This is a genomic window from Providencia sp. PROV080 (assembly GCF_033688105.1).
In the GTDB taxonomy this organism is placed as follows: Bacteria; Pseudomonadota; Gammaproteobacteria; order Enterobacterales; family Enterobacteriaceae; genus Providencia; species Providencia zhejiangensis.
In genome coordinates, this window is sequence record NZ_CP096346.1 from 1,384,115 (window position 1) to 1,441,785 (window position 57,671).

Here is a 57,671-nt window from a genome sequence, read left to right on the forward strand (position 1 = left end):
TCAAGTTACCACGCCTGCTAAACCTACGGATAAAATTCATTTTCAAGTCAACCGTTCAAAAGGTTTTGAAGGCATGGCCTCATCACCAGATGGCACTAAGCTATACCCCATGCTTGAAGGGGCTATTTGGGATGAAGAGAAACAAGATTATGAAAATGTCGATGGCAAGCGTGCCGCTCGTATCCTTGAATTTGATGTGAAAAAACAGCAATGGAGTGGACGTAGTTGGTTATATGTCTTTGAAGATAATCAAAATGCCATCGGCGATTTTAATATGATTGATGATACACACGGTTTGATTATTGAGCGTGATAATGGAGAAGGCACAGCCGATAAAGCCTGTCCTGAAAGTGCCACAGAGACGCAAAATTGTTTTAGTCAACTAGCGAAGTTTAAGCGTGTTTATCGTATTGAGTTTTCGGATACCAATCAAGGCAAACCGGTTGATAAACAAGCCTATATCGATTTAATGAATATAAAAGACCCGCAAGGAATGGCAAAGAAACCGTTGAATAATGGCGTATTCACTTTCCCATTCTTTACGATTGAAAATGTTGATGTTGTCGATAGTGAACATATTATTGTCGGTAATGATAATAACTATCCATTTTCATCGAGCCGTGACCCTAATCAAGCGGATGATAATGAATTTATCTTATTAAAGGTACCTGCGTTGTTAAATCCTTAATTTTCCTTGTCTATTTTGATTTTTTTGCTCGGGGTGTAGCCCGAGCTTTTTTATTTTATCACTCACGACATACAGTGATAAACGGCATCATTTTTTAGCGGATAAAACAGGCGGTTTCATCATTAACGTTAGCATGAGGATCACGACAACAGGGGCGGCGATAATAAGAAATGCAGGTGTAAAACTACTTGTATAATCCTTAATCGCACCCGCAATAAATGGCGCTAAACACGCCACAGTAGAAATTAAATTCACCACGGAAAATAACTCTAAATAGGGGCCACGACCAAAATAATTGGATAATAAAACGCTGGAGGCTAAGAAAGTCATGCCATAGCCGATACCGACACAGAGCACAAATAATATCAACCATAACCATGAGGTTGCGATACTTAATGAAATAACCCCAAATACCATAATGATCAGGCTAACAATTAACAGTTTTTTGGGCTCCAACCATTCTCCAACGGCACCACCAATAAATCTTGAAAATGCGTTAACAAAAGCCATTGTACTGAGTAATGAAACGGCAATAGTGATACCAAAGCCGCGCTCTTCAATATGGGCAACCGCGAAACTGTTAACCGTAATACCGCACCATAAAAATGAAGTATAGGTTGCTGCTATTAAATAAAACTGCCAAGTGCGCAAAGCACGACGTACTGTCCATACCTCTGTAGTGCGATAAATCGGTTTACTGCCGTCGCTAACCTGTTTTTGCATCACATGTTTAGCATGTTCTCGTTCTCGATTACCTTCACGCAATGCTAACAGGGTAATGAATGTCACAATACCAAGGTAAACAGCGCAGAGTACCCAATGCATACGCCACGAACCTAACTGATTTGATGCATAAAAATAGATCCAAGGCCCAGCGACACCACCCAATCCACCAATCGTAAAATATAAACCAAAGGCTAATGACTGCTTTTCAAATAGGCGAGAAAGCACATAGGTTCCAGGAACGGTCGCCAGTAAAGTGAAACCCACACCAATGAGTGCTGTGCCAAGAAAATAGCGGTTAATGGTTTCTGTTGAATATAAACTATAAAAACCGGCAATAAAGATCAGCGTACCGAGAAGGAGTGTCAGGCGAACGCCGATTTTTCGGATGAGCAAGGAGGGCAGGAAACTTGCAAGACCACAGGTTAACCCTAATAAGGTGAAACCAAACCCTGCTTCTGTCCAGCTCCATTTCAGCTCTTCGATCATACTGGGGAGGACAACACCCAATGACGTAAAGGTGGTTGCAGTGGCTAAAAAATAAACCATCCCTAAAAGAATGAGGATACTCCACTGATAGAGTGGGCTAAATAAGGATGGGGAATCTGTCGCGGCCATGTCAACTCCAGTAACTCTGCCTTTTCGTAAAAAAAAGCAGCCATATAAATGCAAAATGCCCGAAAATATCGGGCATCGTATGGCGCTATTTTCCCTATTTATTGGCTGTAGTACCAGTTTAATTTTTCTTTCGCCCAGTCAATGCCACTTTTGTACTCATTTGGTAACAGCTCTACTAGCGAATTTAGGCTGTCAGCAAGCTCAGTTGGGCAGCTGTGAGTCAGGTTTAAATGACCAACTTTACGAACAGGACGAACGTCTTTTTCATACCAGTGCAGATGAACTAACGGTAAACTTAACCATTGTTGATTGAGCTCAGTGCCAATTAAATTCACCATAACAGAAGGATTAAATACTGTCGGCGATGGCATTGGTAAATCTAAAATAGCGCGTAAATGCAATTCAAATTGGCTGATAGAGGCACCGTTCTGGGTCCAGTGACCACTGTTATGCACACGTGGAGCTAATTCATTGATAAGTAATTTATCACCAACGACAAAACACTCCATTGCCATAACACCAACATAATCTAGCTCATTCATGACAGCACTTAACATAGCCTGAGCTTGTTGCTGCTGTGAATGGTTCGCGTTGGGGAAAGCGACACTGGTGCGTAAGATACCTTCTTGATGTAGGTTATGGGTGATAGGATAAAATACACACTCCCCCGCACGATTACGCGCGCCAATAACGGATACTTCTGCATCAAAAGGGATACCTTGCTCGACAATACAGTTCCCATAGATTTCATCGGGTAGATTCGCTTCGTTGCCGGGTGAAACACGCCATTGACCACGGCCATCATAGCCACCCGTTCTACGTTTGACGATCAAGAAATCACCGAGGGTTGCAAAGAGCTCAGGCCATTGCGCTTTAGCGTCAAGAGAAGCCCAAGGTGCGGTGGCTAAACCCAGCGAATCAAAGAGGCTTTTTTGTGGAAATCTATCTGCTAAACGAGGAAAAATATCTCGGTTAATAAAGGCATTATGAAGTGCTAGCTCTTTAGTCAGTGGTGTTTCAGGCCAGCGCTCAATTTCTGCGGTGATAACACTTTGTTGATAGGGAACGGCTTCAGGTTCCGCATCTAACCCAACAGGAAATACAGCAATACCAAGCGGTTCACCTGCTTGACGCAACATGCGGCCTAATTGACCATTACCAAGGACACAGACGGGTTTCATTGTGCCTCCCGAGGATCAGGGTTGTTAAGCACATCATTCGTTTGCGCCTCACGCCAAGCGGCTAAGCGAGCAAATAGCGCCTTATCAGTATTCGCAAGAATTTGTGCGGCCAGTAGTGCCGCATTTGCAGCACCGGCCTTACCGATTGCCAGTGTACCCACAGGGATACCTTTAGGCATTTGTACAATAGAGTAGAGACTATCGACACCACTCAACGCAGCGCTTTGTACTGGAACACCTAACACAGGAACTAAGGTTTTTGCTGCAAGCATACCCGGTAAATGAGCGGCTCCGCCGGCTCCTGCAATAATCACCTCAAAGCCATTTTCTTTTGCTTGTTCCGCAAAGGAGAAGAGTTTGTCGGGGGTACGATGTGCTGAGACAATTTCAACGTGGAAAGGCAGTTGCAGCTCGGTTAAGACATCGGCAGCGTGTTGCATGGTTGTCCAATCACTTTTAGAACCCATAACAATAGCGATTTTTGCCGCAGATTGAGCAGTCATTTTGTGTAATCCCTGTGGTTAATAAATTTTCACCGTGAGGTGGGAAAAATGAATTGCCCCGATCATATCATGGTAACTCGCTAAGGAAAACGTTTGCGTGGTTAAAATATCAGCAAACGAATGCGGGCTGAGCAATTTACTGAGTCACCGTATCAGAGATTAAAAAGGGAAAAAAACGAGCTCAATACCTTGTTCATTTATCACAAATGCTGAGCCTTCATGATGCCATGCACCTAAAACGCCGCGATAATAACGTTTATCAGCGACATCAATTTCATGAATAGCGGGGCGATGGGTATGACCATGTATCATCCAGTCCGCTTGATAGTGTTCTAACGCTGCAATAACGGCCTGCTGATTGACATCCATAATTGATTCGGCTTTCATACTGCTAGCATATTGACTATTTTTACGCATTTTTTCAGCAATACGTCGGCGGATAAATAGAGGTAAGGTTAAAAATACACGTTGGATCCATGGTGTGTGGACCTTTTGACGATAACGTTGATAAGCTTGGTCATCGGTACACAGTGTATCGCCATGCAAAATCAACACGCGTTGACCATAAAGTTCAAGCAATGTTTCTTGGTTAAGTATCGTCATGCCACATTGCTTGGCATAACGTTTGCCTAGTAAGAAGTCACGGTTTCCATGAATAAAGTAACAAGGGATACCACGGTCAGTAAGGCTTTTTAAGGCTTCAGCCACTTGTTGATGGAGCTGAGTCTTATCGTCATCACCAATCCAATAATTAAAAAAGTCGCCGAGGATATACAGGCTGTCGGCATTAATAGCTTGTTGGTGAATAAAATTCATAAAACCGGCGGTAATCGCCGGTTCATCTTCACTCAAATGCAGGTCTGCAATGATATAAGTGGACATATTATGCGTCGAATTATTCGCTAACAGTCACTTTTTCAATCACAACATCTTCGCGTGGAACGTCTTGGTGGAAACCACTACGACCTGTTGAAACCCCTTTGATTTTGTCAACAACGTCCATACCTTCAACAACTTCTGCAAATACACAGTAGCCCCAACCATCAGGGTGTTCTGAACGGAAATTAAGGAAGTCGTTATCAACAACGTTAATGAAAAACTGTGCTGTAGCTGAGTGTGGATCGTTAGTACGAGCCATGGCTAAAGTACCACGATTATTTTTTAAGCCGTTATTAGCTTCGTTTTTGATCTGTGCTTTTGTTGCTTTTTGTTTCATGCCAGGTTCAAAACCGCCGCCTTGGATCATGAAACCGTTAATGACACGATGGAAAATGGTATTATTGTAGAAACCTTCACGGCAGTAATTCAAAAAGTTTTCGACGGTTACTGGAGCTTTATCGTCAAAAGTGTTAATAACAATGTCACCGTGATTGGTATGAAAAGTCACCATAATAGCTATCCTGAATAATTGTATTTATTGCGCCTTCTGTTGAAGGCGTGGTTGTCAGGAAGTTTATATCACAGATAAAACCCGACTTGAAGTCACTGTCTAGGTTATCAATGCGTTGAACGATAGCGATAGTATGACAAAGATCATGTGTATTTCTTGCATTCTGATAGTGTTCAGGGTTCAATATCATTCTATTTTGTAGGTAGATACCTTATATTTATTGAAATATCCCTTAATAGCTTGAACCAGCGATACTCCAAAGAGTTTGAGATGCGAATTCACGATAGGTCTATCGCGAGCAGCTTCCGAAATACTAGCATAGGATGAGCGAATGCTATCCGTCGCGCGGTAACTGGGAGTGAGTCGAGTATATGGGTGATAAACACGTACACATTTAACGGAATAGTCCAGATGCTACAGATTTTTAATACACTGAGTCGCCAAAAAGAAGAGTTTAAACCCATTCACCCAGGGAAAATAGGGATGTACGTGTGTGGTATCACCATTTACGATTTGTGTCATATTGGTCATGGTCGTACATTTGTGGCTTTTGATGCCATTAGCCGTTATTTACGCTATCTGGGTTATGACCTCACTTATGTACGTAACGTGACGGATATTGACGATAAAATTATCAAACGTGCTGCTGAAAATAATGAAACAGTTGATGCGTTAACGACTCGCATGCTAGCTGAAATGCACAAGGATTTTGATGCTCTCAATATCCTAAGACCTGATAGTGAACCTCGCGCAACACAGCATATTAAAGAAATTATCGAACTCACTGACTTACTGATCAAACGTGGCCATGCATATGTGGCAGAAAACGGTGATGTGATGTTTGAGGTGAAAACAGATAAAGATTATGGGCAATTATCTCGTCAAGATCTAGAACAACTACAAGCAGGGGCGCGTGTTGAGGTTGCTGATGTTAAACGTAACCCAATGGATTTTGTACTATGGAAAATGTCAAAAGAAGGTGAGCCTAGCTGGGAATCACCATGGGGCTTAGGTCGCCCAGGCTGGCATATTGAGTGTTCCGCGATGAACAGCAAAGCATTGGGTAATCACTTTGATATCCATGGTGGGGGTTCTGATTTGATGTTCCCACATCATGAAAATGAAATCGCGCAATCTACCTGTGCTCATGATGGTCCTTATGTGAATTACTGGATGCATTCAGGGATGGTGATGGTTGATCGTGAAAAAATGTCTAAATCACTGAATAATTTCTTTACTATTCGTGATGTACTAGGATATTACGATCCTGAAACCGTGCGTTATTTCTTATTATCTGGCCATTATCGTAGCCAATTAAATTATACTGAAGAGAATCTAAAGCAAGCTCGTACGGCTTTAGAGCGTTTATACACCGCGCTTCGTGGTACAGATAAATCAGTGGCTCCTGCGGGTGGTGAAGTATTTAAGCACCGTTTTGAAGAAGCGATGAACGATGATTTTAATACACCAGAGGCTTATTCCGTCCTGTTTGACATGGCTCGCGAAATTAACCGCTTAAAAGCAGAAAACATGGTTGCTGCGAATGAATTGGCAGCGGAATTGCGTCAATTAGCCAGTGTATTAGGATTACTTGAACAAGAGCCGGAAGCCTTTTTGCAAGGTAATGCACAAAGTGAAGGCGATGAAGAAGTTGCTAAAATTGAAGCACTGATTAAACAGCGTAATGACGCCCGTAAAAATAAGGAATGGGCTTTAGCCGATGCAGCCCGTGATGAATTAACGGCAATGGGAATTGTGCTAGAAGATGGTGCACAAGGAACAACTTGGCGCCGTAAATAACCTCTCATACGATTAGATTAACCCGTTAAAATATTTTTAACGGGTTTTTTTATTCCCTTTTTCTGCATTTAACATCCCACTTTATTTATGGATTAATAAATAAAGCTGGTATCGATTCAGCTAAAAAATTCCAATTAAGTCACTTAAAAGATATCGGCTTTTAAAATATTAATAGTATAAAAATTCAAATGTTATTAATAGTAACGCAACGGGCTTAATTAATTTTTTGAGCTATTTTGATAAATAATATTTCAAAAGTAGCAACATTATTTAATTATCTAGAGTGACTATAAACTCACAAAATTAAGTGTTAATACTTAATTAACACAAAAAACTACCAAATTAATGAAATATAATTTTATATTTCAACTTTATAGTCTAAAACTGACTATTATGGATTTAGATTTCTTTATTTTTGCTTTGGTTGGCTCACTGATAGTATTTTAAATGAAAATTTAGATTTAAATAAATGTTAAAATAATATAATTAGGTTTAGTTTTATCATTATTAAAAAAGCAGGTGTTTACATAAATGTATTTTTATTTATTATTTTAATAGGTAGGGGTAAATATTATTTCTACTTACACTGATCTTTTATTTCTTATTTATTTTGAATTTATTATGAGGCTACTTAAGCTCTATTAATCACTACTTGTTCATGAGGAATATCATGGCTTTTAAAACTAAGTTAATTACAGCGATGTTATTTACTGGCGTCAGCTTTGGTGCTGCTGCTGGTGATAATAGCGATAATATTACACTGAATGGTGTAATTACCGCGGTAACTTGTAATGTCACTGCAAATGGTGGCAACTCAGTATTTAATGTTGGTACTTTTGCTCAAAATAGCTTTACACCCAATGTACAAAATGGTGATACGGCGCTTGTTGTATCATTAGAAAATTGTAGTGCGGATTCAGATAAAGGTGCCTTATATGTACAAGGCACAACCACGACGGCTAACACAGCAAAAAATATCTTTATCGGTAGCGACCCTACAGTTGGCTTTATGTTGCAAGAAGATGGCAAAACAGACCAAGTCGTTGCTAATAAAGCCATTCCTGTAACGGTATCTGCAACACAACCAACTAATTATTCTTTCAAGGTTGGTATGGGTTCAACTGATGCTGTGCCTGCTGTTGGTTCATATTCAGCGCCAATTATTATTGCTTATGCATCTGAGTAACTCGTAATACTTGAAGCGCAGATTTCTGCGCTTCATTTTAATGTGAAATAAATTATTAGGTGTAGGGATATGATAGTAAAAGTATTTGGCATGATTGGAACAATGTTATTATTACTGAGTTCAACCTCAGCAATAGCGGGGATCATATTGCATGGAACTCGCATTATTTATAATGAGAGTAGAGACAATGTAGGTGCGAACATTACTATCAAAAGCGAAGACAATTCGAATACGCCATATTTAATTCGTACACAAATTTATCGTGATGTACAAGGACAAGTCGCTCAAGATAAGTTTGTGACAACACCGTCTATGTTTCGCTTGGAACCTAATAATTTAAATCAGGTTAAAATTCTCAGAATTAAAAATGATTTACCAAAAGATCGTGAATCTATTTTTTATTTTAGAGCAATAGCATTACCAGCAACAGATAAGCTTGATGATAAAGCAAACCCTAACTTGGCAGGGACATTGCAAATTGCAACGGGAAATACGATCAAACTATTTTATCGACCTGTTAAGTTTTCTATTAGCCAAAAAGAGGCGATGGGATTATTGAAATTCTCTCTGCACTCTAATGGATTAAAAGTGGCCAACCCGACACCTTATTACATCACGCTCAGTGAAATTAAAGTGGCTAATAAATTGGTTAAGCTTAATCCCAAATTAGGCAATACCATGATCGCCCCTTTTAGTGATGTGGTGTATCAAGATATTCACCAAAAAGGCAAGGTGCAGTGGAGCGCAATCAATGACTTTGGCGGAAGGGATCAATTCAATGGCTCGGTTCAATAAACTGTCATCGATATTTCTGGCATTGATGTTGGTAAATATCAGTCATGCTCATGCAGAGAGTACTGCAAAAGTCGATTTATCAGCGTCTTTAGTTGATGGTAGCTGCGCTATTGAGTTATCAGAAAAGTCACTGGATTTTAAGCCTTACAGTGTTACCGATTTTCCAACGGCAAAAACAACGGTTGAAATACAACCGATTACAGCAAAAGTTTCATGTGAAGGTGGGAATACAACACCGTTATTAAGTTTAAAAGGCATAACGCCGTATAGCGGTAATAATAAAGTTTTTTTAGACGGCGCTCCTAATGGAACAGGATTTATGATCCAGCGGAAGATAAAAACACGTGGATTAAATGATTTTTATAATGATGACGCATTAGAAAATCAAGGTAAGCAGGTTGCCTTAACACCATTAAATTCATCGAATCAATTCTCAAGTACGGAGTATTTTGAAATTGGGCTTGTCAGCGTAGAGAACACGGTTACTCCTGATTTTTTAAAAGCCAATATTACATTTACCGTTCTTTTTCAGTGAGAAGTAAGGGGCAACTGTGCAGAATTTTTTCATCTTGCATAAACAATTACAGCGGATTATGAAATTTGCTTTGTTGGTCATTACATTAAACTATCTGGGGCATATAGCCTTAGTAAAAGCAGAGCCAATTCGCATTCATTTTTCAGCGGAGTATCTTCAAGGCACATGCGAAATTAGTGTCAGCCAGCCGATTATTGAATTTAATAACGGCGCAAGTATTTTGACCTCGAATGTGAAGAATGGAACAGCGGTACAAGAAAAATTTACCTTAGATTTTATTAATTGTGATAGTAAAAGCTTAACTCACTATACACCTAAAATTAAAGTATCAGGTGAAAGCTTAACACTTGGTGGTAGCCCTTTATATGTAAATTCAGCCAGCTCAACAGCGAAAGGATATGGTTTTTTACTCACTACAGAGGGAAACAGCTATTTCAAAGCAAATAATAATTTAGCTGAAACAGGGTGGATTAATGCGACTTGGACGGCTAATAGCCCATTATCGATATTAAATAAAACGAAAATACCGTTTACGACAACAATTTCATGTGGGAATTGTAGCGGTGAATTACAAGGTGGAAAACTCCATAGCACAGTAACATTTCAATTTTTTTATGACTGAAAATAATGATGAAACTTTTTTTAGTGTTATTAACTTTATTATTTAGTTGCATATTTAATATCGCTATTGCGGATGGCGGCGTATTGCTGAACCAAACACGTGTTATTTTTTTAGGGACGGCGAAGAGCACAAAGGCAACAATAGAAAATCGTAGCAATAATACCTATTTAGTTAAGGTTAATGCATTGATTTCACCTGACAGTCAAGAAAAAGCACCTTTTTTAGTGAATCCACCTTTATTTAGAATGGAATCACAAAGCCAAAATACAGTAGTGATTATGCCTAATCAAATAAAGCATCTACCTACTGATAGAGAATCTGTTTTTTATTTAAGTTTTTTAGCGATACCAAGCGTACCAAAGAATGAATTAACAGAAAGTAGCGAAAGTTATTCGCAAGTCTCTTTTGGCTTACAAATGGTTATTAAGTTATTTTACCGACCCGAAAATATTATTAGTGGCGTAAATCAGGCACCATCACAGCTGACTTATCAGCAAAAAGGAAATGTCTTGATTGTGAATAATCCAACGGCTTATTTTCAGACATTCTCTTCACTAAAGGTAAATGGAAAGCAAATAGATAATCAAAGCGCAGGAATGATGGTTGCTCCTTTTTCAGACATAAAATACCAAATTCACCAAGAGGCTAAAGATATAACTTGGAGAGTGATGAATGATTTTGGTGGAGAAAGTCGAGAATACCATCAAGCCTTGAAAGGTGGAGAGAAAAAATAATGAAATTTTCATCATGGCGTGCTTTGTTATTTTTTCATTTTATATGGCTATTGCCAATCACATCAAACAGCCAAAACGCGCTTAAATATGATGGAATTGCAATGCAATCCACGAGAGTCATTTATCCTGAGTCTGCTCAAAAGGGCGTCGCGTTTAAAGTGACTAATTACAGCAATATGGCTTATTTATTGCAGTCTCAGGTAACAGAACCAAATGCCAGCGGGCAAAAGAAACCTGATTTTATTGTACTGCCACCATTAGAAAAAGTTAATGAAAAAGACTCAGTAGTCTTAATGATTAAAGCGATTAACCATAAAATGCCCAAAGATCGTGAGTCATTATTTACTCTTAATATAAGAGCAATACCGAATCAGAAAAAAGAAGAGGGTAATGCAGCAAGATCGCAAATTATTATTGCAACGCAAAACCATCTAAAACTGTTTTATCGACCAGATGGATTACCAAAATATAGTGATGATGAAATATCAAAGAAACTCATTTTTTATCGAGATAAAGGTCGTTTAGTCGTAAAAAACCCAACACCTTATTATGTGACTTTCGATTCAATTAAGGTGGGAAATAACATTATAGACCCCTCATCTTTATTTGAAATGGTTCCACCAATGGGGCAACAACAATATCCATTACCTGAAAATACCACAGGTGAACTGATATGGACGTTAATTGATCGGGACGGTGGGGTAACACAGCAATATACGAGCGAATTGTCATTATTCAGTTCTCTTTATTGAAATGAAAACAAGTAAAAAAGAGCACTTACTGCTTTAGGCCTCATTTTGCTATTGATAAGTCAATGGATATAAATATGAATAGAAATAAGCACATATCACCTGTTTGCGTAAGTCCTACTAAATTTGTATGGCATCCTATTGCGTTGTGCTTGATGTTAAGCATTCACTCTGCGGTAGCAGAGGATTATTTTGATCCGGCATTTTTACAAGCGATGGGCGAAACGGATCAAGTTGACTTATCTGCCTATGCTAAAAAAGGCAGTATTGCACCGGGTGAATATCTCGTTTCTGTTTATATAAACCAAGTTGGGATTGGGCAACTGCCCGTTACATTCAAGGAAAATAATCAGGGAGTTGTATCACCTGTATTAACCCCCGCATTTTTAGAGAAATATGGGGTGAACATTAAACAATTACCAAAAACAAAAGACTTACCAGAAAATTATTCTATTGATAACTTATCGGCATTAATTCCAGATGCATCGACGCATTTTAATATCGCTATTTTGGAATTAGAAATTAGCATCCCTCAAGTCGCCATGAAAGCAAGTCATAACGAATCATTAGATCCTGATTTGCTGGATTATGGCGTACCTGCACTGATGGCTAATTATAATTTCAGCTATGGACATACTGAAAATAAATCAAAACTGAGTTCAAATAGAAAAAGCGATAATTTTTTTGCAACGGTGAGAGCCGGTCTTAATGCCGGGGCATGGCGTTTACGTAGCACCATTACTCATAGCCAACAGAATACGGATGGTCAAGCGCAAAAGAAGGAACATCAACGTTATACGCGTTTTACCAATACTTATCTGTATCGTGAATTATTTGCATTACGTTCAGTTTTATTAGTGGGTGAAAATAACACTGGGGGGGATGTTTTTGATAGCGTTCCTTTTCGCGGTTTAAAATTAAGCTCCAGTGAAGAGATGCTACCCAGTCAATTACGTGGCTATGCACCTCCTATTGAAGGTGTTGCGAACAGTAATGCAAGGGTTACTGTACGTCAAAATGGTAATGTTATTTATGAAACCTATGTCGCGCCTGGCGCCTTTTATATTAATGATATTCAAGAAGCTGGGCTTTCAGGGGACTATGATGTCACCATCACTGAAGCGAATGGCACAGAGAGAAAATTTATTGTGCCTTATTCATCATTACCAGTGATGCTAAGGCCTGGTGGTTGGAAATATGAAATTACTGCTGGCCGCTACGATGGAAACGTGACTAATAGTTCTCGTGAGGCAGAGTTTTTATTAGGCACGGCGGTTTACGGATTACCGAAGGATACAACGGTTTATGGTGGTGTATTAGCGGCTGAAGACTATCAAGCGGCCAACATAGGGGCGGGAATTTCATTAGGCAGTATAGGTGCTGTTTCACTTGATGTTACATCATCTATTGCAAAACTAAACGGTGATTCACGAAAAACGGGGCAATCTTATCGTCTTCGTTACTCGAAAAGTATGATGAGCACTGGGACTTCCATTGACCTTACTGCACTACGTTATTCAACACGCAATTATTATAATTTCAGTGAATTTAACTCTGAAGGCTATCAGCTTGAAGAGGGCGTTTACCCATGGGCAATGCAAAGACGGCGTAGTAGTTTTCAAACTCAAGTCAGTCAACGCATGGGAGATTGGGGAACCCTTTATGTGCGAGCAACTCGCGATGATTATTGGGGGAGTTCTAGAACGCAAACGGGTGGCTCGATTGGCTACAGTAATAATTATAAGGGGATAAGTTACGGTGCTAACTATAGTATCGATAGAATTAAAGATGATAATGGCAGTTGGCCTGAAAACAGGCAAATTTCCTTTAATATAAGTATCCCATTTAGCATATTTGGCCACTCGGAGTCTTTACAGTCTATTTATTCAACTAGCTACTACACTCGCGATAATAATGGACGATCGCAAATCCAAACAGGGATTAATGGCAGTTTAATGAGTGGTGATTTAACCTATAGCGCTTCCCAAAGTTGGGAAAACAAAGACGGTGTTAATAACAGCAATATTAACGTTGGTTACCAAGGAAGTAAGGGCAGCGTTACTGCTGGCTATAGTCATAGCAGTGAGACTCAAACATTTAATATGAACGCAAATGGCGGCTTATTACTCCATTCTGGTGGGCTGACATTAGCAAAAAATATGGGGGAATCGGTAGCTCTGGTCTACTTACCTGATGCACCGGATGTCAGCATTAATAATGGGTCTGCTCGTTCTGACTGGAGAGGTTATGGTATAGCGCCTTACCTTTCCGATTATAGAAGAAATAGCATTAGTATCGATCCAACGACATTGCCTGATGATGTCGATGTGGCGCAAACGAATATCAATATTTATCCAAGTAAAGGGGCTGTTGTTCCCGTTAATTTCACGACCAAAAAAGGCTACCAAGTATTAATGACGATTATTAAAAATAATAGTCCAGTTCCGTTTGGTGCCATAGCCAGTCTCCAACATACAACGGATAACTACAGCAGCATTGTGGGTGATGCAGGATTAGTTTATTTAACTGGATTACCGGAAAAAGGGAAACTTCTCGTTAAATGGGGGGAATCCGCAGAAAAACAATGCACGGTTAGCTTTGATTTAACGAATGTGACGTTAGACGTCGATCAACCAATACGCCAAGTAACTTACACATGTGCTCCGGTAAAATAACAAAACGCATTAAGGTATTTGACTGATTATGAAATATCATTATTTAAAATATAAAGCCGTTATGAGCTTAGTACTTCATAAATATGTTACTAGCGCAGTGATAGCATTTAGTTTTATGCCTTCTTCTGCATTGGCAGTCAATATTAACGCGACACCGGGTGAAAGTGTTATATCGCTTGGTAATGTAAATGCAGAAGTTACATTAACATCAATTAGTAGTGCATTCTCAGCTGCGGCAAACAGGGCCGATGGTTTTGCGGTGCATACATCCTCAACAGCATACAACTGTTTATCAAATTCGAATGAAGCTGTTGTCGGTAATATGAAAGGTTATAAAGTCGCGGAAGATATCATTATTGGTCTCCAAAGTACCAATGCAACAGGGGTAGCGTCAGTTGGCGCTGGAGCGCAACCCGCATCTGCAAATTATAAAGATATTACTGTAAAAGGCACATGGAGTAGTAACGGTAGTTATACTGTCACTCCAACACAAGTGCCATCTGCAATGTGGTGTGGCTCTGCTTGGCCAGAACCAACGGATCACGTATGGAATCCACAGAAAAAAAATAATAAGGCTTCAATACAAGGTAAACTCTTTTTATATGTAGGGCCTAATGCAAAGCCTGGGTCTTATACATTACCGAATCTTTATCTCATAAAAGCGGCTACAAGTAACGGTGATTTAGTCAACCAACAAATTTTTGAAGGTGGAACACTAACCGTTAGTTATCCCCCTTGCTCTATATCTACGCCGACAGAAGTGACATTCGATACGACAAAAGGGCTGCCTGTTATTAATCCGACATCTTCAATCACGGTTAACTGTGGCATTAATAATGGCCGAGCTTTTCAAATTGGTATTTCTGGAACACCTGTCGCGCCATCAATGTTAGTGGGAACTCATGCAATTAGTTTGCATTATGGTGATGGCACAATAGGAGGATTAGTCCGCGGTTATATAGGTAGTAATGCAGCAACTGACGCTGTTGGTTGTTTGGATAGAGCGTCAAGCATTCCTTTTTCAGAAAAGAACCAAGGTTTAAATTTTATGCTATTGGGGGCGAATACGTCCGGAGCTTCACAGACGCAACCTCTCGTTTGGTCGTTATGCCCTAATGGCACTGAAAAACCAGGTAAAGCAACGGGAACCGCGGAGCTTGATGTTGTCTATAAATAAGTGTTTTAAAGCAATACGATAATCAGAGAAGTGCATAAAACTATTTTTACAAATATGATTTAAGTAAAGGGAAGGGGTGATCAAAACATACTCATTTTATGTAGGGGTTGGTTCTTCAGTGATTTGATTCATTATATGATAAATCGCTATTTTTATAATTGTATTACTTGGTTGTATCATTATGTATGATCGTGCTTAAAAATAGCACGTGAAATATAAAAGTAAGCCGAAATGGAAGATCAGCTTACTTTATTATTTTTTAACTAGTCTTGAATTTTGATTTTTTGATCGTCCATAGAGACGATTTTCCCAGCGGTGATTTTGCAACGTTTACGCGTTTCTACCACGCCATCAACTTGAACTAAACCTTCTGCGATCATCGCTTTAGCCATTGCGCCACTTTCCGCCCAGCCTTCTATTTTCAGCAAATCACACAATTCAATGTGTGGGTGACCTTCAAGTTTAAAAATATCCATGACAGCTCCCTGATTAAATTAAATATCGTGATACTCTTCGCACGCTTGTAACGTATTTTGGATTAATGTTGCGACTGTCATCGGCCCTACGCCGCCAGGAACGGGGGTGATCCAAGATGCATGTTTTGAAGCTTCATAAAAGTCAACATCTCCTGTCACTTTACCGCTTTCAAGGCGGTTAATACCGACATCAATCACGATGGCGCCAGGTTTGACCCATTCACCGGGAATAAAGTTAGGTTTACCGACAGCAACAACTAATAAATCCGCATTGCGGACGTGTTGTTCGAGATCTTTCGTAAAACGATGGGTTACTGTGGTTGTACAGCCAGCAAGCAGAAGTTCTAAGCTCATTGGGCGACCAACAATATTTGAAGCACCAATAATAACGGCATTTAGACCATAGGTATTAATACCACAACGATCTAATAGGGTAACAATCCCCCTTGGTGTGCAAGGACGCAGACGAGGTGCGCGCTGGCATAGACGACCAACATTATACGGATGGAACCCATCAACATCTTTATCTGGATGAATGCGCTCAATGACTTTTACGTTATCAATACCTGCTGGAAGCGGTAATTGAACTAAAATACCATCAATTTCAGGGTCTTGGTTTAAATCATCTATCAGTTTCAGGAGTTCTGCTTCTGTGGTTGTATCTGGTAAATCATAAGAACGAGATAGGAAACCAACTTCTTCACAGGCGCGACGTTTGCTACCAACATAAATTTGTGAAGCAGGGTTTGCACCGACTAAGATAACTGCAAGACCAGGGGCGCGTTTTCCTTGTTCTATGCGTTGTTGTACTTTTTGGGCAACTTCCTGCCGAATTGTCTGCGCAATCGTTTTCCCATCAATAATTTTTGCTAACATCTGTGACTTAATCCATAAATGAGACTTGGGGATGCCTCTATTTTGTCAGAAGTTCGCGTTAATGTCAGTTCTATCTGTAACATAAAATGAGCAGATAGTTATTTTAGTAGAGAAAACTCATTGACTCAGCGCGTAGCAACCGTATAATCCCACGCTATCAGCCAGATAGGTTGAAGCATTTTTCGATGCGCCCTTAGCTCAGCTGGATAGAGCAACGGCCTTCTAAGCCGTAGGTCACAGGTTCGAACCCTGTAGGGCGTACCATTTCGATGTTCCCCGATTTTACTAACTCCCTTAAAAACTTAAAATAAATCAATAAATTAGTTTTATTACCCTATATTTAGGGTGACTTAGCCTATTGAAATCTACGTATGTGTGGGCATAATTAGAAAGAATGATTGATTAGGCACTGCGGTTTTTGCTCAAAAGAGTCTAATCGCTAAGACAGATAAAGTGTTCAAATTAAAGGGCAGCTGGCAATCTTTTCCTTCACAAGGGGAATTTTACCAATAAATAACCGCTTTTCTATTGAATTCTAAGCTTTTTATATACCGCAAGAATAACCTTCAAAGCGCTTATCGTTAATGATCTTTTTACAATAATTTGTTAAATTTATGAGTATAATAGCGTAATAAAAATACGTACTTTTAAATATATACATTGAAATCTTTTGCTCTAAGTAAATTTACCTATGTTATTTTCAGCCTATAAAAATCGACAATATTAACAATAAATCAACATGATTATAATTAAGAATGACTCACAGCATATTAGTAGATTAAAGGTGTAAAATTAAATGAATAATAAATATATAGCGTTAGTTGTACCGTTAACTTTTTTTATATCTTTTGAATCCTCAGCATTTGACAAACAAGAGTACAATCCTGTTGTGTTCAACATGGCAGAGTTATATGACTTCAATCCAGTCAAAGGTAATGTTAAAGAAATAAAATCAACGGTTTATAATGAAGATAAGACTATCAACTATGAATCAAAATTAAAAATTGGCCGTGATGGTTGTGTAGAGAGTTTTAGCTTAAATCAGAAAAAAGATGAGTACCTGAGTGGTCTTCATAATTACCTTTTTGTAGAAAGAGTAAAAAATAAGTTAATAGGTATGGATGCTAATGGGCCAGTAGAAATGACCATAGGTAATAACTGTGAGATAATATCAAGGAAGGACACTAATGGTGAATTGATATATCAATACAATAAAGATGGTTTTATTACCGGTTCAATACTGGCTGACACCAAAGAAAAATTTGGTGAAAATATTTACAATGAGTTTAAATTACCTATCGCAATAAAATATTACAAAGGTGATGATGTCATTTCTGAAACTAGAATCACCTATGGTAAAGATATGAGCAAAGCTTTTGACCATTTAATGGAAATTCGGGCTTTAGGTCAGACTATATTGCAAGTCGATTCTAAGTGTCATTATGATCATCAAAATATTCCATCTCAATGTAATTTTGTTCTAACGCTCGACTCGAATGGTAAGAAGATCCATCTGAAAAAAAACAGTACCACAAAGGTGACGTTCTATTGAGCTGCGGGTGATGACAAAGCCTATAAAATCTGGCGATATAATTAGCGGAGTGTTGATTAGATAGGCTTGTCAGCGGTGTTAAAATATTAACCGCCTTTAAATGCGTGATGCGTGTTTGATGCTCACAGCTCGTTTAGGCCGCTTTCTTGAATAATCGCTATTTTTCGTCAAAGACGTAGTCTAGTACTCTCGGAGATAGGGCTAGGTTTTCATATCGGTACGCACAGTATGTTGCTGCAATTAGCTATTGGCATTCCCCGCTTAGATCAATACCAAAAATCAAATTAATTCGATGAATTGGCGTAATGGAAGTATGCGTGGTGGCGAAAATGTAGGGCAAACACTGGTAGTTTAAATTTTTCAGATCCCAGTTTGTTATTCGATGCTGTTATTCAGTGGCTTGGTGTGGGCCTTATGAGTTAATTACTCGCCTACAAGGCATGTGCAATAGGACCGTTATTCCCTTTAACTGAACAGCGTATTATGGGAGCTAACTGGGCATGGTTAATTCATCAAGAAAGTGAAAATCATCTCCTAACAAAAGTATTTTGCCAGTGGATAACAACTCAATTGGCACTATGCGATAATGAATCTAATACTTGATGTCATCACTTGGAATAAGCAATAAGAGAATATGCAGCAATGGAATAGCTGTTTATGAGCCGATTGCTCGAATCAATTTTATCAATAATAGTGTTAACTCAAATTCAGTTTGAGGGGGATTACTACTTGCTGTAAAAATAAAATATACCTCACTATTATCAATGGCTTACCGAAAAAAGATAAAGTTATTTACCTTTTAGACATCTTTCTCTTTCTTAGCAAAAAAACAAAATGATGATTAAGAACGATGACAAGAATTATTGAAGTAGTACGTTATGTTAAAAATGATAGATAGTGACGGTTAGATTAAATCTAAGTTAATTAAGATATATCCGATAAATTTGTTTTCCTATGGTAATTAATAGATATAAATAAAGCCATCATTGTATGTTTTATTCATCTTGCTCCTATTTGCTCCTATGTCAAATTTTTATCAAATTTTTGTTAGGGTTTAATCTGTGAAATAAGAGCTAAGTCACTATAATGCTAGCTTTCTGTGAGAATCAATATCTAAATTAAAATTGATGACACTCGTTTTTTTTATACTGCGAATTAAATTGGAATTATTGGTTTTTATTCTAAATTTATTTCGATATATAGCGCTTTGTTTTAGTTTAATCATTGGACAATGATAATCAGTATGTTTGCAGATTATATATTTACTATATACAATAAAAAATCTTTAAAGATATCATTAAGTACAATTTATTTGTGCAGTATTAATTATAACTTTTAGGATCAAAATGAAAAAACATATTCTACCAATTACTCTACTTAGCGCTGCTACACTGCTAGTTACAGGCTGTAGTTCAAATAAAGATATGTGGGGCGAATTCGCCAATATCTTGACTGATTCTAGCTCTATTGTTAAAGAATCAGAAGACTGGGAAGCGTATAGCATAAAAACAACCCAGCAAGGTGTTGTTTACAGTAAGGCGAATTCAGCGGATCAGCAATTTGTCAGTCATAAAATGGATGCTGAATATGCGGATGCGGTGAATCGTTTATCTTCGCCTTTTGCCAGAAGTGATAAAGCCAAAGATAAATTGGCTAAAGAAAACCAAGGCTATCGTTTTAAATATAATGAAATCATGGTGGTTAAGGATAAGAAATCATCAAACACACTTGGTTATTGTGTGAATTATGATTCTGATCGTATGGAGAATGGCCAAGTAAAAGCGGTCAAAGAAGAAGATAAGATCAGAAAGCAATTTATCTATGTTGCTAAAGATAAGCCTCTATCTGTCACGACAGTGAGTGGTGACTTTATTAAAGTCATGTGCGGTGAAAATTTTTATAAAAAATACCAGTCATAATTTTGCTGACAGGTTAAGGGTATTTAGAAAAATAGTCTAAATATCCTTGTTCGTATCTAAAATGCGTTAGGCGGAAAAATTTCCCCTAACTCATAGAAATCGTTTTAAGTGATAAAAACCATATGCCGTATATGGTTTTTGTGATGTAGAGAACAATCAACGTAGGAGTAATAAGCGGCTTGTCGAGAATAATCCGGTGGGCGTTCTGACAGGAATGTTATAGTGAAACAATATCGGTATTGAAATTACTATTGATATACGCCACTTGTGCTGGAAATCGAGCAATATCTCTTTAATAACTACGGTTATTTTAGTATCAATATTATTCTTAATATAAGGCATGGTACAAAGGATTTATTTTAAATAAGCAAATAGTTGATGATGGCCTGCCTTTATCTAAAGAGTGATATTCCCTCTCTGTTTCAAAATAATACCTTAAAACAATACCTTAAAACAATGCCTCAAAACAAACGCAAAGAGCTCAATAAATAAACGGTAGGCAAAAAGAGAATTGCTACCGTTTATTCGTGTATTTACTTAATGATGACTCTTATTCAACTTCCTCATGAACAATTTCATGAGAATATCCATGGTTATTCATTAAACAATCAGCATAAAATTAAAGCGTCCCAATAAAGGATTTAAGTATTTACCCCTATAGAAGGGAGGCGGATTTTATTTATGTGTTCAGTGATAGATATCGTCAATTTAATGAGCAAGAATGAGTGAATGCTTATTTCAAATCTACATAGCAGTGATTGTTTTATAAACATTATGCTATTAAAAATAATACCTATGTTATTTTTAAGGTTTATTTTGTTTGCTTATTTTTACACGTTTATGTGAATAAATATTTAATCATAGTGATTTATAATTTATTTGTTGTATCTCATTAAGGTTATATTCCTCATAAACTCTTAATGCCTAATTTATCAGGCTTTAGTTTGGATAATTGCTCGGATTTTATTCGGAAATATCCTGTCGTTATATCAATTTCATTATTTGAATAAACATTCAATAAAATATTTTTTAACAAATAAATTTAATTTTATTTAAATTTGGAATACAATTGCATTACAAATATTATTAAGTGATGACTATATTTCGATATATAGTTTGTCTGTGGAAAGGATATTTAAATGGCAATAACGAGAAGAAAGTTTCTTATCGGCGGGGCTGTTGTCGCTGTAGCGGGCGGTGCAGGAATTTTAACGCCAATGTTAACGCGTGAAGGTCGATTTGTTCCAGGTACACCGAGACATGGTTTTGTTGAAGGAACTCCCGGAGCACTACCTAAGCAGGCAGATGTTGTCGTTATTGGTGCCGGTATTTTAGGTATTATGACGGCAATTAACCTTGTTGAAAGGGGATTGTCTGTTGTGATCGTAGAAAAAGGAAATATCGCGGGAGAACAATCTTCTAGGTTCTATGGCCAAGTTATCACTTATAAAATGCCTGACGAAACATTCCTTCTTCACCATATTGGTAAACAGCGCTGGAGAGAAATGAATGCAAAAGTCGGCGTTGATACCAGTTATCGTACACAAGGAAGAGTGGAAGTACCTCTTGATGAAGAGGATTTAGAAAATGTTAAAAAATGGATTGATGCAAGAAGCAAAAATGTTGGTTCCGATATTCCTTTTAAAACCAGAATGATTGAAGGTGCTGAACTAAATCAACGTCTTCGCGGAGCTACATCGAATTGGACTATTGCTGGTTTTGAAGAGGATTCCGGTAGTTTAGACGCTGAAATTGCAACCTTTGTGATGGCTGATTACGCTAAAAAGATAGGCGTTAAAATCTACACAAATTGTGCGGCGAGAGGTTTAGAGACCCAAGCAGGCGTTATCTCTGATGTTGTGACAGAGAAAGGGGCAATAAAAACCTCACGAGTCGTTGTAGCAGGGGGGGTATGGTCTAGACTCTTTATGCAAAATCTTAATGTTGATGTTCCAACATTACCTGCTTACCAGTCTCAACAATTAATTAGTGGTTCACCTACTGCGCCAGGTGGAAATGTCGCTTTACCGGGCAATATTTTCTTCCGCGAGCAAGCAGATGGCACTTATGCCACTTCTCCGCGTGTTATTGTGGCTCCGGTTGTCAAAGAATCCTTTATTTATGGATATAAATATTTGCCATTACTGTCAATGCCTGACTTCCCTGTGCATATTTCACTAAACGAACAGTTAATTAACTCGTTTATGCAGTCAACACATTGGAATTTAGACGAGGTTTCGCCATTCGAACAGTATCGAAATATGACTGCACTGCCAGATATCCCTGAGCTAAATGCTTCACTCGAGAAGCTGAAAACTGAATTCCCTGCATTTAAAGATTCTAAGCTTATTGATCAGTGGAGTGGTGCTATGGCGATAGCGCCGGATGAAAACCCAATCATTTCACAAGTTAATGAGTATCCAGGCCTCGTTATCAATACGGCGACAGGTTGGGGAATGACAGAAAGTCCAGTCTCTTCAGAAATTACCGCAGATCTTCTGCTTGGTAAAGAACCTGCATTAGATGTGAAACCATTCAGTCTTTATCGATTTTAGATAAAACTTATTTGATGATGGCCCTCTTTATGAGGGCTTTTCTACTCATACTCAATGATAATTTTATCTCTAGATGTTACTTTGGGCACCAATGCGTTTATTGATGTTTGATTGTGACAAGATGGATTTGCTATTTTAAGAATCGGATCAGTTAAATCGGGCGCTATTTCAACCGATCCGTGAAATGTAATAGTGACTATGTCGTTAATGACTCGCTTTTTACCGTCTCGACCTGCTCAAGTTTTTCTTTTTTTCGCAATTCAATTTCGGCAACAATTTCTGCATGCTTTTTATCCGTCAGCGGATAAAAGCAGATGATCACAAATGCGAGTAACATGAAAATACATGGTACAAGAGCAATTGACATACGTATGCCAAAAATAACATCTGGTGTTTGTATTTGATTGGCAATATAACCGCTGTATTCGAGAATAAAGGCAGGAATTGACCCTCCAATGGCTTGGCCACATTTGCGAGTGAAAGAGAATAAAGAATATGTTAGGCCCTCAATGCGAATACCTGTTTTATATTCTCCGTATTCGACAGTATCAGCCTCTATTGCCCATAATACGGTAACGACGATCCCCATCCCAATGGATGCTATTATTTTTGATGTAAGGGCAATCATTGGTGGATATATCGAGAGATAATAGAAGATCAAATAACCGAGGATGGCTATCATTCCACCGATTAGAAATGTATTTTTTTTGCCAAAACGAGCGACGAGTATAGGCATGATCAAGGCTGAAGTGATTGCACCAAATATCCCTTGAGCTAATGAAATAATAGGGAATAAGGTTACGTCGTTGAGGACATACCGAACATAGAATAGTGATGAAGCACTGATCGTAAAACTTGCAATGAGCACACATATTGTGGCTGAACATAAGATCATTAATGCTTTATTTTGTTTTATCGTATTTAAGCTATTTTTTAGTGATGGTTGAACGTCAGTTCTAACAATAATTTCTTTGGTAGATTTAAAACAGACAAAATAGAGCCCTACACCAAAGAAAGCTAAGCCTAATGTCACGTAAAAATAGACCTTTTCCATCTCAATTGACGCTATATTAGCGCCAGCACTTGATACAAAAGGAGTAATTAAAAGTGTCAGGAAGATACCCGTAACGGCTCCCCCAATACTTCGGGCTGCACCTAATCTGGCACGGGATAATGGTTGTAGTGTCATCGCCGTAGCAAGGGAACCATAGGGAATATTGATTAGACTATAGCAAACACCTAAGGCCATATAAGTGACATAGGCATAAATGACCTTATCGCTATGAGCCCATTCGGTTGGAACACTAAAAACCAGCACGCTGAAGAACATTAATGGGGCAGAACCAAATAAGATGAAAGGCCTAAATTTCCCCCATCGTGTATGCGTTTTATCAATAATACGACCAGCGGCAACGTCAGCAAAAGCATCAAAAACTCGAACAACCAGTAACATGGTACCTGCTGTTGCGGCACCAATACCGGCGACATCGGTATAATAACTGAGTAAAAACATTGCCCCCATAGCAAAGGCAAAGTTATTGGCAACATCTCCTAGGCCATAACCAATAATTGAACGCCAAGAGAGTTGTTGATTCATTGTTTTTCTCCTTGAAAAGGTTTTTGCCCATAATTCATTTCACTCCACCGTTTTTTTAATAAATAAGCTGCGCCTTTAGGTTTTCTGTCTCGAGTAAAAATCCCTTTTCGATTACCTCCGGCACGCCAAACACCTTGTGCGGTATGAAAGTCAGCAAAGTTCCATACCTGTTCGCCAGTAACCGCTTTAACGCGATCAAAAACGCGGTGGTACATTGCCAACCAAGCAGATTGGAACTCTTCGCTCCACATATCGGTATACATGGAATGCAGTCCGGGCAGGGTATCGACCCCATACTCCGTGATAATGATGGGGCGATGAAACTTCTCTTGCCATTGTAATAATTCAGTTTCTAGTGCTTTTTCGGCGCGTTCTAAATCGCCACTTTTTAGGTACCACCCGTAGTAACGGTTTAGGCAAATAACATCAAAAAGATCCATAATCATGTCGTTTTCAATGTCTCCAGACATGGCATTGACATAAGTTATGGGTCTAGTGGGATCAAGTTTGCGTGCGGCTTGCACTAATGGTTCAAAGTATGCTCTAGCGCCTTTGGCTTGGCAGTCTGGTTCGTTTGCTATACTCCACATGACGACGCTAGGATGGTTTTTATCGCGGTTGATGAGCTCTTGTATCGCTTGTAAATGGGCTTGCTGGGTTTCGCTATTGACGGTTTCATCACTGAATAATACGGGGGGTTTCTGACAAACATCGGAGCTAACACCAAGAGTTAAATTAAGCCCGACTGCTGCCACTTCATTGATGATGATAATGCCGTGTTCATCTGCCCAATCAAGCATTTCTTCGGCATAGGGGTAGTGGGAGGTACGATAAGAATTGGCGCCAATCCAATTCATCAATGCATGGTCATGTACCATAAACGTATAATCAAAGCCTTTTCCGCGAATATCCGCATCTTCATGTCGCCCAAACCCAGTAAAATAAAAAGGTTGATGATTAATTAAAAACTGCTCATCTTTTATGTTTAATGCGCGAATACCGATTTTTAGAGGGTATTCATCATAGTGATTTGCATCATTAACGAATATTTTCAAGGTATAGAGGTAGCCATGACCCGGCTGCCACAGATGAGGTGAGCTGAGTTGCAATACACCGTGTTTGCCATTCCCAAAAGCAACGCATTTTTTATCTTGATCGTATAACTCAATGGCGACTTCACCATTAGCGATGATTTCCCAATGAATTGAGGCTTGGCTTTTATCATCGGATAGCTCAGTGATGATAATGGCATCATCGACAAATACTCTTGGCGTGCTATAGAGCATGACGCTACGATGGATTCCGGCATAGTTAAAAAAATCATGGAAATAAACTTGTGTTTTTTTGCCATTTTCGTCACGAGTCACTATGCCAGGAGGAATGGTTTGCCATGTAAGTTCATTACTGACACAAACGGTAATTCGTACTTTTTCATTTGTTGAAACTAAGTGGCTAATATCAGTTTCAAAGGGGGTATAACCTCCTTGATGTTGGATTAGGAAATGGTCATTTAGCCATACCATGGCATTATGTGTTACGGCATCAAATCGTAAGATGATTCTTTGATGTTCCCAACCTTTTGGAATGTAGACTTCGCGCTGATACCAGACATTTCCGACATAATTACGAATAGTGTTATCCGCAAATTGGTCGTTAAAACTTCCCGGTACGGCAATGGTTCGGTGGTCAGGCAGAGGAAATTTCCACCACTGTGCGGTAATACCGAGATCTGCTGTATCTAAACAAAATGACCAAAGGCCATCCAGTTTTTTGATCTCTCGGGTTGATGTTTCAATAGGGCGTAGCATTTTATTATTTCCTTTCGAATAGGATGGAATAAATTTGGTTTATCAATTTTGTTATTTGGTTTACCAATTTTTAGGTGTGCGCTATGAGGAATACAACTATGAAAAATGAAAAGAGGTAAAATTTGATGAGTGGATCATGTATTAAAAAAAAATCATTAATATTATGTGGAATAAATCACAAATAATTAAACTTTTATTTAAAGATGAAGTTTATTAATAAGTGGTTTTATTATTTAATCTCTCTATAAATTATCGTGATTTTAATAAATTTGATTGAATTCATTAAAGAGGTTTTTTCCTATATCTATATGATATTTAAGTGTATTATTTTTTTTGTTTTTGAAGCTGAAGATCATAAAAGTATGATGTTATGAGTTCTTTTTTAGTATTATGGTTTATTTGAGTGTTCACTTATAAAATATGACTAATAGCTATGATTAAATTTAAATAGGCTGCTATTCTGATAGGGTTTATCGCTAAGTGTTTAATGTATAATTGGTTAACCAATTATATTCAGGGACTAGGTCAGGCATGATTCGTTGAGTGGGACAGTGCGCCCATGTCAATTTTTTAAGAAAACTTAAAGTAGGCGTGGTTTTAGTCTGTTACCGAGACTAGAGTGAACATCTATCCTTCTTATTCCTGTTAGTGCTATTAGTGACGGCTTATATTGGCTATTTTTACTGATTACGTATTGTATTTTGTATTAGGATAAAGTGAATTAGGTGTTAATACGTAATAAGTTGCTAACTAATAACAAAAAATAAGTGCATGTGTGTTATCTGGCTAATCTTTAGTTTATCTTGTTCATTATAAACTTATATATTTCAGGTAGATATAAGGAAAAGCTAATGAATAAGAATGCAGCAATAAAATAGATATTAATGGCCTCCACTGTAACTGTAGTAAAGAGTGTTGCAACCGCGAGAATGGTGACAATAATACGCCGGCTATTTGCCGTCATTGCATTAGACAATTCACTAAAAAATGATTCAATAACTTTAAACATAACAATTCCTTTTTATAGTTCCGCGATGAGTGTATATGATTTAAATAAAATATTGAAGCTTTTATTAGCTATTCGTGCTATTTAATATTAAAATCACTTATCAGAATTGTTGTTTTTTAGCACATTTAACTCAAATGATGGGTAAAATGATTTATAATATTGATAATTACATTAAGGTATGGAACTTTAATTACACATTTTGTTTTATTACCTGATGTATAATTTATTTTAATCGATTGATTTGAAAAGAAATTGTTATTTTATGTAATTTTTTAGTGTGTTGCTGTGGCCTATTTTCATGAAAAAATACAAATCAAACAATTAAGTGTTACTACCTAGTGTGTTTTAACTATTTAGAAAGTGATTAATATCACAATTATTTTATTATGTTTAAATACTTTGTCTATTTAATATAAGTATTCTATTAATGACTGTTTAGAGAGGGGATTTTAAAACAGCATCGTTAATACATAGCTGCTTTATTTAAGATAAGTTATAATTTTATGCGGTTATTGGTGAGTCCACATTGAAAAGAAAAGATAATAGCTAAAAGTAAGCGTAAACGAAAAGGGTATTCACTTCGTTATAGCGAGTGATTTTTATGTGGTTTTAAAAGTACAGCACGGCATTTTAACACTATTCTGATTGATTATTACAATCAATGTCACTATTGTAATGTTTTCGATAACAAGGAACAGATTATGCCATCTATTGATATGACAGAACTATTAGGCTACTCCATTGCTTCTAGCATAAAAATGGTTTGTACGCCATTTGAGTTCTTTTATCAGACCAATATTATTGGTGATGTCAGTGCGTTGTTAACACTATTCTTCGTCTATTAATTTTGATGTTAACTTAAGTGTTATCATTGATGGTGAAATTTATTTATAAATTTTACCCAATCAATGACTATGTTATGGTTTTTTGTGGTTTGTTTCTAATAAAATCAATTATTTGTGTTTTTTCTTTCCTCTTTTCTCTTTTCTCTGCCTTGTCAGCGTTGTAAGACTGTCATTTATTTTTAATATAAATTGATCTCTTGGCTATCTTATTAAATAAAGCATTTTGATATGGATTATTTTTGTGTGGAAAATCACAAAAAATAATTATTTCTCATTGTTGAGTTGTTTTCAATGACGATATATTGTTAGTTTTCTTGTAAGTGATTGTGGGCTTATAAATATATTTATATAAAATATTAATTATATTATCTTGGTTTATATTTTGATAATAATTTACTTTTGTGCTCCTATTAAAATTATTATTCCACAATTAGATGGAATAAATAGAATCTGCTATTTTTGAAAAAGATAGTTAACTTATTTAAATATGAGGGTAACCATGTCTGAAACGATATTTCCTCAAGGTTTTTTGTGGGGAGGAGCAATGGCAGCGAATCAAGCTGAAGGTGCTTATAGTGAAGGAGGGAAAGGCTTAAGTACCGCAGATGTTATTCCTTATGGAGAAAAAAGGTATCCCATAAAAATCGGTAGAGAAAAACGGTTTCAGTTACAAAGAGATGAATATTATCCTAGTCATGATGCCATTGATTTTTATCATCAATATAAAAGTGATATTGCTTTAATGGCAGAAATGGGGTTCTCGGTTTTTAGAACTTCAATTGCATGGAGTCGGTTATTTCCACGAGGTGATGAAACTACGCCAAACCCAGAAGGTATTGCTTATTATCAAGCCGTATTTAATGAATGCAAAAAATATCATATCGAGCCACTGGTTACCTTGTGTCATTTTGATGTGCCGATGCACTTGGTGATTGAATATGGCTCATGGCGTGAACGTAAGATGATTGATTTTTTCACAACTTATGCCAAGGCCTGCTTTGAAGCTTTTGATGGTTTAGTTAAATATTGGCTCACTTTTAATGAAATTAATTTATTACTTCATACCCCCTTTTCGTCTTCTGGATTATGGTTTGAAGCAGATGAAAATATTGAGCAAGTGAAATATCAGGCTGCTCATCATCAATTAATTGCAAGTGCATTAGCGACTAAGATTGCTCATGAAGTTAACGCCAAAAATCAAGTTGGCTGCATGTTAGCGGGCGGAGGTTATTATCCTTGGTCTCCTAAACCGGCTGATGTGTGGGCGGCAATGGAAAAGGATCGTGAAAACTTGTTTTTTATTGATGTACAGGTACGTGGTATTTATCCTGCTTATGCCCAACGTATTTTTCGTGAAAAGGGGGTTTCGCTGGAAATAGTGGAAGGAGATGAGCAGCTTCTTAAAAATACAGTGGACTTTGTGTCTTTCAGCTATTATGCCTCTCGTTGCGCTGCATCGGATATGGAAAGAGATGAAAATCAGTCAGTTAACGCTGAAAAATCATTGACCTCTCCCTATATTCAACATAGTGATTGGGGGTGGGGGATAGACCCTTTGGGATTACGGCTAACAGCGAATATGCTTTACGATCGCTATCAAAAACCGTTGTTTTTAGTTGAAAATGGTTTAGGGGCTTACGATAAGCTTGATGAAAACGGTGAAATTATTGATGACTACCGAATTGACTATCATCGAGCACATATCCAAGCATTAGCGGAAGCGATTGCGGATGGTATACCGGTTATGGGCTATATTTCATGGGGGTGTATTGATCTGGTTTCTGCCTCTACGGGGGAGATGAGTAAACGATATGGATTTGTGTATGTTGATAAAGATGATCACGGAAATGGCTCATTAGCCCGAATACGTAAAAAATCCTTTTGGTGGTACCAGAAAGTAATACAGACGCATGGTCGAGAGTTAGAGTAAATTACACTTTCTTATATTTTGTAGATAAAAAAAAGAGTCCCTTTAGGGACTCTAACTAAATGAAATCACTACTACATGATTTAATTTACAGCGGTATTATGGTCATTTTCTTCACTACTATATCATACATAATGTCAGATTTACTTATACTTGTAGCAACTTTAAAGTGCCAAGTGAGTGAATTCGATGTCTAGAGCGCTCTTTTATCATGCGTTATCTTTTTCACTCTTTAATATACGCTTCTTGGTGAGAGGCTCGTGATTAACTTCATTGAATTATTGTTTGGCAATAATTTCGCTATTTTTTTACTTAGGCATTATTTTGCATAGCGTGTTTGTAAATTGGTTGTATCTTTATCTGCTATGATATAAGCATGCCATGTTATCAATATCATAATATTTCTGTGATTGAATGATCAGCTGTCATCACTCATCCCTTATCTGGATACTAATGTACAATATAATTTGGATGATAAAAATGTGATCTATGTATCAAAATACATTTCAAGTGTTAATATTATTAAGTTAACTTACACTGACTTATGCCAAATTTTCTTTTGAATTCAATTTGTTGATTTTTTATCTCTGTAATAAATCGACATGAATTGAAAGAAATCAACAATAACCAAGAGAATTCGAAGATAAGGGTAATGGTGTATAAACACAGAAAAAATTAAATATTGTTAATAATTTTATCTGCTATTGCTCTCTTCTTTATTAGGTCTTTCGTGACAGAATTGATTCCAGATAAAATTGAAATTTTCACTAGGAAAAATTTTATCTGAGCGATCAATTAAAGGGATAGAAACGACGTTTCTTCCATCTTTATGCATATACGTTTTGACAAGAAACCTTTTATAACTAAAAGAATTTTCACTTTTAAAGATAAGAACTTCACCACATACATACCCAAGGATACCATGATCAAGAGTTTCACGAATTTCATAGTAATTCACATTTTTATACTCAGCCGTTTCTGGAAAAGGGAGGAAGTCCTCTACAGCCTTTTGCGATTTTTTAACGATATCAAGATCTGGGGTATAATTAGCCATCATACCTCCAACAAATGATCCTCCAGCAATAAGAGCAATAATTAAATATGAAAATATATTCTTTTTCATGGCGTTACTCTTTCTATATTATTATAAATAATAGTTACTTATGAATTAGGCTATTTTAAGATAGCATAAGTAGAAGGGTATTTATATGAAGATGTAATAACAATGCTCAAATAAAGACAAAGAGTTACAATTTATAATAAATTGTTATGGTTAATTTAATTAAAATAATTAATTTTATTTACTGGTTTCTTATTTTAAAGTTAATGGGAATGCGAATAATAAATTAAAAGTAGGAAAATTAGCGATTGTTTTTCATTGTGTTAGCCATATTAATAGCTTCTATTAATTGTGAGCGATTAACTCTATCATTATTACTATCTAGTAATTGTTGCCATAAGCTAATTGCTTTTTCATAATTCGCATTCATAAATGCATCTGAAGCTAATAACATTAAGGCGGTAACTTCATTTTTATCAATTGATAATGACTTATCTATCATTTTTACGGTCATCTCCGTCATTTGTTGCCCTGATTGATAATAAAGGACTGTCGCAATAGCTGAATAAAGTTGTGCATTTTCTCCTGTATATTTCAGTGCTTGCCCATAGGCTATTAATGCATCTTCATAATTATTTTGATAGAGGTAGTATTCACCGAGAATGGCCCAAAGCTCCCCATTTTTAGGTGACTTACGGATATTATCTTGTAGACGTGCAAGATCACTTTGCTGTTGTTGTATTGGTGTCAATAAATACAATGGGTCAGCAGTGCGTTGATATTCTTTATAATTTTCACTAAAACGCGGCAATAAAAAATAACCCGAAACGGTGAAAAATAAGAGTAATAAGAGGGTGAAATTCAGCGAAATAGGCGATAACAACCATGAACCGCTATTTTGCGATACTTTGAATGGAAGTTCAGATGTCAGCTGTTTTGATAACTGACATTGCGGTGAGGCGGGTTGAGTAATGACGTCTTGATAATGTCTTTTAATCTTAGGGAGGCTGCTTTTATATCGATAATAAATTAGGATTATTATCAATATAAAAGCGATAAATGGCGATAGCCACAATACTAGCGTCCCTATGCGCAGGGGCGGATTGTAGAGAACGAAATCACCGTAGCGCTCAGTCATAAAAGCGAGAATTTCTGCTTCTGTTTTGCCTTCAGCAACCATTTTGTAAACTTGATGGCGCATGCTAACAGCGGTAGGGGCATTGGATTCGAGCAGATTTTGGTTTTGGCATTGTGGGCAACGTAATTGTGACGCTATTTGTAATGAAACAGATTGTTGCTCTTGGTGAGTAAATTGCCAAGTATCTACGATATCAGCTTTTGCAATATAGGTGACCATGAGCAGTAGAATGAATAAAGGGGTGTAGTGTAATTTAAACATGCTTAGCTCTTCCTTTTATCCAACCCCAAAAAAGTCCAATGCACATGATCAAAGGGCCACCCCAAATCCATTGAACACCATCTTGCACATAAAAGCGTAGTGCATAACGGTTATTTCCTGTTTTTTCGCCTAAAACGGCATACCAGTTTCGTATCCATCCCCAATGCATACTTGGCTCAATCATGAGTTGTTTTCGGGCGGTATAAAATCGACGTTCAGGTACAAGCGTACTGATTAATTTATCTTTTTGAACAACAGTAATTAAGGCCTTTTCTGTTGTGTAATGAGATTGCGCCTCAAGTTGTAGCTGTTGAAACGTAAACTGATACCCTGATAGTGAAATAGAGTGCCCTAATGTCATATTTGCACTAACTTCTTGTTTACTCACTGTTGAGAAAGCAATACCTATAGCGAAGATAATGACACCTGAGTGTGAAATTAAGGAGGATAATTGGCGCTGTATATCTCGAAATGGTCGCAACCACAAAAGAAGCAGTAATGCAGCCATGATAGCCATCATACTGGAGAACAGCTTTCCTTCACGCCAAAAATACAGCGTAATGCCAATCGTACAGATAATAAGGAGAGATAAACGCCAGTAAAAAAATCGAGGAGATATTTTTGGGTAATGTAGCGCCCAAGCGCCAATAACTGCGAGCATTAATAGCCCAAAAGGAAATAAAGCGTGATTAAAGTAAGGTGAGCCAACAGATATTTTCCCCCAGCCAAACATGCTGTAGAGCATTGGATATAGGGTACCAAGGAGTACGATACATAAGACCACCACAAATAAAATCAAAGATAATTGTAAATAGATTTCTCTTGTCGTAAGTGTAGTTTTGGCCCGTGATGGTAAGGTTTGAGCTTTGCTACTGTAAATAAATAAGGCCACCATACTCATGATTATAAATAGCAAAAATAGCGGTAACGCACGAACATTATCAAGGGCAAAGGCATGTACTGAAACGAGTATGCCTGAACGGACGATCAGTGTACCAAGTAGTGATAAAATAAACGCCATAATTGCCAGCATCATTGACCAGTGGCGGAAATTTCCTTGTTTTCGTGATGCAGATAAGCTGTGTAGTAGGGCGGTTGCTGCTAGCCATGGCAATAATGAGGCATTCTCGACAGGATCCCAAAACCACCAGCCACCCCATCCCAATTCACTGTAAGCCCACCATGAACCGAGTGTGATACCTAAAGTTAATATGCACCAGCTTGGTACGGCCCAGCGCCAGCAAAGCCATGCAATGGTTTGACTAAAATTACCCGCAACAAGAGCCGCTAAGACTAATGAGGTAACGACCATGAGACCACTATAACCAAGATAAAGTAGAGGTGGATGTAAGATCAGCCCCCAATGCTGCAACATGGGGTTGAGATCACGCCCCTCAATCGCAGGTGGAAAAATCCGCACAAAAGGATCGGAGTAAAAGACGATAAACCACAGCAATGCCGCGGTCATGGCTGACAGGAATATTAAGGCTAGCGCAAAAAATGGATGTTTTTGTTTACGATATCGCCAGGCAACAAGTAAGTTCCAAGCAGATAAGAATAACGCCCATAATAACAATGAACCCTCATGTCCGCCCCAAACCGCGGCTATTTTGATAGCCATTGGCGATAGACGATGGCTATGTTGAGCGACATAGACCACAGAAAAATGGCTTTCAATAAAGCTGATGGTAAGACAAAGAAAGGCGATAGCTAAAAAAATAAATTGTAAAGTGGACCAAAAGACGCCTAATTTTACGGAATTAGGCGTCTTTTTATCGTAACCAACCAACCCAAACAAGGTATGGAAACTGGCTATACACAGTGTTAGCAGTAAGCTAATAAAGCCAATTTCAGGGAGTATCAGTTCCAATGAAGCACCTTGTTTATGTTGATTGTAGTGATTAAGCGACCGTCAATTGTCCTGCATACAGTACGAAGAATCGCAGTAAAAAGACACCAATGAGACTAGCACTGCTGACTAAAATAACCCGAGATGCTGTTTGGCTTTTATTCACCCATTTTTTCAAACTCAAAGGGATAATAAAACCTATTCCTACGACACCAATCCAAAACCACCATGTCCAAAAACCACCACCCAATGCGGCAATTAGGGCGCGCATTTTGCCATCATCCCCAAGTGCTAAACCGATAAAAAATGCTGCCAGCAAAAAGATTTCTAACCAAACGACAAAGCTTTCAACGCGATGTAGAAAATGAGCTTCTTGGTTGTGGATATTTTTACGGTAGCGTAACGCTAAGGCTATCAGTGCAACAGCAATGCCGGATGAAATCCCTGAAAAGAGAAATAATGCAGGCAAAATAGGATTGTTTAAGAAAGGGTATGATTTTAAAGCTGAAAGTAAGAATCCCGTGTAGGCGCCTAACAATACTGCTAAGACGAGCATGGTGACTTCAATCACGCGCATGGCGGCTGTAAATAGGGGGAATAGCCGTTGGATAAAACCCAAACGGGGTAGCCATTTTTGTTGCAATTCAACTAGCTCAGATTGAAAAACGTTGGCTAACCACACGATGAGCACAACCATATACACTTGGAATAACATAACCCCCATCGACATCACAGAGGTTGGGCTATAGTGGAACATCAATTTCCAGAAAGTCCAAGGTCGGGTTAAGTGGAAAATCAAAATCAGTAAACCAAGAATGATGGTCGTTGGTGCAAGTAATAAAGTGGCTCGCATTAGCGTGCTGTTACTCGTCGCTTCGGAAGGGTAAAAGTGACGTAATAAAATGGCGAGTACCACTAACCCCGCTGAAACTCCAATTAAAAAGAGATAAACAGCGATTGGCCAATCCCAGACCAGCGATTCAAAATGGAAAGCAGAAGCGGTTGTCATTGGCTCACCTCCCCATACTTAAATGGAACTCGATAGACTTTGGGTCGAGTACCAAGTGCAATTTTATAGCGATAGGTTGTTTTTTGGCGGAGCATGATTGCAATATCACTGTTTGGGTCATCCAAATTACCAAAAATGAGCGCTTTTGTTGGACATGCTTCAACACAAGCCGGTTGTTGACCTTTTTTCAAATTGGTTTTACGGCAAAAGTCACATTTATCGGCGGTTTTATTAACAGGATGAATAAAACGTACTCGATAAGGGCATGCCGCAATGCAGTATTGGCAACCGACACACAAGTCTGGATTAACATCGACAATACCGGTTGTCTTATCGATAAATGAGGCCCCTGTCGGGCAGACATCGACGCAAGGGGCATGCTCACAATGTTGGCATGAATGCCTAAAGAAACGATATTTGATATCAGGAAAGTGGCCAATTGGTTCACTACGGATAATCGTTAATCTTGAAACACCTTCAGGCACGTGATTGACTTCTCGGCAAGCGTCCATACAAGCTGTACAGCCAATACATAAGGCTTCATCATGAATCATGCCATAGCGTAGCCCATTAATTTTCATTGTATTTGCTAGAGTATGGACCGTCGTCCCTCCAGACGCAGCTAACACTCCTGCATAGATAATAAATTGACGACGCGAACAACTCATGGCTGCTCCTTACGCAATTTTACCGCCGCTGGATTGAAATCAGGGTTGTTGCGTTGCTCTGAATGGCAATCAACACAAATTGTTATGCGTCCTTTGTCATTGAGAACCTTCATCGTATCTTGTTTTGGATGAAGATCATGGCAACTTGCGCAGGCGACTTTGGTCACATGCACATCATGTGGCCAGAACGCTTTTTGTAGCTGTTCGGGTAAATGACATGACAGGCAAACACTATTTTGTTGCTCCACGCTATACATAGGGTGGTTGAAACGCATGACATCTTTCGCCCCTTCACGATGGTGAGGACCTGGATTGCCATGGCAGTTAGTACAGGTCACTGGAAGGTTATTGTTAGGATTGATGACGGATGCGTGAGTTCCATGCATACCCTCTTTGTCGGGTTTATGGCAATCCAAACAAGCAGCATCGGGATTACGTTGCTGAGTGACAACCCAGCGTTCACCATTCTCTGGTGTGGATGGTGTCGCTGCGGATGCGGCAATGCTCCATAACAAGCCTGACGCCAGCACCCCAGCAGTTAATAACGAACGTAGTACGCTCATATTGACTCCATTGTTATGCCGCCACTTTGCAGAGGCGGATTGCGGTTATTGGCTTAGCAGATTGTTTTTACGAGCTTGATCATCCCACTCCGGTACAATGGTTTTCAAAAACTCTTGTTTTTCAGCATTGATTTTTTGCATATCCAAACCAATTGCCTGTTGGGCTTTTTCTTTGGTTGAAATATCAGGAATAGCAATTTCATGGGTAACGCCTTTCGCACCTAACAAGCGCACCAATTTAGTCCGTGCATCGGCAGCTTTATTCATCGCTCCACCTAGCATACGTAGGCCTTCATCAGGCGCATGCATATGAATACCATGAGACGCAATCGCGAGGTCCCAACGCCATTGAGCATGGCGAATATCAGCTAAAATAGGTGCCATTTCTTTTTCTGTCGCACCGGCATCCCAAGCTGCTTTGGCTTCAAAGTGGGCATGCACGAGTTGATCTTCCACTTTGATTTTCATCTCTTGGATCGCTTGTTTACGCTCAGCGACAACAGCTTGTAGCGCTTGTTTGCTTTGGGTATGGCAATTACGGCAGGTTTGTTCAAAGTTATCGGAAGGGTTTCCTATTTTGTGGCTGGTATAGAGTTCACCTTTTTCATTTTGCAATTTAGGCATATGGCAGTCGATACAGGTGACGTTATTTTTTCCGTGAATACCTGCACTCCATGTTTCGAACTCAGGATGCTGTGCTTTTAGCATGGGGGCTTTTGACAGTGAGTTTGTCCAATCAGAAAAACCGATATTGTCATAATACACTTCCATGTCTTCTACTTTGGTACCGTTATCCCAAGGGAATTTGACGGATTTATTGTCTCCTGCAAAGTAATATTCGACATGGCATTGACCACACACCATAGATTGTTGTTCGAAACGGCTCGCGTGCTCAAAAGGCTTTCCAATGGTTTCCATAGCTCTTGCGGCATAGGGACGTGTGAGTGTAAGCGCAGGTTTACCTTGAGCAAATTCAGGTGAGTCAGTTTTGTGGCAGTCAGCACATCCTAATACATTAACGATTTCGGGACCGCCTTTTGCCCATTTACCATGGAAATAGTTATCTTCGCCTTGTTCTTGAATCAGTCTGGCAACATCAGGACTTTTGCAGCTCCAACATGCCATAGGAAGTGGGCCATCTTGTGCGTTTTTAGGTGCCCCAGTTCTTAGTGTCTCACGCACATCAATGAGTGCGTAAGCATGACCGCGAGGCTTGTTGTAATCACGAGAAAAAGGATAACCAGCCCAAAGGATCACTAAGCGTGGATCCTCAGCAAGAGCGTCTTCACGTTGTGCTTGCTCAGAGGTTGCACGCCATGAATGATATTGATCAGGATGTGACTGAGCAAAGGACTCATTTTTGGTATTAATGGTTGATGATGCTTCCTTTGATTCTGTTTGTGCGTGGATAGAGTTACTAAATAGAAATATTCCTGCAAGCAAACTCAGTAAGCACAGAATACTATTTCTTATCTTTGCCATAAGGGCCTCGAGTGATGTAAGCCAGCCATCCCATTGGCTGTAATATTATTATTTATAAGTGATGGCAAATAGATGATTGCCATCATGACATGCCTAGTTAATAGCTCTAGCAAATAACCACACTCAAAATATTGTTTTTGATCAAAGCTAAATTTATTAAAAGAAGTGTGATTAAGATAATGTGAGTAATATCTGATCATGGATGTAAATTAGGAAAGAAAACATGAAACAGTCTAAAATAAAAAGAGGTATTAAGCCGTTAAGATTCATTCTCATTATCAGCGATAATAATGAGGGCGATAATGCGTTGTAAATGACAGTGTTCAATGAGTCGCAAGGCTTTCGATTTATAGAATGAAAAATAAAATGTGCATTAGTTCTAATATTTTCGATATGAAAAGAATAAAGAGAACTGCTCTTGTACCTCTTTGGTGGTATTTCTATCTGTTATAGATATGAATATTTCATGAAGGTTTAGGTTTAATTTGGTTTACCCTATTTAAAAAATGTTAATAACTTTTTACTACTCTAAATAATATAAGGGTTAGTCAGCAAGTTACCTAATAAAATTCAAAATACTTTCCAAGTAAACTATTTTTTTTCAATTAATATAATAATTAATGTTACCTACTTAGTAGTATGTATTTTTATACCCTCAGTCGTTAATATTTGTCATTAATACACATATAAAATTTGCGGTTAATTTTCAATTTTTGCATTAATTTTGTTTGGGCAATGTTAAGGAAATCAACATGGTTGATATCACCCGTCGGGGAGTATTAACAGGTGCGTGGCGCAGTGCGACGCCTGTTGTTCGACCGCCATGGAGTGGTAGTGAAGATCGCTTTATTGAAAGTTGCATTCGTTGCAACGAATGCCTTACACATTGTGAAACTGCAATTCTCGTTTCCGGCCCTGGCGGTTATCCTGTCGTTGATTTTTTACAAGGGGAATGCACATTCTGCTATGCCTGTGCTACCGCGTGTCCTGAACCAATATTTCTGCCGCAAACGTCTCAGCCTTGGGATATTTCCATTTCTATTGCTCAAACCTGTCTGGCCTACCGTTCTATTGAATGTCGACGTTGCGAAGACAATTGTGAGCCGCAAGTGATCTCTTTTCGTCCATCACTGACTGGAATCTATCAGCCCAAGATTGATAAGCAGGGTTGTACAGGTTGTGGCGCCTGTGTTGCCAGTTGCCCTGTATCAGCCATTACTTTGGAGCATGAAAATGCACAATAGCTGGCAAGTATGTAGTTTGATTGTACAAGTAAAATGTGAACAGGCTTGCACTGTGACGACGGCTTTGAATCAATTGCCTGGTTGCGAGGTGGCGATTAGCTCACCTGAAACAGGCAAATTGATTGTTGTTGTTGAGTCAGAACACAGTCGCACTCTGATTGATACTATTGATTCAGTACGCAATGTTGAAGGCGTGCTGTCTGTTTCGCTGGTTTACCACCAGCAGGATGAGCAATGTGAGGAAAATGATGAAACTCAGTCGTCGTAGCTTCATGAAAGCCAATGCTGTTGCGGCCGCTGCTGCGGCGGCAGGTATTGGTGCACCGAGTCTCGCTAAGGCAGTCGTCGGGCAACAAGAGGACATCAAATGGGATAAGGCGCCTTGCCGCTTTTGTGGTACAGGGTGCGGTGTACTTGTAGGAACCCAAAATGGCCGTATAGTGGCGAGCCAAGGCGATCCAGAAGCGCCGGTTAATCGGGGTTTAAACTGCATTAAAGGGTATTTCTTACCTAAAATTATGTACGGAAAAGACCGTTTGACTCAGCCATTGCTGCGTATGAAAGACGGTGAATATGACAAAAATGGTGAGTTTACCCCTGTAACTTGGGAAAAAGCCTTTGATGTCATGGAAGAAAAACTCAAAACGACATTAAAAGCGCGCGGCCCTGAAGGCGTGGGTATGTTTGGCTCCGGTCAGTGGACCGTGTGGGAAGGTTATGCAGCCTCTAAATTGTTCAAAGGGGGTTTCCGTTCTAATAATTTAGACCCGAATGCACGTCACTGCATGGCTTCTGCGGTTGTTGGCTTTATGCGTACTTTCGGTATGGATGAGCCTATGGGTTGCTATGATGATATCGAGCAAGCCGATGCATTTGTGCTTTGGGGCTCAAATATGGCAGAGATGCACCCTATTTTGTGGTCTCGGATCACCAATCGCCGCTTATCTGACCCAAATGTGCGTGTTGCGGTTCTTTCTACCTTTAAACACCGTAGTTTTGAATTGGCGGATAACGGCATTGTGTTTACGCCGCAATCTGACTTAGTGATCCTGAATTATATTGCTAACTATATTATTGAAAATAATGCGGTTAATCAGGAATTCTTTGATAAACACGTTAATTTACGCCGTGGTGCAACGGATATCGGTTATGGCTTACGACCCACTCATCCTTTAGAACAAAGTGCCAAAAACCCAGGTTCAGATGCTTCAGAACCAATGACATGGGATGAGTATAAGGCATTCGTTGCTGACTATACGCTAGACAAAACCGCCGAAATGACGGGAGTTCCTAAAGATCAGTTAGAAGCATTAGCTAAACTGTATGCTGATCCAAACATAAAAGTAGTCTCTTACTGGACGATGGGCTTTAATCAGCACACTCGTGGTGTTTGGGCAAATAACCTTTGTTATAACTTGCACTTATTGACCGGAAAAATCTCACAACCAGGTTGTGGTCCTTTCTCATTGACAGGACAGCCATCAGCATGTGGTACGGCTCGTGAGGTAGGCACTTTTGCACATCGCTTACCCGCAGACATGGTCGTAACCAATGAAAAACATCGTGAGAAAGTCGAACAAGTTTGGCAATTACCCGCTGGCACGATCCCAGAAAAAGTGGGGCTACATGCGGTAGCGCAAGATCGTGCATTAAAAGACGGTACACTCAACTTCTATTGGGTAATGTGCAACAACAACATGCAAGCTGGCCCAAATATTAACGAAGAACGTATGCCGGGTTGGCGTGACCCGCGCAATTTTATCGTCGTTTCAGACCCTTATCCGACCGTGAGTGCTATCTCTGCTGACTTGATCTTACCGACTGCAATGTGGGTTGAAAAAGAAGGTGCTTATGGTAACGCAGAGCGTCGGACACAATTTTGGCGTCAACAAGTTAAAGCGCCAGGCGAAGCAAAATCTGACCTGTGGCAGATGGTGCAATTTTCTCGTCGCTTTAAAACAGAAGAAGTGTGGCCTGAAGAGTTACTGGCTAAGAAACCTGAATACCGTGGTAAGACGCTTTATGATGTTCTGTTTGCAACCCAAGCCGTTACTCAGTTTCCGATTTCAGAGTTGGCAGAAGGCCAATTAAATGATGAGTCGCGGGAACTCGGTTTCTACCTGCAAAAAGGCTTATTTGAAGAGTACGCAAGTTTTGGCCGAGGCCACGGTCACGACCTTGCACCATTCGATGACTACCACAAAGCACGTGGTATCCGTTGGCCTGTGGTTGATGGTAAAGAGACACAATGGCGTTATAGCGAAGGGCATGACCCGTATGTCAAAGCTGGCAGTGGCTACCAATTCTATGGCAAGCCCGATGGCAAGGCGGTCATTTTTGCTCTGCCATTTGAGCCAGCCGCAGAAATACCAGACAAAGAATATGACTTGTGGCTATCGACGGGTCGAGTATTAGAGCATTGGCATACAGGCAGTATGACGCGTCGTGTACCAGAGTTACATCGTGCATTTCCTGAGTCACAAGTATTTATGCATCCATTAGATGCGAAAGACAGAGGGTTGCGTCGTGGTGACAAAGTGAAAGTCGTTTCGCGTCGTGGTGAGGTGACGACTATCGTTGAAACACGCGGGCGCAATCGGCCACCGAAAGGACTGGTGTATATGGCCTTCTTTGATGCATCTCAGTTAGTGAATAACTTAACGCTAGATGCTACCGATCCGCTTTCAAAAGAGACGGATTACAAAAAATGTGCCGTTAAGCTAGAGAAGGTGTAATTGCTCATGTCCCAGAAGCCGAAACTTCAAAATAGTCGCCGCCGTTTTTTGCGTGATACCGTTCGCGCGGCAGGTGGATTGGCCGCTATTGGTGTGGTACTGGGGTTACAACAGCAAACCTCCCGAGCGAGCGGAATTCGTCTTCGTCCGCCGGGAGCCATTAATGAAAATGCATTTGCAAGTGCTTGTGTTCGTTGTGGTCAATGCGTGCAAGCCTGTCCTTATGACATGTTAAAACTGGCCACACTAGCCTCGGGATTAGCGGCGGGAACGCCTTATTTCATTGCACGGGAAAACCCTTGTGAAATGTGTGAGGACATTCCTTGTGCCAAAGTGTGTCCAAGTGGTGCATTGGATAAAGAGATCGACTCCATCAACGACGCTCGAATGGGGCTGGCAGTGTTACTTGATCAGGAAAACTGCCTCAATTTTCAAGGACTACGCTGTGATGTCTGTTATCGCGTTTGTCCGTTAATTGATGAAGCAATTACCCTAGAAATAGAGCAAAACCACCGTACCGGCAAACATGCTCGCTTTTTACCTACAGTGCATAGCAGTGCTTGTACTGGATGTGGTAAATGCGAGCAAGCTTGTGTTTTAGAAGAGGCGGCAATCAAAGTGCTTCCATTAACGCTGGCTAAAGGGGAGTTAGGACATCACTACCGCTTTGGTTGGTTGGAGGGAAATGATGGCAAATCGTAAACGCGATGCTGGGCGTGAGGCACTGGCGAAAAAAGGGTGGTGGCAAAGTCACAAATGGTTGTGGATGCGTCGGGTCAGCCAATTTTTGGTGTTAGCGATGTTTTTGAGTGGGCCTTGGTTTGGGGTATGGATCTTACACGGTAACTATAGCAGTAGTTTATTGTTAGATACCGTGCCATTAACCGACCCACTGATTACATTAGAAAGCCTTGCAAGTGGCTATTTGCCAGCCATTTCAGCATTAATTGGCGCTGCCATTGTATTACTGGTTTATGCATTTTTAGGAAAACGCATTTTTTGCAGTTGGGTATGTCCGATTAATCCAGTGACAGATGCCGCGGCGTGGCTACGTCGTAAATTCGATTTTAATCAATCCGCGACGATACCGCGCTATATCCGTTATGTGTTGCTTATCGTGATTTTGATAGGCTCCGCGGTCACGGGAACTTTAGTGTGGGAATGGATTAACCCCGTTTCATTAATGGGCCGAAGTCTAATATTCGGTTTTGGCAGCGGAGCGTTGCTACTGCTCGCCTTATTTTTATTTGATTTACTCGTTGTGGAGCATGGCTGGTGCGGTCATCTATGTCCGCTCGGTGCGTTATATGGCATCGCGGGCTGTAAAGGGGCTATCACCGTTGCAGCGATGAACAAACAAAACTGTACCCGCTGTATGGATTGCTTCCACATTTGTCCGGAGCCGCAAGTACTGCGAGCGCCGGTTTTAGATAAACAAGCCCCAGTCATGATATCTGATAAGGATTGCATTACATGCGGTCGTTGTATTGATGTGTGTTCTGAGGATGTTTTTAAAATAACACTACGATGGAGTTCGGGAGCGAAATCATGAAAATCCATGCCCTGATTAAGACAGCGAGCCGTTGGATGGTTGGAATGGCCCTCATTGCGACGAGCCTGACTTGGGCTGCAAATGGCGTCGATCTTTCTAAGTCACCAGAAGTGTCTGGTACTCAAGAGGGGAGCATTCATATCCCTAAAGAGCAGGAAAGAATGGCATTAAACTATGTGAATCAACCTCCTATGATCCCACATAGTGTTGAAGGATATCAAATTACCACCAACACAAACCGTTGCTTGCAATGCCATGGTGTTGAAAACTATCGCACCACAGGGGCACCTCGCGTGAGTCCAACTCACTTTATGGATGCGACGGGTAAGGTGCTGGGCGGGGTAGCACCAAACCGTTATTTCTGTTTGCAGTGTCATGTACCACAGTCAGATACTTCACCCATTGTGGATAACACATTCACCCCATCCAAAGGCTTTGGTCAATAAGGGGCACTCATGGCTAAGAATAATGAAAAACCGGGTTTGATCCGTCGAGTATGGCAGTGGTGGCGACGTCCAAGCCGCTTGGCATTGGGAACGTTGTTACTGATTGGTTTTGTGAGTGGCGTCATTTTCTGGGGCGGATTCAACACGGGCATGGAAATGGCGAATACAGAAGAGTTTTGTATTAGTTGTCATGAAATGCGTGAGAATGTTTATGAAGAGTACATGGACACTATTCACTACACTAACCGTAGTGGTGTGAGAGCAACTTGCCCTGATTGCCATGTACCCCATGAATTTGTGCCTAAAATGGTCAGAAAGATCAAAGCGAGTAAAGAACTTTATGGTAAGGCATTTGGCATCATTGATACCCCACAAAAATTTGAAGAGCATCGTTTAGCGATGGCGCAAAATGAGTGGCGAAGGATGAAAGATAACGATTCACAGGAATGTCGTAATTGCCATAACTTTGAATATATGGATTTTACAGCCCAAAAAGGGGTCGCTGCTAAAATGCATGACCAAGCCATTATTGATGGAAAAACCTGTATTGATTGCCATAAAGGGATAGCGCATAAGTTACCTGATATGCGTGACGTTGAGCCAGGTTTTTAAATGAAAAAAACGGGTTCATGACGAGTGCTTGAATCCGCTTATGTCTGACAAGCACCGAGGCTAGTGAACAGTTAATTGTTTGACTAGCCTCAAGTTATATTTGTGTTATATCAATAAACCCATCGTTAATACGTGTATGGTATATTGCAGCAGCATAACGTTTGCCAGCGATATGATCCGGAGCCCTTAAATATGTGGAAAAAGCTTCACCAACTTGCCATCCCAGTCAACCTCTATCAATTATGTGGACGATTGACACCTTGGTTTATTATTCTCAGTGTCATTTTTTTAGCACTAGGATGGGGGTGGGGATTCGGGTTTGCACCAACTGATTATCAGCAAAGTGATAGCTATCGCATCATGTACATCCATGTTCCTGCTGCAATGTGGTCCATGGGAATTTATGCCACGATGGCGATCATCGCATTTACTGGCTTAGTTTGGCAGATGAAAGTCGCTGAACTGGCGATTGCAGCCATGGCGCCAATTGGCGCTGTTTTTACCTTTATCGCTTTAGTCACTGGGGCGACATGGGGAAAACCGATGTGGGGTGCATGGTGGGTGTGGGATGCACGTTTAACTTCTGAGCTTATCCTCTTTTTCCTTTATGTCGGTATTATTGCTCTTTGGCATGCATTCGATGATCGTCGAACAGCCGGAAAAGCGGCTGCAATATTAGTGTTAATTGGTGTCATTAATTTACCGATTATTCACTATTCTGTTGAATGGTGGAATACACTGCATCAGCCGTCAACACGCATGCAGCAAAGTATTAATCCTGCGATGCGCACGCCATTGCGCTTAGCGATTCTAGGTTACCTATTTTTATTTATTTCTCTGACGCTGGTGCGTTTACGTAATCAACTCTTACTACTGGAACGTAATCGCCCGTGGGTTCTTGATATTGTGAACAAGAAGGGGCGCAAATCATGAGTAGTGCATTTGCATCTTGGAGCGATTTTTTTGCGATGGGAGGCTATGCATTTTATGTATGGCTAGCCGTCGCCTTGACGATTACCCCATTGTTGTTGCTGTGTATTCACACGGTGTTACAACGAAAAATGATAATTAACTCAATTATTGCACAGCAAGCAAGAGAAGCGAGACAAAAAGCGGCACGAGCGCGTCGGGAGGTTGAGTGAATATTCGTCGTAAAAATAGATTATGGCTAGTCTGTGCAATCCTGATTGGTGTGGGGTTAACGGTAGCATTATTACTTTATGCACTTCGCTCCAGTATTGATCTGTTTTATACGCCCGGAGAGATTATTTACGGAAAACGGGAAACACAACAGATACCCGAAGTCGGACAACGCTTACGTGTTGGTGGAATGGTGATGCCGGGCACTGTGCAGCGTGATCCTGATTCACTCAAAGTCACTTTTACCGTGTATGACGCTGAAGGGGAAGTTGACGTCAGCTATGACGGTATCTTGCCTGATTTATTCCGTGAAGGTCAGGGCGTTGTTGTGCAGGGCGAGTTGGCTGAAAATCACCATGTTATTGCGAAAGAAGTACTCGCTAAACATGATGAAAATTATACGCCACCAGAAGTTGAGCAAGCGATGCAAGAAAATCACCGCAGACCCGCGGCTGCTTATAAGGATAACGCGTCATGATCCCTGAGGTTGGAAACCTATTATTATGTCTAGCATTGGGGATTGCAGTATTACTGTCTGTCTATCCATTATGGGGCGTATCGCGGCATGATGAACGACTGATGCGTTCATCTAGGCCTTTGGCTTGGCTACTATTTTTGTGTGTCACGGGCGCTTTTTTGGTCTTGGTCAATGCATTCGTTGTGAATGATTTTTCTGTTACTTACGTCGCTAATAATTCCAATACGCAATTGCCGATCTGGTACCGTGTGGCGGCAACATGGGGAGCTCACGAAGGTTCCTTGCTGTTATGGGTACTGTTGATGAGTGGTTGGACATTTGCGGTCGCCTTGTGTAGCTATCGTATGCCACTGGATATTGTGGCACGCGTTTTAGCCGTGATGGGAATGGTCAGTGTAGGTTTTCTATTATTCATTATTTTTACCTCTAACCCATTTTCACGCACATTACCGTCTTTCCCAATTGAAGGTCGTGACCTCAACCCACTTTTGCAAGACCCCGGTTTGATTTTTCATCCACCATTATTGTACATGGGCTATGTCGGATTTTCGGTGGCTTTTGCGTTCGCGATTGCAGCGCTATTAAGTGGTCGCTTAGATAGTTCGTTTACGCGCTTTGCTCGGCCATGGACGATGGCAGCTTGGTTTTTCTTAACATTAGGGATCATGCTAGGTTCAGCTTGGGCTTATTATGAGCTAGGCTGGGGAGGCTGGTGGTTCTGGGATCCTGTTGAAAATGCCTCATTTATGCCTTGGTTAGTCGGAACCGCGTTAATACATTCATTGGCAGTCACTGAGCAGAGAGCCACTTTTAAGGCTTGGTCACTATTGTTGTCTATTTTTGCATTCTCACTCTGCTTACTTGGTACCTTCCTCGTTCGTTCTGGCGTATTGGTTTCTGTGCATGCTTTCGCTTCAGATCCTTCCAGAGGGTTATTTATTTTAGCCTTTATGGTGTTAGTGATTGGCGGTTCATTGCTGCTGTTCGCAGTGAGAGGGCACAAAGTGCGTTCACGCGTTAATAATGCGCTTTGGTCGAGAGAGTCGATGTTATTGGCTAATAACGTGATCTTAACAGCCGCCATGCTAGTGGTGTTATTAGGCACATTATTACCGCTGGTTCATAAACAAATCGGCCTTGGAAGTATTTCGATAGGCGAACCCTTCTTTAACACCATGTTTATTGCCTTGATGGTGCCATTCGCACTGTTATTAGGTATCGGGCCGCTGGTACGTTGGGGACGAGATCGCCCCGCATCAATTCGCAAATTATTACTGATTGCATTGTTAGTGACGTTGATTTTGTCATTTCTGTTACCGTGGCTCATGCAAGATAGATTTGAGGCGCTCACCATACTTGGCTTGATGATGGCTTGTTGGATAGCGATATTAGCCGTCGCTGAAATGCGAGTGCGTATTAGCAAAAAAATTAAGCTGACGCCGAGCTATTGGGGAATGGTATTTGCACATCTAGGTTTGGCGGTGACGATTGTTGGAATTGCCTTTAGCCAAAATTACAGCATTGAACGTGATGTTAAAATGAAACCGAACGAAAGTGTGGTTATCCGTGATTATACTTTTGTATTTAATGGGGTACATGAAGCAGATGGCCCTAACTATCAAGGTGTTATTGGTAATATTGATGTTAAAGAAAACGGCAAACTGCTGACAAAACTTCAGCCTGAAAAGCGTTTTTATAATACCAGTCGTGCAGTCATGACTGAAGCGGCTATTGATGGCGGTTTTACCCGAGACCTGTATGCGGCATTAGGTGAAGAAATCGGTCCAAATGTTTGGACGATGCGTCTTTACTATAAACCATTTGTACGTTGGATATGGTCTGGCGGCATCTTAATGGCTGTTGGTGCACTGTTCTGCCTGTTCGATCCACGTTATCGTCGCCGTAAACCTGTGCCGGAGGCTGTATGAGCCGCAAAGTATTTTTGATCCCATTGGTTATTTTTGCTGCAATTGCTGCGGTTTTATTATGGCAATTAATGCGGAATGCGGAAGGTGATGACCCACGCTTATTGGAGTCTGCTTTAGTCGGAAAACCTGTGCCTGTATTTCGTTTAGAGTCTTTGGAAAACCCTGGACAACATTACGAATCTAATGTCTTGATACAGGGTAAACCTATTTTATTAAATGTGTGGGCAACATGGTGCCCTACGTGTCGTGCAGAGCATAAGTACCTCAATGAACTTGCAGCTCAGGGGGTACGAGTGGTAGGCCTCAATTACAAAGATGATAGGCAAAAAGCCATTGTTTGGTTACGCGAGTTAGGTAATCCCTATGATTTAAGCCTATTTGACGGTGAAGGCATGTTAGGCCTTGATTTAGGCGTTTACGGAGCCCCAGAAACTTTTTTGATTGATGGCAATGGTATTATTCGCTATCGCCATGCAGGAGCGATGGATGAGCAAGTCTGGAATAAGGAAATGAAGCCGCTGTGGGATAGATATAGCAAGGAGGCCAATCAATGAAATACCTTATTGGCTTTTTGATGTTTCTGCTGACTGCTACGCATACTTTTGCAGCGACAGAGGTTTTTACCTTCGATAATGAGCAACAGGAGCAGCAGTTTCGTAAATTAACCGAGGAGCTACGCTGCCCTAAATGTCAAAATAATAGTATCGCTGATTCAAATTCTATGATCGCGTTAGACTTACGCCAAAAAGTGTATGAGCTAATGAAAGAAGGCAAAAGCCGTGACGAAATTGTTGATTATATGGTGGCGCGGTACGGTTATTTTGTCACTTATAATCCGCCGTTGACGCCATTAACACTGTTGTTATGGGGCTTACCTTTTGCCGCTATTATTGTGGGGGGATGGATTATCTATGCACGTTCTAAAAAGCGAATACGTATAAAGAGTGTTGCTGAGCATGAGCCGCAACTGGTTGATGCACTAGAATCAACACGCGCAAGTGGTTGGGTATATGTTCCTGGAGTGATTATTGCTGTTGGTATTGGGATTGCAGCTTATTATCAGGTAGGAAATTATAGCAAAGTTACCGATTGGAATTTGGCTTACCAGCAAGCTCCAGCTTTACTCGATAGGGCATTAGATCCGTCAGAGCCGCCATTAAATAATGAAGAAATGGAACGCCTTGCATTAGGACTACGTTCTCGGTTACAGGATGAACCTTTGAATGTGGATGCATGGGTGATGTTAGGTCGCATAGGCATGGCGTTAAATAACGCAACAATGGCGACAGATGCATATGGGCGTGCTTACCGTCTTAAACCCACAGATGATAACATTGCATTAGGCTATGCCGAGGTTTTAACCCGTTCTTCTGATCCGGAAGATAATCGGTTGGGGGGCGAGTTATTACGCAAATTGATCGCTGAAAATCGAATGAATGTGAAGGCACTCAGTATGTTTGCCTTTAATGCATTTGAACAAGAACGTTACGCTGAAGCAATCTCGGCTTGGCAGATGATGCTGAAGCTATTGCCTGAAAACGATCAGCGTAGACATGTTATTGAACGTAGTATTGAGCAAGCATTAATGATGATACATGAGAAAAAAGCGGCTCAGCAGTAGCGGGTTAAATTTTTCAACGAAATAAAAAAGGGGAGCTAAAGCTTAATGCTTGTCAGTTAAGTCATTAATATCGCCGTAACGGGTATCGTTGCGGCTTTTTCTTTACCGCCCTAGGGTAATGCCTTTGTCGTCGACTCGGTAGAACAAAACTTCTAGCCATTGCCAATATCCCATTAATGAATTTTGGTATGTTTCCCGGAGCAACCGCGGGAAGCAGGCTCAGTTGGGCACTCAGGTATATCGCAGTTTGTTTAAATCCCATCTGATAGGGCTCTGTATCTTTCAAGCTGTATGCCATCTGAGCCATCATAAACCGCAGTAAGTTATACGCGAGTACCATTCCCCATAACTCTTGATTTACTAAGACGGGCTTTTTGCTCCTCAATGTGAGTTCATTATTCAACATATGCTGCTTCATTTCTCTGAAGCCATGTTCTATTTCCCAACGATGCCCATACAGGTCGACAATATCGGCGTTGGGGTATCGAAGTGGATCACTCATTGATGTTAATATCTGAACCCTCTTCCCATTCACGTCTTTTGTTATCAATCGAGCTCTCAATATCATTGGAGCGTTAGTCCATTTTTTGCGTGCTTGAGGGGATAGACGTAATTCAACTAACTCATCTCCGGAGCCGAGTTTCTCTACGACTAGGTACTGTGAGCCTTTACGTAATGGGAGCATCCAGTGTTTCTCTACGCCAGAGGACTGCCAATGGTGAAGTAACCCCAGAGCATAAAATCCTTTATCAAAAATGGTCAGAGAACTATCCGGGGTTTGCTCTGTCAATTTGGCAGCAAGGCCAATTTCGCTCACCTCGGAAACGCTACCAAAATGTGCGCCCGAAATCAGATGGCTTGTGATCTCCATCTGGCAAACCATGCGAAGTTGCGGCCAATCAGAACGTGAGTGTTCATTGGCTGTTCGCCCAAATACGGCATCATTTTCAGGGGTATCTGGTGTACGCCATAATGTGCCATCGACAGCCATTAGGGTTAATCCGTTCCAGTGTGATAATGGCAGTTTATCAAGCCAGAGCTGACTTGTTTTCTCAAATACTTTACGGACTGCATCTTCCCCTAGCCGTTGACGTGCCTGAACAACGGCACTTGGTGCAACGAAAGGCCGGTTACCTGGTAAAACAATGTCTAAATGAGAAACGAGTTGCGCCATGGAAAGAGAACGAAAAAGGGACATTCCTGTTACAGCCCATACCATCATTTCCATCGGAAGACGGCGTTTTCTTATCGTAACAACCCCAGCATCCACGAGACATTCATCAATAAGTTCAGCGGAAAGGAGGTCCGAAAGGGCTGTAAATTCTGTTGGAGAGAAAGCCTGAACAGTCTCGAGTGCTTGGCTAAGTAACATAAAAAAATCCGTAATTTTTGGAATGATTACGGATTTTTGCAGAACTGTAGGATCGTTCAACTCATTATTTAGTTCTTAACTGATCGGCATTAGAGCTAAAGCTCCCTTTTTTTATTTTTCACGATAGATTTAATTTTAATGTCAATAGGTTACCTTTTACTGTGAGTTGTATTAGCCATCATTTTTCTGGTCAGGCAACGTGTGACAGGGTGCTGATTGGAGTGGAACCGAATTTTTTAGTCTACTGATGACATTTATAGGAAAAAATAAAATCAATGAAAATGCAAAAATTTGAATCGATTCAATTTTGAATTTAGCGGGTTAAAATTGAAAATTAAGTAATTTATTTATTTAAAACTCTTTATAATTAACTATTAGTGATAAGTTTATTTTTCTTTTTATAATTGATTGAAATAAATGTCTAATTTCATTTAATTTTGTTTTTTTATAATAAATCATATAGATGTTATTTTAATCTTAAATCAAATGATAATTAAATTAGCTAATGTTTTCTTATTTTATTTTGTATTTAAAATTAAATTTACCTTAACGTAATATGCTTTTGCTTTTTTTTGTTTTTATTTTTGTGTTTTTTGCTTTTTTTTGCTTTGTCTTGGGAACATATGATTATTATCACATTAAAATAACATTATCTGAATTAGAGTAAATGCCATGAGGTAAAATGGCATGAAAGCAGAACGACATAAAAAAATAATTAATTTTTTAAAAAATGCAGGCTCAGCAAAAGTTTCTGTTTTGTCGAAAGAACTGAATGTCACAAAAGAAACCATTAGAGCAGATTTAAATTCTTTGGCAAAAAAAGGAATTGTTAGCCGTTGCCATGGTGGCGCATTCATTGAATTTGAATCCCTAGATAAAGTTGCAAAAAAAGAAATTATACAATTTCTTGAATGTAACGATAGCCTTAATGAAATTACCAATAAGGATGATTCAGTGAACGGCAAAGTTTGTGTATTAGGTTCATTTAATGTTGATATGATAAGTTATTTGCCTCGATTACCAGAGGCTGGCGAGTCATTATTATCAAATAAATTTATATTTTCACCGGGTGGCAAAGGATGTAATCAGGCCTTAGCTGCAAGTTATTCAGACTCACAGGTACACTTTATTACTAAAATTGGTACTGACCAATTTAGTGATTATGCGGTGAATTTTATTTCATCATCAAAAATTAAGACATCAACTATTTATCAGACCGAAAAATTCCAAACAGGTACAGCATCAATTTTTGTTTCGGAAAATAGTGGCGAAAATATCATCTCAATTTATCCTGGCTCGAATATGGATATTAGTTCAGATGAAGTGAAAATCCAAAAAGATAAGATTATTAATTCTAATATTATCCTGTTGCAGCTTGAAACCAATATTGAGGCATTAAGGGAAATTATTTCAATAGGTAATGAATATAATATCCCAATTATTTTAAATCCAGCACCTTATAGTGACATTGCGATAGAGCTATTGGAAAAGGTCGATATTTTAACGCCAAATGAAACTGAAGCGAGTTTGCTCTCAGGTGTCAATGTTGTTGATATGGAATCTGCAAAAAAAGCGGCAGAAATTATTCATACCAAAGGTGTTAAGAAGGTTGTCATAACGCTGGGAAGTAAAGGTTCTATTGCTTATGATGGCAATAAATTCATTTACTCCCCCGCTTATACGGCAGTCGTTAAAAATACCGCAGGTGCAGGAGACGCGTTTAATGGTGCGTTGGCCGCATCATTAGCGAAAGGCAAACAGTTTTCTTATGCGTTGCGTTATGCCTCTGCATTTTCATCGCTTGCCGTAGAAACCAGTAATGCTTCAGAAATGCCTGAAGATATTAATGTGATGTATCGTATTAACCAAACAACCTACTCGCAGGTTGTTACTCAGTCCCCTGAATAATTCATATTCTGAAAGAGGAATAAAAATGAAAATTTTATTTATTGGTGAGTCATGGCACATTCATATGATTCATACTAAAGGCTACGACAGTTTTACTTCGAGTAAATATGAAGAGGGTGCGACATTTTTATTAAGCTGCCTAAGAAATAAAAATGTCGAAATTGATTATATGCCTGCTCATACCGTTCAAATGGCATTTCCTAAAACGGTAGAGGAATTGGAAAAATATGATGTTGTTGTCATCAGCGATATTGGTGCAAATACATTCCTATTACAGAATGATACTTTCTATAATATGAAAGTATTACCAAATGCACTGCAATTAATTAAGCAATACGTAATTAATGGTGGTGGGTTATTAATGATTGGTGGCTATTTGTCCTTTATGGGCATTGAAGCTAAAGCGAATTATAAAAATACGCTATTGGCGGATGTATTGCCAGTTGAAATGTTAGACGGTGATGACCGTGTTGAAACACCAGAAGGTATTTTTGCAACGCCAGTTAATTCTGCACACGATTCAGTTAAAGGTTTTGGCAATTGGCCAATGTTCTTAGGCTATAACAAAGTTAAAGCTAAAGATAATACTGAAACGGTTCTAAATATTGGCGAAGATCCATTATTAGTTTTCGGCGAATATGAAAAAGGTAAAACAGCCTGTTTTATGAGTGATTGCTCACCACATTGGGGAAGTAAAGAATTTATGGCTTGGGAACATTACTCTGATATGTGGGTAAATATTCTAAAAAAGATCGCTCGCTAATTAAAATATCATCAAAAGTAAAATAGCAAAAAAATAAGAAATTAAGTGTGGGGAGTTCCCCCGCACTTTGTACTCCGATTACAAAAATAATGACTCATAGTCAAAAATCCAAAAGGAATATTTTATGAGTGCAAAAAGTTATTCTACACCTTTACTGATGATAGCAACGGTTTTAGCCGGTATGTTATCGCCAATGCAATCTGCTGTTAATGGGCAACTAGGGGATGTATTAAAAGACGGTAATGCCAGCGCTGTGATTTCTTTCGCCAGCGGTTTAGTTGTGATGTTTTTTATTATCATAGCTAAAAAACAGACCAGACAACAATTTGCTGCCATTCCCAGTTTAATTAAACAACGTAAAATTCCATTATGGAACTGGTTTGCAGGTTTATGTGGCGCAATGGTCGTCTTCTCTGAAGGGGCTTCTGCGAGTGCTCTGGGGATCGCAACATTCCAAACCGCATTGATTTCAGCACTATTATTATCAGGCTTACTGTGTGACCGTTTTGGGATCGGTATTGACGAGAAAAAACCGTTTACCACTTTCCGTGTATTAGGGGCTGTTTTTGCTGTTGTTGCCACCTTATTTGTTGTTTCACCGCAATGGCATTCGACGTCAGCGATTTACTTAGCCATTCTTCCATTCTTAGCCGGTCTCTTAGCTGGATGGCAGCCTGCGGGTAACTCGAAAGTTGCAGAAGCGACAGGGTCAATGATGGTCTCTATCACTTGGAACTTTATTGTTGGCTTCACCGTTTTAACCGTCGCGCTGGTGATTCGTATGGCGCTGGGTCACATCACCCTTGAATTACCAGGTGTGTGGTGGATGTATCTCGGTGGACCATTAGGACTTATGTCTATCGCATTAATGGCTATATTGGTTCGTGGATTAGGATTGTTAATGTTAGGGGTGGCATCAACAGCAGGGCAATTACTCGGTTCTGTGCTGATTGATTTATTGCTGCCATCACTGGGAAATACTGTTTATCTAGTGACGATCATTGGAACTCTATTTGCACTCGTCGGTGCGATTATTACGACTATTCCTGAATTTAAAGAAGCAAAGGCTGCAAAAACAGCAGGAGTATAAAATGAAAGGTTATATTCAGACAGTAACTGGACCAGTTAAAAAAGAAGATATGGGTTTGACTCTTCCCCATGAACATCTGTTTAACGATTTATCAACGGTAGTCGATGAACCTTTTTATGATTTCTCACATGTCTTAGTCGATAAAAAAGTCAGTGCGGATATTCAGTGGGGGCTTAAACATGATCCATATTGCTGCTGTGACAATATGGATAAAAAACCCATCGATGATGTGATTTATGAAGTGAATAACTTCAAAGAGCTTGGAGGGAAAACCTTAGTTGATGCAACAGGCTCTGAAGCGATTGGTCGTGATGTCCGTCAATTACGTGAAGTGGCGATAAAAACAGGTATTCATGTTGTTGCTTCCTCGGGGCTATATATCGAGAAATTTGAAGGCGAGCGTCTGGTTAAAAGCATCGATGAGATGGCCAAAATGATCGATGATGAATTAAATATTGGTATTGATGGCACGGATATTCGAGCAGGTATGATTGGTGAGATTGGGGTGTCACCATTTTTTACTGAGGGCGAAAAAAATAGCCTTAGAGCAGCATCTGTAGCACAGCTAGCCAACGACCATGTTTCTATGAATATTCATATGCCAGGCTGGCAACGTCGTGGTGATGAGGTATTGGATATCTTAATTAAAGAAATGGGTGTTAACCCCGCTAAAATCTCATTGGCACATTCAGATCCCTCCGGAAAGGATATCGATTATCAACGTCGTATGTTGGACAGAGGCGTATGGCTTGAATTCGATATGATAGGTCTTGATATTTCCTTTCCAAAAGAAGGGGTTGCGCCAACCGTTACTGAAACGGTTGATGCAGTCTATAAACTGATCGAGTTGGGATACAGTAACCAGATTGTTTTAAGTCACGATGTTTTCTTAAAACAGATGTGGGCTAAAAATGGTGGAAATGGTTGGGGATTTGTTCCCAATGTTTTCTTATCGTTATTGGCGAAAAAAGGTGTTGATAAAGCAACGCTAGATCGTTTATGTATCGATAACCCAGCTAATTTACTCACTTAATCAGTCACCCTTTGTTATTCGTTTTTTATTTTGCGGCGATAGCGTAATAGCGATTGCCGCTTTTTATTGGATCTTTTGAAACGAAGCGTGAAGCACATTTTCTATCTTATGGGTAACATTATTGACAAAAAACGATAACAACCAGAAGGTAAATAGGATACACTTTTGCCCGTTAAAAAATAAAAACAGATATGACGGAAAAACGTTGCACCTGCAAGCTAAATATAGACAACTCGCCGCTTATCTTGCGCTTCTTGCTGTCGCAATGCTGTTTATTGCCCCATTGATATCAAAATCAATGATGCAGATGGCAGACTGCTCTCTTGTGGATAGTCAGGCACAACATGCGATGCACCATGCGCATCAAGGGATGCCATTGCCAGAAGAATGCCATGCAAGTGGTATGATGAATCACCTGCTTATGTCAGGCGTTGGGTTATCTCCAATGGAAGACATTGCTTGTGGCTATTGTCAGCTATTGATTCATTTCCCATTTATCATTTTGTTTATTGCAGTGGTTATTCGCCAACTGCTCACTTTAACGATTGACTTACCCTTAGAACCTTGTGTTCGCCTTTATCTATTTCGACCTTGGTCTCTACGCTTTGCACGAGCGCCGCCTACACACTTTTCTTCTTAATTATTGAAAAATATTAAATTTAATCTGTCACATTTGCCGTATTAAGTGCAAAGGGTGCGCTTTATCTTGAATTTGGCTTGGCCAATTCAGGCGGCATTGTTACGTCATAAAGAAAAGAACTAGGCAAAATAATGAAAAAAGAAAATTTGGTCATCGCACCTGTCGCAATATGGGTTGCTACTGCGCTTATTGCAAATACAGCATTCGCTCATGAAGAAAATCAAAGTAAATTCTCAGACAGCGCGGTGATGATAGTGACAGCACCTGTTGATTCACCACTGCTGATAAGTACATCACCAAAAACACCTCGGCAGCCAGTGCCTGCAAGTGATGGTTCTGATTATTTAAAAACCATCCCCGGTTTTTCGCAGATTCGTAATGGTGGAACCAATGGCGACCCAGTATTTCGAGGTATGTTTGGCTCTCGATTACGTATTTTAACCAACAACAGTGAAATGTTGGGGGCTTGTCCATCACGTATGGACGCTCCTACGTCTTATATATCACCAGAAAACTTTGACTTACTGACAATGATTAAAGGGCCACAGTCTGTTTTGTGGGGACCTGGAAACTCAGCGGGAACTATCCGTTTTGAGCGTGAAAAGCCAGTATTTGATAAAGCGGGCATTCAAGGAAATGCGAGTGCGTTAGTCGCATCAAATCAGCGTTGGGATACGAATGCGGATGTCAGTATGGGCAATGAAAAGGGTTACTTACGTTTGATTGGTAACAAATCGCGTTCGAATGACTATAAAGATGGGGATGGTAATAAGGTGCCATCAAAATGGGATAAATGGAATGCCGATGTAGCCCTTGGTTGGACCCCTGACGAGTATACGTTATTAGAACTTACCGCGGGGAAAGGGGATGGAGAAGCGCGTTATGCCGGCCGTGGAATGGATGGTTCGCAATTTAAGCGTGAAAGCTTAGGTATGCGTTTTGAAAAAACGAACATTAGTACTCATTTTGATAAATTAGAAGCCAACCTGTATTACAACTACGCGGACCATATCATGGATAATTACTCATTGCGTGATACCAGTGGCTCTGCGGGAAGTGGCTCAGGTCATATGGGACATATGATGGGCGGTGGTCATGGCATGATGAACATGCCAATGAAGATGCGTGTTGATCGTAAA

General features: G+C 39.7%; 50 protein-coding genes, 1 tRNA gene and 1 pseudogene (2 of these 52 running past the window's edge). 35 read left to right on the forward strand and 17 right to left on the reverse strand.

Annotated elements, in window-relative coordinates:
• Nucleotides 1–688, forward strand: partial view of an esterase-like activity of phytase family protein gene (locus M1F03_RS05960; RefSeq protein ID WP_196713415.1) — the 3' portion only. It extends 677 nt beyond the left edge of the window; only the last 688 of its 1,365 coding nucleotides appear in the window; its start codon lies beyond the left edge, outside the window; it ends in the stop codon at nt 686–688.
• Nucleotides 689–775: 87 nt separating this feature from the next.
• Here the strand turns inward: M1F03_RS05960 and M1F03_RS05965 are convergent, their stop codons facing one another.
• The 5 genes from M1F03_RS05965 to ppiB all read right to left on the reverse strand — a co-directional run bounded on the left by M1F03_RS05965 (nt 776) and on the right by ppiB (nt 5,103).
• Nucleotides 776–2,029 carry a CynX/NimT family MFS transporter gene (locus tag M1F03_RS05965; protein WP_154623276.1) on the reverse strand — a complete coding sequence of 418 codons (1,254 nt, stop codon included), beginning with the start codon at nt 2,027–2,029 and terminating at the stop codon, nt 776–778.
• Nucleotides 2,030–2,127: 98 nt separating this feature from the next.
• On the reverse strand, nt 2,128–3,210 hold the full coding sequence (gene purK / locus M1F03_RS05970; protein ID WP_154623277.1) for a 5-(carboxyamino)imidazole ribonucleotide synthase: 1,083 nt from the start codon (nt 3,208–3,210) through the stop codon (nt 2,128–2,130).
• Entirely contained in the window at nt 3,207–3,713 is a 507-nt protein-coding gene (purE, locus tag M1F03_RS05975; RefSeq protein ID WP_154623278.1) for a 5-(carboxyamino)imidazole ribonucleotide mutase, read from the reverse strand. Before purE ends, purK begins: the two co-directional genes overlap by 4 nt.
• Before the next feature lie 159 nt (nt 3,714–3,872).
• Nucleotides 3,873–4,595: a UDP-2,3-diacylglucosamine diphosphatase gene (locus tag M1F03_RS05980; RefSeq protein ID WP_251463786.1), complete on the reverse strand. Its 723-nt coding sequence runs from the start codon at nt 4,593–4,595 to the stop codon at nt 3,873–3,875.
• A 13-nt stretch (nt 4,596–4,608) separates the two neighbouring features.
• A complete protein-coding gene (gene ppiB, locus M1F03_RS05985; protein WP_154623280.1) occupies nt 4,609–5,103 on the reverse strand; it encodes a peptidylprolyl isomerase B in 495 nt (164 codons plus the stop codon).
• 411 nt (nt 5,104–5,514) lie between these two features.
• Between ppiB and cysS the strand changes: the two genes are divergently transcribed.
• The 9 genes from cysS (at nt 5,515) to M1F03_RS06030 (ending at nt 15,376) form a co-directional block, all read left to right on the forward strand.
• On the forward strand, nt 5,515–6,903 hold the full coding sequence (gene cysS, locus M1F03_RS05990) for a cysteine--tRNA ligase (protein WP_154623281.1): 1,389 nt from the start codon (nt 5,515–5,517) through the stop codon (nt 6,901–6,903).
• A 670-nt stretch (nt 6,904–7,573) separates the two neighbouring features.
• A complete protein-coding gene (locus M1F03_RS05995) occupies nt 7,574–8,089 on the forward strand; it encodes a fimbrial protein (RefSeq protein ID WP_230085842.1) in 516 nt (171 codons plus the stop codon).
• A 69-nt stretch (nt 8,090–8,158) separates the two neighbouring features.
• Nucleotides 8,159–8,884 (forward strand): molecular chaperone, encoded by a 726-nt coding sequence (locus M1F03_RS06000; RefSeq protein ID WP_163860850.1) that lies wholly within the window; start codon nt 8,159–8,161, stop codon nt 8,882–8,884.
• A complete protein-coding gene (locus tag M1F03_RS06005) occupies nt 8,868–9,419 on the forward strand; it encodes a fimbrial protein (RefSeq protein WP_154623460.1) in 552 nt (183 codons plus the stop codon). The genes M1F03_RS06000 and M1F03_RS06005 overlap by 17 nt, the downstream gene beginning before the upstream one ends.
• Nucleotides 9,420–9,453: 34 nt before the next feature.
• Nucleotides 9,454–10,041, forward strand: a complete 588-nt coding sequence (locus M1F03_RS06010) for a fimbrial protein (RefSeq protein WP_269723771.1) — start codon at nt 9,454–9,456, stop codon at nt 10,039–10,041.
• 5 nt (nt 10,042–10,046) lie between these two features.
• Nucleotides 10,047–10,775, forward strand: a complete 729-nt coding sequence (locus M1F03_RS06015; protein WP_196713412.1) for a molecular chaperone — start codon at nt 10,047–10,049, stop codon at nt 10,773–10,775.
• Nucleotides 10,775–11,527: a molecular chaperone gene (locus M1F03_RS06020; RefSeq protein WP_251463790.1), complete on the forward strand. Its 753-nt coding sequence runs from the start codon at nt 10,775–10,777 to the stop codon at nt 11,525–11,527. Before M1F03_RS06015 ends, M1F03_RS06020 begins: the two co-directional genes overlap by 1 nt.
• A 74-nt stretch (nt 11,528–11,601) precedes the next feature.
• Entirely contained in the window at nt 11,602–14,199 is a 2,598-nt protein-coding gene (locus tag M1F03_RS06025; protein ID WP_251463792.1) for a fimbria/pilus outer membrane usher protein, read from the forward strand.
• Nucleotides 14,200–14,227: 28 nt separating this feature from the next.
• Nucleotides 14,228–15,376 carry a hypothetical protein gene (locus M1F03_RS06030; protein WP_154623453.1) on the forward strand — a complete coding sequence of 383 codons (1,149 nt, stop codon included), beginning with the start codon at nt 14,228–14,230 and terminating at the stop codon, nt 15,374–15,376.
• A 263-nt stretch (nt 15,377–15,639) separates the two neighbouring features.
• Here the strand turns inward: M1F03_RS06030 and ybcJ are convergent, their stop codons facing one another.
• Nucleotides 15,640–15,852 carry a ribosome-associated protein YbcJ gene (gene ybcJ / locus M1F03_RS06035; protein ID WP_154623452.1) on the reverse strand — a complete coding sequence of 71 codons (213 nt, stop codon included), beginning with the start codon at nt 15,850–15,852 and terminating at the stop codon, nt 15,640–15,642.
• Between the two features lie 18 nt (nt 15,853–15,870).
• Entirely contained in the window at nt 15,871–16,728 is an 858-nt protein-coding gene (gene folD, locus M1F03_RS06040; protein ID WP_318840104.1) for a bifunctional methylenetetrahydrofolate dehydrogenase/methenyltetrahydrofolate cyclohydrolase FolD, read from the reverse strand.
• 187 nt (nt 16,729–16,915) lie between these two features.
• On the opposite strand from folD, the gene M1F03_RS06045 reads away from it, so the two are divergent.
• The 4 genes from M1F03_RS06045 to M1F03_RS06060 all read left to right on the forward strand — a co-directional run bounded on the left by M1F03_RS06045 (nt 16,916) and on the right by M1F03_RS06060 (nt 22,754).
• Nucleotides 16,916–16,992 (forward strand) — tRNA-Arg (locus M1F03_RS06045).
• 532 nt (nt 16,993–17,524) lie between these two features.
• On the forward strand, nt 17,525–18,280 hold the full coding sequence (locus M1F03_RS06050) for a YnfC family lipoprotein (protein ID WP_154635574.1): 756 nt from the start codon (nt 17,525–17,527) through the stop codon (nt 18,278–18,280).
• 1,346 nt (nt 18,281–19,626) lie between these two features.
• Entirely contained in the window at nt 19,627–20,199 is a 573-nt protein-coding gene (locus M1F03_RS06055; RefSeq protein ID WP_154622038.1) for a hypothetical protein, read from the forward strand.
• A gap of 1,139 nt (nt 20,200–21,338) precedes the next feature.
• The gene (locus M1F03_RS06060) at nt 21,339–22,754 is read left to right on the forward strand and encodes an NAD(P)/FAD-dependent oxidoreductase (protein WP_154635555.1); all 1,416 of its coding nucleotides are present in this window, start codon (nt 21,339–21,341) and stop codon (nt 22,752–22,754) included.
• Nucleotides 22,755–22,950: 196 nt separating this feature from the next.
• Here the strand turns inward: M1F03_RS06060 and uidB are convergent, their stop codons facing one another.
• Both uidB and uidA read right to left on the reverse strand, forming a co-directional pair.
• Nucleotides 22,951–24,351: a glucuronide transporter gene (gene uidB / locus M1F03_RS06065; RefSeq protein WP_251463794.1), complete on the reverse strand. Its 1,401-nt coding sequence runs from the start codon at nt 24,349–24,351 to the stop codon at nt 22,951–22,953.
• Entirely contained in the window at nt 24,348–26,159 is a 1,812-nt protein-coding gene (uidA, locus tag M1F03_RS06070; protein ID WP_251463796.1) for a beta-glucuronidase, read from the reverse strand. Before uidA ends, uidB begins: the two co-directional genes overlap by 4 nt.
• A 1,710-nt stretch (nt 26,160–27,869) precedes the next feature.
• Between uidA and M1F03_RS06075 the strand changes: the two genes are divergently transcribed.
• Together M1F03_RS06075 and ascB are read left to right on the forward strand one after the other, a co-directional pair.
• The gene (locus M1F03_RS06075) at nt 27,870–28,013 is read left to right on the forward strand and encodes a hypothetical protein (RefSeq protein WP_154635554.1); all 144 of its coding nucleotides are present in this window, start codon (nt 27,870–27,872) and stop codon (nt 28,011–28,013) included.
• A gap of 499 nt (nt 28,014–28,512) precedes the next feature.
• Nucleotides 28,513–29,943: a 6-phospho-beta-glucosidase gene (ascB, locus tag M1F03_RS06080; RefSeq protein WP_251463798.1), complete on the forward strand. Its 1,431-nt coding sequence runs from the start codon at nt 28,513–28,515 to the stop codon at nt 29,941–29,943.
• A gap of 691 nt (nt 29,944–30,634) precedes the next feature.
• On the opposite strand, the gene M1F03_RS06085 is transcribed toward ascB, so the two are convergent.
• From M1F03_RS06085 to nrfA, 7 genes and pseudogenes are all read right to left on the reverse strand, one after another.
• Nucleotides 30,635–31,063, reverse strand: coding sequence for a hypothetical protein (locus tag M1F03_RS06085; protein ID WP_196713404.1), 429 nt, complete (start codon nt 31,061–31,063; stop codon nt 30,635–30,637).
• 961 nt (nt 31,064–32,024) lie between these two features.
• Nucleotides 32,025–32,399, reverse strand: a pseudogene (gene nrfF / locus M1F03_RS06090) (heme lyase NrfEFG subunit NrfF); the annotation flags it as partial.
• Complete coding sequence (locus M1F03_RS06095; RefSeq protein ID WP_251463800.1) at nt 32,392–34,269, reverse strand: heme lyase CcmF/NrfE family subunit; 1,878 nt, start codon at nt 34,267–34,269, stop codon at nt 32,392–32,394. The pseudogene nrfF and the gene M1F03_RS06095, both read right to left, overlap by 8 nt.
• 31 nt (nt 34,270–34,300) lie before the next feature.
• A complete protein-coding gene (nrfD, locus tag M1F03_RS06100) occupies nt 34,301–35,257 on the reverse strand; it encodes a cytochrome c nitrite reductase subunit NrfD (RefSeq protein WP_318840105.1) in 957 nt (318 codons plus the stop codon).
• On the reverse strand, nt 35,254–35,925 hold the full coding sequence (gene nrfC / locus M1F03_RS06105) for a cytochrome c nitrite reductase Fe-S protein (RefSeq protein WP_154622025.1): 672 nt from the start codon (nt 35,923–35,925) through the stop codon (nt 35,254–35,256). Before nrfC ends, nrfD begins: the two co-directional genes overlap by 4 nt.
• Complete coding sequence (nrfB, locus tag M1F03_RS06110; protein WP_154622026.1) at nt 35,922–36,488, reverse strand: cytochrome c nitrite reductase pentaheme subunit; 567 nt, start codon at nt 36,486–36,488, stop codon at nt 35,922–35,924. Before nrfB ends, nrfC begins: the two co-directional genes overlap by 4 nt.
• 45 nt (nt 36,489–36,533) lie before the next feature.
• The gene (nrfA, locus tag M1F03_RS06115; RefSeq protein WP_318840106.1) at nt 36,534–37,970 is read right to left on the reverse strand and encodes an ammonia-forming nitrite reductase cytochrome c552 subunit; all 1,437 of its coding nucleotides are present in this window, start codon (nt 37,968–37,970) and stop codon (nt 36,534–36,536) included.
• 752 nt (nt 37,971–38,722) lie between these two features.
• Here nrfA and napF point away from each other — a divergent pair.
• The 13 genes from napF (at nt 38,723) to M1F03_RS06180 (ending at nt 49,726) form a co-directional block, all read left to right on the forward strand.
• Complete coding sequence (gene napF, locus M1F03_RS06120; protein ID WP_154623884.1) at nt 38,723–39,214, forward strand: ferredoxin-type protein NapF; 492 nt, start codon at nt 38,723–38,725, stop codon at nt 39,212–39,214.
• Nucleotides 39,204–39,482: a chaperone NapD gene (gene napD, locus M1F03_RS06125; protein WP_196713400.1), complete on the forward strand. Its 279-nt coding sequence runs from the start codon at nt 39,204–39,206 to the stop codon at nt 39,480–39,482. Before napF ends, napD begins: the two co-directional genes overlap by 11 nt.
• Complete coding sequence (napA, locus tag M1F03_RS06130; protein WP_163863504.1) at nt 39,463–41,949, forward strand: nitrate reductase catalytic subunit NapA; 2,487 nt, start codon at nt 39,463–39,465, stop codon at nt 41,947–41,949. Before napD ends, napA begins: the two co-directional genes overlap by 20 nt.
• A 6-nt stretch (nt 41,950–41,955) precedes the next feature.
• Nucleotides 41,956–42,651, forward strand: coding sequence for a ferredoxin-type protein NapG (napG, locus tag M1F03_RS06135; RefSeq protein WP_154623886.1), 696 nt, complete (start codon nt 41,956–41,958; stop codon nt 42,649–42,651).
• Nucleotides 42,638–43,501 (forward strand): quinol dehydrogenase ferredoxin subunit NapH, encoded by an 864-nt coding sequence (gene napH, locus M1F03_RS06140; RefSeq protein ID WP_247047579.1) that lies wholly within the window; start codon nt 42,638–42,640, stop codon nt 43,499–43,501. The genes napG and napH overlap by 14 nt, the downstream gene beginning before the upstream one ends.
• Nucleotides 43,498–43,947: a nitrate reductase cytochrome c-type subunit gene (napB, locus tag M1F03_RS06145; RefSeq protein ID WP_154623888.1), complete on the forward strand. Its 450-nt coding sequence runs from the start codon at nt 43,498–43,500 to the stop codon at nt 43,945–43,947. Before napH ends, napB begins: the two co-directional genes overlap by 4 nt.
• Nucleotides 43,948–43,956: 9 nt before the next feature.
• Nucleotides 43,957–44,559 (forward strand): cytochrome c-type protein NapC, encoded by a 603-nt coding sequence (gene napC / locus M1F03_RS06150; protein ID WP_154623889.1) that lies wholly within the window; start codon nt 43,957–43,959, stop codon nt 44,557–44,559.
• Nucleotides 44,560–44,751: 192 nt separating this feature from the next.
• Nucleotides 44,752–45,492, forward strand: a complete 741-nt coding sequence (locus tag M1F03_RS06155; protein ID WP_154623890.1) for a heme ABC transporter permease — start codon at nt 44,752–44,754, stop codon at nt 45,490–45,492.
• Nucleotides 45,489–45,701 carry a heme exporter protein CcmD gene (gene ccmD, locus M1F03_RS06160; protein ID WP_154623891.1) on the forward strand — a complete coding sequence of 71 codons (213 nt, stop codon included), beginning with the start codon at nt 45,489–45,491 and terminating at the stop codon, nt 45,699–45,701. The genes M1F03_RS06155 and ccmD overlap by 4 nt, the downstream gene beginning before the upstream one ends.
• Nucleotides 45,698–46,177, forward strand: coding sequence for a cytochrome c maturation protein CcmE (gene ccmE, locus M1F03_RS06165; protein WP_163860862.1), 480 nt, complete (start codon nt 45,698–45,700; stop codon nt 46,175–46,177). The genes ccmD and ccmE overlap by 4 nt, the downstream gene beginning before the upstream one ends.
• The gene (locus M1F03_RS06170) at nt 46,174–48,105 is read left to right on the forward strand and encodes a heme lyase CcmF/NrfE family subunit (RefSeq protein ID WP_154623892.1); all 1,932 of its coding nucleotides are present in this window, start codon (nt 46,174–46,176) and stop codon (nt 48,103–48,105) included. The genes ccmE and M1F03_RS06170 overlap by 4 nt, the downstream gene beginning before the upstream one ends.
• Complete coding sequence (gene dsbE, locus M1F03_RS06175; RefSeq protein ID WP_163860864.1) at nt 48,102–48,659, forward strand: thiol:disulfide interchange protein DsbE; 558 nt, start codon at nt 48,102–48,104, stop codon at nt 48,657–48,659. The genes M1F03_RS06170 and dsbE overlap by 4 nt, the downstream gene beginning before the upstream one ends.
• On the forward strand, nt 48,656–49,726 hold the full coding sequence (locus M1F03_RS06180; protein ID WP_251463802.1) for a cytochrome c-type biogenesis protein CcmH: 1,071 nt from the start codon (nt 48,656–48,658) through the stop codon (nt 49,724–49,726). Before dsbE ends, M1F03_RS06180 begins: the two co-directional genes overlap by 4 nt.
• A 64-nt stretch (nt 49,727–49,790) precedes the next feature.
• Here M1F03_RS06180 and M1F03_RS06185 read toward each other — a convergent pair whose 3' ends face one another.
• Complete coding sequence (locus M1F03_RS06185; protein WP_251465252.1) at nt 49,791–51,098, reverse strand: IS4 family transposase; 1,308 nt, start codon at nt 51,096–51,098, stop codon at nt 49,791–49,793.
• 687 nt (nt 51,099–51,785) lie between these two features.
• On the opposite strand from M1F03_RS06185, the gene M1F03_RS06190 reads away from it, so the two are divergent.
• The 6 genes from M1F03_RS06190 to M1F03_RS06215 form a co-directional block, all read left to right on the forward strand.
• Nucleotides 51,786–53,006 (forward strand): PfkB family carbohydrate kinase, encoded by a 1,221-nt coding sequence (locus M1F03_RS06190; protein ID WP_154635595.1) that lies wholly within the window; start codon nt 51,786–51,788, stop codon nt 53,004–53,006.
• Between the two features lie 25 nt (nt 53,007–53,031).
• Nucleotides 53,032–53,769: a glutamine amidotransferase gene (locus M1F03_RS06195; RefSeq protein ID WP_318840107.1), complete on the forward strand. Its 738-nt coding sequence runs from the start codon at nt 53,032–53,034 to the stop codon at nt 53,767–53,769.
• A gap of 124 nt (nt 53,770–53,893) precedes the next feature.
• Nucleotides 53,894–54,859 (forward strand): DMT family transporter, encoded by a 966-nt coding sequence (locus M1F03_RS06200; protein WP_154622002.1) that lies wholly within the window; start codon nt 53,894–53,896, stop codon nt 54,857–54,859.
• A 1-nt stretch (nt 54,860) separates the two neighbouring features.
• On the forward strand, nt 54,861–55,892 hold the full coding sequence (locus tag M1F03_RS06205; protein WP_154622001.1) for a phosphotriesterase: 1,032 nt from the start codon (nt 54,861–54,863) through the stop codon (nt 55,890–55,892).
• A gap of 265 nt (nt 55,893–56,157) precedes the next feature.
• Nucleotides 56,158–56,532: a DUF2946 domain-containing protein gene (locus M1F03_RS06210; protein ID WP_375097492.1), complete on the forward strand. Its 375-nt coding sequence runs from the start codon at nt 56,158–56,160 to the stop codon at nt 56,530–56,532.
• 131 nt (nt 56,533–56,663) lie between these two features.
• Nucleotides 56,664–57,671 carry the 5' end (the start) of a TonB-dependent copper receptor gene (locus tag M1F03_RS06215; protein WP_154621999.1) on the forward strand. Its footprint extends 1,035 nt past the window's final position, so only the first 1,008 of its 2,043 coding nucleotides appear in the window; the start codon lies at nt 56,664–56,666; the stop codon falls past the right edge of the window.

Coding starts and splice junctions, on each gene's coding strand:
- M1F03_RS05965 (WP_154623276.1), bottom strand. CDS start 2,029: ATGGCCGCGACAGATTCCCCATCCTTATTTAGCCCACTCTATCAGTGG.
- purK (WP_154623277.1), bottom strand. CDS start 3,210: ATGAAACCCGTCTGTGTCCTTGGTAATGGTCAATTAGGCCGCATGTTG.
- purE (WP_154623278.1), bottom strand. CDS start 3,713: ATGACTGCTCAATCTGCGGCAAAAATCGCTATTGTTATGGGTTCTAAA.
- M1F03_RS05980 (WP_251463786.1), bottom strand. CDS start 4,595: ATGTCCACTTATATCATTGCAGACCTGCATTTGAGTGAAGATGAACCG.
- ppiB (WP_154623280.1), bottom strand. CDS start 5,103: ATGGTGACTTTTCATACCAATCACGGTGACATTGTTATTAACACTTTT.
- cysS (WP_154623281.1), top strand. CDS start 5,515: ATGCTACAGATTTTTAATACACTGAGTCGCCAAAAAGAAGAGTTTAAA.
- M1F03_RS05995 (WP_230085842.1), top strand. CDS start 7,574: ATGGCTTTTAAAACTAAGTTAATTACAGCGATGTTATTTACTGGCGTC.
- M1F03_RS06000 (WP_163860850.1), top strand. CDS start 8,159: ATGATAGTAAAAGTATTTGGCATGATTGGAACAATGTTATTATTACTG.
- M1F03_RS06005 (WP_154623460.1), top strand. CDS start 8,868: ATGGCTCGGTTCAATAAACTGTCATCGATATTTCTGGCATTGATGTTG.
- M1F03_RS06015 (WP_196713412.1), top strand. CDS start 10,047: ATGATGAAACTTTTTTTAGTGTTATTAACTTTATTATTTAGTTGCATA.
- M1F03_RS06020 (WP_251463790.1), top strand. CDS start 10,775: ATGAAATTTTCATCATGGCGTGCTTTGTTATTTTTTCATTTTATATGG.
- M1F03_RS06025 (WP_251463792.1), top strand. CDS start 11,602: ATGAATAGAAATAAGCACATATCACCTGTTTGCGTAAGTCCTACTAAA.
- M1F03_RS06030 (WP_154623453.1), top strand. CDS start 14,228: ATGAAATATCATTATTTAAAATATAAAGCCGTTATGAGCTTAGTACTT.
- ybcJ (WP_154623452.1), bottom strand. CDS start 15,852: ATGGATATTTTTAAACTTGAAGGTCACCCACACATTGAATTGTGTGAT.
- folD (WP_318840104.1), bottom strand. CDS start 16,728: ATGTTAGCAAAAATTATTGATGGGAAAACGATTGCGCAGACAATTCGG.
- M1F03_RS06050 (WP_154635574.1), top strand. CDS start 17,525: ATGAATAATAAATATATAGCGTTAGTTGTACCGTTAACTTTTTTTATA.
- M1F03_RS06055 (WP_154622038.1), top strand. CDS start 19,627: ATGAAAAAACATATTCTACCAATTACTCTACTTAGCGCTGCTACACTG.
- M1F03_RS06060 (WP_154635555.1), top strand. CDS start 21,339: ATGGCAATAACGAGAAGAAAGTTTCTTATCGGCGGGGCTGTTGTCGCT.
- uidB (WP_251463794.1), bottom strand. CDS start 24,351: ATGAATCAACAACTCTCTTGGCGTTCAATTATTGGTTATGGCCTAGGA.
- uidA (WP_251463796.1), bottom strand. CDS start 26,159: ATGCTACGCCCTATTGAAACATCAACCCGAGAGATCAAAAAACTGGAT.
- M1F03_RS06075 (WP_154635554.1), top strand. CDS start 27,870: ATGCCATCTATTGATATGACAGAACTATTAGGCTACTCCATTGCTTCT.
- ascB (WP_251463798.1), top strand. CDS start 28,513: ATGTCTGAAACGATATTTCCTCAAGGTTTTTTGTGGGGAGGAGCAATG.
- M1F03_RS06085 (WP_196713404.1), bottom strand. CDS start 31,063: ATGAAAAAGAATATATTTTCATATTTAATTATTGCTCTTATTGCTGGA.
- nrfD (WP_318840105.1), bottom strand. CDS start 35,257: ATGACAACCGCTTCTGCTTTCCATTTTGAATCGCTGGTCTGGGATTGG.
- nrfC (WP_154622025.1), bottom strand. CDS start 35,925: ATGAGTTGTTCGCGTCGTCAATTTATTATCTATGCAGGAGTGTTAGCT.
- nrfB (WP_154622026.1), bottom strand. CDS start 36,488: ATGAGCGTACTACGTTCGTTATTAACTGCTGGGGTGCTGGCGTCAGGC.
- nrfA (WP_318840106.1), bottom strand. CDS start 37,970: ATGGCAAAGATAAGAAATAGTATTCTGTGCTTACTGAGTTTGCTTGCA.
- napF (WP_154623884.1), top strand. CDS start 38,723: ATGGTTGATATCACCCGTCGGGGAGTATTAACAGGTGCGTGGCGCAGT.
- napD (WP_196713400.1), top strand. CDS start 39,204: ATGCACAATAGCTGGCAAGTATGTAGTTTGATTGTACAAGTAAAATGT.
- napA (WP_163863504.1), top strand. CDS start 39,463: ATGAAACTCAGTCGTCGTAGCTTCATGAAAGCCAATGCTGTTGCGGCC.
- napG (WP_154623886.1), top strand. CDS start 41,956: ATGTCCCAGAAGCCGAAACTTCAAAATAGTCGCCGCCGTTTTTTGCGT.
- napH (WP_247047579.1), top strand. CDS start 42,638: ATGGCAAATCGTAAACGCGATGCTGGGCGTGAGGCACTGGCGAAAAAA.
- napB (WP_154623888.1), top strand. CDS start 43,498: ATGAAAATCCATGCCCTGATTAAGACAGCGAGCCGTTGGATGGTTGGA.
- napC (WP_154623889.1), top strand. CDS start 43,957: ATGGCTAAGAATAATGAAAAACCGGGTTTGATCCGTCGAGTATGGCAG.
- M1F03_RS06155 (WP_154623890.1), top strand. CDS start 44,752: ATGTGGAAAAAGCTTCACCAACTTGCCATCCCAGTCAACCTCTATCAA.
- ccmD (WP_154623891.1), top strand. CDS start 45,489: ATGAGTAGTGCATTTGCATCTTGGAGCGATTTTTTTGCGATGGGAGGC.
- M1F03_RS06170 (WP_154623892.1), top strand. CDS start 46,174: ATGATCCCTGAGGTTGGAAACCTATTATTATGTCTAGCATTGGGGATT.
- dsbE (WP_163860864.1), top strand. CDS start 48,102: ATGAGCCGCAAAGTATTTTTGATCCCATTGGTTATTTTTGCTGCAATT.
- M1F03_RS06180 (WP_251463802.1), top strand. CDS start 48,656: ATGAAATACCTTATTGGCTTTTTGATGTTTCTGCTGACTGCTACGCAT.
- M1F03_RS06185 (WP_251465252.1), bottom strand. CDS start 51,098: ATGTTACTTAGCCAAGCACTCGAGACTGTTCAGGCTTTCTCTCCAACA.
- M1F03_RS06190 (WP_154635595.1), top strand. CDS start 51,786: ATGAAAGCAGAACGACATAAAAAAATAATTAATTTTTTAAAAAATGCA.
- M1F03_RS06195 (WP_318840107.1), top strand. CDS start 53,032: ATGAAAATTTTATTTATTGGTGAGTCATGGCACATTCATATGATTCAT.
- M1F03_RS06200 (WP_154622002.1), top strand. CDS start 53,894: ATGAGTGCAAAAAGTTATTCTACACCTTTACTGATGATAGCAACGGTT.
- M1F03_RS06205 (WP_154622001.1), top strand. CDS start 54,861: ATGAAAGGTTATATTCAGACAGTAACTGGACCAGTTAAAAAAGAAGAT.
- M1F03_RS06210 (WP_375097492.1), top strand. CDS start 56,158: ATGCTGTTTATTGCCCCATTGATATCAAAATCAATGATGCAGATGGCA.